This window comes from Paenibacillus sp. PastF-3 (assembly GCF_029893135.1).
GTDB classification, from domain to species: Bacteria; Bacillota; Bacilli; order Paenibacillales; family Paenibacillaceae; genus Paenibacillus_AQ; species Paenibacillus_AQ nitricinens.
Genome location: NZ_JARXWM010000027.1, coordinates 1 through 57,671, shown reverse-complemented (window position 1 = coordinate 57,671; position 57,671 = coordinate 1). Strand labels below are relative to the sequence as shown.

48 protein-coding genes and 3 pseudogenes (1 of these 51 running past the window's edge) are annotated in these 57,671 nt (G+C 43.3%); 36 read left to right on the top strand and 15 right to left on the bottom strand.

Annotation, left to right across the window (positions count from 1 at the left end):
- Positions 1–140, top strand: partial view of an NAD(P)/FAD-dependent oxidoreductase gene (locus M2444_RS31260; protein WP_280788958.1) — the 3' portion only. It extends 982 nt beyond the left edge of the window; only the last 140 of its 1,122 coding nucleotides appear in the window; its start codon lies off the left edge, out of view; the stop codon is at positions 138–140.
- A 117-nt stretch (positions 141–257) separates the two neighbouring features.
- Entirely contained in the window at positions 258–1,424 is a 1,167-nt protein-coding gene (locus tag M2444_RS31255) for a DUF4317 domain-containing protein (RefSeq protein ID WP_280788957.1), read from the top strand.
- 69 nt (positions 1,425–1,493) lie between these two features.
- On the opposite strand, the pseudogene M2444_RS31250 reads toward M2444_RS31255, so the two are convergent.
- Positions 1,494–1,798: pseudogene (locus M2444_RS31250) on the bottom strand (NAD(P)H-dependent oxidoreductase); the annotation flags it as partial.
- Positions 1,799–2,079: 281 nt separating this feature from the next.
- Complete coding sequence (locus tag M2444_RS31245) at positions 2,080–3,024, bottom strand: AraC family transcriptional regulator (protein ID WP_280788956.1); 945 nt, start codon at positions 3,022–3,024, stop codon at positions 2,080–2,082.
- A 463-nt stretch (positions 3,025–3,487) separates the two neighbouring features.
- Here M2444_RS31245 and M2444_RS31240 point away from each other — a divergent pair, with 463 nt between their 5' ends.
- The gene (locus tag M2444_RS31240; protein WP_280788955.1) at positions 3,488–4,507 is read left to right on the top strand and encodes a glycoside hydrolase family 88/105 protein; all 1,020 of its coding nucleotides are present in this window, start codon (positions 3,488–3,490) and stop codon (positions 4,505–4,507) included.
- Between the two features lie 12 nt (positions 4,508–4,519).
- Positions 4,520–6,685, top strand: coding sequence for a 1,3-beta-galactosyl-N-acetylhexosamine phosphorylase (gene gnpA, locus M2444_RS31235; RefSeq protein ID WP_280788954.1), 2,166 nt, complete (start codon positions 4,520–4,522; stop codon positions 6,683–6,685).
- Between the two features lie 79 nt (positions 6,686–6,764).
- On the opposite strand, the pseudogene M2444_RS31230 reads toward gnpA, so the two are convergent.
- Positions 6,765–7,112 (bottom strand): annotated as a pseudogene (locus M2444_RS31230) (transposase); the annotation flags it as partial.
- 222 nt (positions 7,113–7,334) lie between these two features.
- Here M2444_RS31230 and M2444_RS31225 point away from each other — a divergent pair.
- The 4 genes from M2444_RS31225 (at position 7,335) to yaaA (ending at position 11,112) form a co-directional block, all read left to right on the top strand.
- A complete protein-coding gene (locus tag M2444_RS31225; protein ID WP_280788953.1) occupies positions 7,335–8,219 on the top strand; it encodes an aminoglycoside phosphotransferase family protein in 885 nt (294 codons plus the stop codon).
- Between the two features lie 179 nt (positions 8,220–8,398).
- Positions 8,399–9,955 carry a glycosyltransferase family 39 protein gene (locus M2444_RS31220; RefSeq protein WP_280788952.1) on the top strand — a complete coding sequence of 519 codons (1,557 nt, stop codon included), beginning with the start codon at positions 8,399–8,401 and terminating at the stop codon, positions 9,953–9,955.
- Between the two features lie 32 nt (positions 9,956–9,987).
- The gene (locus M2444_RS31215) at positions 9,988–10,257 is read left to right on the top strand and encodes a hypothetical protein (RefSeq protein WP_280788951.1); all 270 of its coding nucleotides are present in this window, start codon (positions 9,988–9,990) and stop codon (positions 10,255–10,257) included.
- Between the two features lie 102 nt (positions 10,258–10,359).
- Positions 10,360–11,112 carry a peroxide stress protein YaaA gene (gene yaaA / locus M2444_RS31210; RefSeq protein WP_094877021.1) on the top strand — a complete coding sequence of 251 codons (753 nt, stop codon included), beginning with the start codon at positions 10,360–10,362 and terminating at the stop codon, positions 11,110–11,112.
- Between the two features lie 48 nt (positions 11,113–11,160).
- On the opposite strand, the pseudogene M2444_RS31205 reads toward yaaA, so the two are convergent.
- The 3 genes and pseudogenes from M2444_RS31205 to M2444_RS31195 form a co-directional block, all read right to left on the bottom strand.
- Positions 11,161–11,419, bottom strand: a pseudogene (locus tag M2444_RS31205) (transposase); the annotation flags it as partial.
- A 455-nt stretch (positions 11,420–11,874) separates the two neighbouring features.
- Positions 11,875–13,650 carry an ABC transporter ATP-binding protein gene (locus M2444_RS31200; protein WP_094876792.1) on the bottom strand — a complete coding sequence of 592 codons (1,776 nt, stop codon included), beginning with the start codon at positions 13,648–13,650 and terminating at the stop codon, positions 11,875–11,877.
- Positions 13,637–15,412 carry an ABC transporter ATP-binding protein gene (locus M2444_RS31195; protein ID WP_094869990.1) on the bottom strand — a complete coding sequence of 592 codons (1,776 nt, stop codon included), beginning with the start codon at positions 15,410–15,412 and terminating at the stop codon, positions 13,637–13,639. The genes M2444_RS31200 and M2444_RS31195 overlap by 14 nt, the downstream gene beginning before the upstream one ends.
- A 274-nt stretch (positions 15,413–15,686) precedes the next feature.
- On the opposite strand from M2444_RS31195, the gene M2444_RS31190 reads away from it, so the two are divergent.
- The gene (locus M2444_RS31190; RefSeq protein ID WP_042184895.1) at positions 15,687–16,388 is read left to right on the top strand and encodes an ABC transporter ATP-binding protein; all 702 of its coding nucleotides are present in this window, start codon (positions 15,687–15,689) and stop codon (positions 16,386–16,388) included.
- Between the two features lie 13 nt (positions 16,389–16,401).
- Positions 16,402–19,047, top strand: a complete 2,646-nt coding sequence (locus M2444_RS31185; RefSeq protein ID WP_094876794.1) for an ABC transporter permease — start codon at positions 16,402–16,404, stop codon at positions 19,045–19,047.
- A 120-nt stretch (positions 19,048–19,167) separates the two neighbouring features.
- Here the strand turns inward: M2444_RS31185 and M2444_RS31180 are convergent, their stop codons facing one another.
- The 3 genes from M2444_RS31180 to M2444_RS31170 form a co-directional block, all read right to left on the bottom strand.
- Positions 19,168–19,626 carry a GNAT family N-acetyltransferase gene (locus M2444_RS31180; RefSeq protein WP_280788950.1) on the bottom strand — a complete coding sequence of 153 codons (459 nt, stop codon included), beginning with the start codon at positions 19,624–19,626 and terminating at the stop codon, positions 19,168–19,170.
- 20 nt (positions 19,627–19,646) lie between these two features.
- On the bottom strand, positions 19,647–20,639 hold the full coding sequence (locus tag M2444_RS31175) for a DUF4003 family protein (protein WP_094876796.1): 993 nt from the start codon (positions 20,637–20,639) through the stop codon (positions 19,647–19,649).
- Between the two features lie 85 nt (positions 20,640–20,724).
- A complete protein-coding gene (locus tag M2444_RS31170; protein ID WP_094869994.1) occupies positions 20,725–21,291 on the bottom strand; it encodes a TetR/AcrR family transcriptional regulator in 567 nt (188 codons plus the stop codon).
- A gap of 195 nt (positions 21,292–21,486) precedes the next feature.
- On the opposite strand from M2444_RS31170, the gene lpdA reads away from it, so the two are divergent.
- The 3 genes from lpdA to M2444_RS31155 are packed head-to-tail and all read left to right on the top strand — an operon-like array spanning position 21,487 to position 24,654.
- Positions 21,487–22,881: a dihydrolipoyl dehydrogenase gene (gene lpdA / locus M2444_RS31165; protein WP_280788949.1), complete on the top strand. Its 1,395-nt coding sequence runs from the start codon at positions 21,487–21,489 to the stop codon at positions 22,879–22,881.
- Entirely contained in the window at positions 22,878–23,510 is a 633-nt protein-coding gene (locus M2444_RS31160; protein ID WP_094876799.1) for a biotin/lipoyl-containing protein, read from the top strand. The genes lpdA and M2444_RS31160 overlap by 4 nt, the downstream gene beginning before the upstream one ends.
- Positions 23,494–24,654 (top strand): ABC transporter permease, encoded by a 1,161-nt coding sequence (locus tag M2444_RS31155; RefSeq protein ID WP_094876800.1) that lies wholly within the window; start codon positions 23,494–23,496, stop codon positions 24,652–24,654. Before M2444_RS31160 ends, M2444_RS31155 begins: the two co-directional genes overlap by 17 nt.
- Here the strand turns inward: M2444_RS31155 and M2444_RS31150 are convergent.
- Positions 24,651–25,274 (bottom strand): NAD(P)H-dependent oxidoreductase, encoded by a 624-nt coding sequence (locus M2444_RS31150; RefSeq protein ID WP_094876801.1) that lies wholly within the window; start codon positions 25,272–25,274, stop codon positions 24,651–24,653. The two genes, M2444_RS31155 and M2444_RS31150, sit on opposite strands and share 4 nt — an antisense overlap.
- A 168-nt stretch (positions 25,275–25,442) precedes the next feature.
- Between M2444_RS31150 and M2444_RS31145 the strand changes: the two genes are divergently transcribed.
- Entirely contained in the window at positions 25,443–26,117 is a 675-nt protein-coding gene (locus tag M2444_RS31145; protein ID WP_256989800.1) for a helix-turn-helix domain-containing protein, read from the top strand.
- Between the two features lie 2 nt (positions 26,118–26,119).
- On the opposite strand, the gene M2444_RS31140 is transcribed toward M2444_RS31145, so the two are convergent.
- From M2444_RS31140 to M2444_RS31130, 3 genes are all read right to left on the bottom strand, one after another.
- The gene (locus tag M2444_RS31140; RefSeq protein WP_094876802.1) at positions 26,120–27,433 is read right to left on the bottom strand and encodes a purine/pyrimidine permease; all 1,314 of its coding nucleotides are present in this window, start codon (positions 27,431–27,433) and stop codon (positions 26,120–26,122) included.
- 100 nt (positions 27,434–27,533) lie between these two features.
- Positions 27,534–27,977, bottom strand: coding sequence for a cyanase (gene cynS, locus M2444_RS31135; RefSeq protein ID WP_094876803.1), 444 nt, complete (start codon positions 27,975–27,977; stop codon positions 27,534–27,536).
- A 39-nt stretch (positions 27,978–28,016) separates the two neighbouring features.
- A complete protein-coding gene (locus M2444_RS31130; RefSeq protein WP_094876804.1) occupies positions 28,017–28,601 on the bottom strand; it encodes a beta-class carbonic anhydrase in 585 nt (194 codons plus the stop codon).
- A 137-nt stretch (positions 28,602–28,738) separates the two neighbouring features.
- On the opposite strand from M2444_RS31130, the gene M2444_RS31125 reads away from it, so the two are divergent.
- Positions 28,739–29,176: an Lrp/AsnC family transcriptional regulator gene (locus tag M2444_RS31125; RefSeq protein ID WP_094870003.1), complete on the top strand. Its 438-nt coding sequence runs from the start codon at positions 28,739–28,741 to the stop codon at positions 29,174–29,176.
- Between the two features lie 92 nt (positions 29,177–29,268).
- Here the strand turns inward: M2444_RS31125 and M2444_RS31120 are convergent, their stop codons facing one another.
- The gene (locus M2444_RS31120) at positions 29,269–30,207 is read right to left on the bottom strand and encodes a helix-turn-helix transcriptional regulator (RefSeq protein ID WP_094870004.1); all 939 of its coding nucleotides are present in this window, start codon (positions 30,205–30,207) and stop codon (positions 29,269–29,271) included.
- Positions 30,208–30,303: 96 nt separating this feature from the next.
- Between M2444_RS31120 and M2444_RS31115 the strand changes: the two genes are divergently transcribed.
- The 17 genes from M2444_RS31115 to M2444_RS31035 all read left to right on the top strand — a co-directional run bounded on the left by M2444_RS31115 (position 30,304) and on the right by M2444_RS31035 (position 50,922).
- On the top strand, positions 30,304–30,756 hold the full coding sequence (locus M2444_RS31115; protein WP_280788948.1) for a VOC family protein: 453 nt from the start codon (positions 30,304–30,306) through the stop codon (positions 30,754–30,756).
- 196 nt (positions 30,757–30,952) lie between these two features.
- Positions 30,953–31,534: a TetR/AcrR family transcriptional regulator gene (locus M2444_RS31110; RefSeq protein WP_094870006.1), complete on the top strand. Its 582-nt coding sequence runs from the start codon at positions 30,953–30,955 to the stop codon at positions 31,532–31,534.
- Positions 31,535–31,571: 37 nt separating this feature from the next.
- On the top strand, positions 31,572–32,882 hold the full coding sequence (locus tag M2444_RS31105) for a cytosine permease (RefSeq protein ID WP_094876807.1): 1,311 nt from the start codon (positions 31,572–31,574) through the stop codon (positions 32,880–32,882).
- Between the two features lie 10 nt (positions 32,883–32,892).
- Entirely contained in the window at positions 32,893–33,999 is a 1,107-nt protein-coding gene (locus M2444_RS31100) for a DUF917 domain-containing protein (RefSeq protein WP_280788968.1), read from the top strand.
- A complete protein-coding gene (locus M2444_RS31095) occupies positions 33,999–35,579 on the top strand; it encodes an ROK family protein (protein WP_280788947.1) in 1,581 nt (526 codons plus the stop codon). The genes M2444_RS31100 and M2444_RS31095 overlap by 1 nt, the downstream gene beginning before the upstream one ends.
- Positions 35,580–35,724: 145 nt before the next feature.
- Complete coding sequence (locus tag M2444_RS31090; protein WP_280788946.1) at positions 35,725–37,605, top strand: PAS domain S-box protein; 1,881 nt, start codon at positions 35,725–35,727, stop codon at positions 37,603–37,605.
- 169 nt (positions 37,606–37,774) lie between these two features.
- Entirely contained in the window at positions 37,775–38,119 is a 345-nt protein-coding gene (locus M2444_RS31085) for a YojF family protein (RefSeq protein ID WP_280788945.1), read from the top strand.
- Between the two features lie 23 nt (positions 38,120–38,142).
- Complete coding sequence (gene bshB2, locus M2444_RS31080; protein WP_094876837.1) at positions 38,143–38,796, top strand: bacillithiol biosynthesis deacetylase BshB2; 654 nt, start codon at positions 38,143–38,145, stop codon at positions 38,794–38,796.
- 205 nt (positions 38,797–39,001) lie between these two features.
- Positions 39,002–40,909, top strand: a complete 1,908-nt coding sequence (locus M2444_RS31075) for a flagellin N-terminal helical domain-containing protein (RefSeq protein WP_280788944.1) — start codon at positions 39,002–39,004, stop codon at positions 40,907–40,909.
- Positions 40,910–41,112: 203 nt separating this feature from the next.
- Positions 41,113–42,486: a hypothetical protein gene (locus M2444_RS31070; RefSeq protein WP_280788943.1), complete on the top strand. Its 1,374-nt coding sequence runs from the start codon at positions 41,113–41,115 to the stop codon at positions 42,484–42,486.
- An 83-nt stretch (positions 42,487–42,569) separates the two neighbouring features.
- Positions 42,570–43,562, top strand: coding sequence for a LacI family DNA-binding transcriptional regulator (locus M2444_RS31065; protein ID WP_094870013.1), 993 nt, complete (start codon positions 42,570–42,572; stop codon positions 43,560–43,562).
- A gap of 317 nt (positions 43,563–43,879) precedes the next feature.
- A complete protein-coding gene (locus M2444_RS31060) occupies positions 43,880–45,175 on the top strand; it encodes an ABC transporter substrate-binding protein (protein ID WP_280788942.1) in 1,296 nt (431 codons plus the stop codon).
- A gap of 84 nt (positions 45,176–45,259) precedes the next feature.
- Complete coding sequence (locus M2444_RS31055; protein ID WP_042184938.1) at positions 45,260–46,144, top strand: carbohydrate ABC transporter permease; 885 nt, start codon at positions 45,260–45,262, stop codon at positions 46,142–46,144.
- Positions 46,144–46,980: an ABC transporter permease subunit gene (locus tag M2444_RS31050; protein WP_280788967.1), complete on the top strand. Its 837-nt coding sequence runs from the start codon at positions 46,144–46,146 to the stop codon at positions 46,978–46,980. The genes M2444_RS31055 and M2444_RS31050 overlap by 1 nt, the downstream gene beginning before the upstream one ends.
- Before the next feature lie 45 nt (positions 46,981–47,025).
- Positions 47,026–48,708 (top strand): alpha-glucosidase, encoded by a 1,683-nt coding sequence (locus M2444_RS31045; RefSeq protein WP_280788941.1) that lies wholly within the window; start codon positions 47,026–47,028, stop codon positions 48,706–48,708.
- 15 nt (positions 48,709–48,723) lie between these two features.
- Positions 48,724–50,169 (top strand): sucrose phosphorylase, encoded by a 1,446-nt coding sequence (gene gtfA / locus M2444_RS31040; protein ID WP_280788966.1) that lies wholly within the window; start codon positions 48,724–48,726, stop codon positions 50,167–50,169.
- Between the two features lie 99 nt (positions 50,170–50,268).
- Positions 50,269–50,922 carry a M48 family metallopeptidase gene (locus M2444_RS31035; RefSeq protein ID WP_094876818.1) on the top strand — a complete coding sequence of 218 codons (654 nt, stop codon included), beginning with the start codon at positions 50,269–50,271 and terminating at the stop codon, positions 50,920–50,922.
- 94 nt (positions 50,923–51,016) lie between these two features.
- Here M2444_RS31035 and M2444_RS31030 read toward each other — a convergent pair whose 3' ends face one another.
- Positions 51,017–52,027 (bottom strand): LacI family DNA-binding transcriptional regulator, encoded by a 1,011-nt coding sequence (locus M2444_RS31030; protein WP_094870019.1) that lies wholly within the window; start codon positions 52,025–52,027, stop codon positions 51,017–51,019.
- 232 nt (positions 52,028–52,259) lie between these two features.
- On the opposite strand from M2444_RS31030, the gene M2444_RS31025 reads away from it, so the two are divergent.
- The 4 genes from M2444_RS31025 to M2444_RS31010 all read left to right on the top strand — a co-directional run bounded on the left by M2444_RS31025 (position 52,260) and on the right by M2444_RS31010 (position 57,543).
- A complete protein-coding gene (locus tag M2444_RS31025) occupies positions 52,260–54,353 on the top strand; it encodes an amylo-alpha-1,6-glucosidase (protein ID WP_280788940.1) in 2,094 nt (697 codons plus the stop codon).
- Between the two features lie 58 nt (positions 54,354–54,411).
- On the top strand, positions 54,412–55,728 hold the full coding sequence (locus M2444_RS31020; RefSeq protein ID WP_094870021.1) for an ABC transporter substrate-binding protein: 1,317 nt from the start codon (positions 54,412–54,414) through the stop codon (positions 55,726–55,728).
- A gap of 72 nt (positions 55,729–55,800) precedes the next feature.
- Complete coding sequence (locus M2444_RS31015) at positions 55,801–56,700, top strand: carbohydrate ABC transporter permease (protein WP_094870022.1); 900 nt, start codon at positions 55,801–55,803, stop codon at positions 56,698–56,700.
- Between the two features lie 18 nt (positions 56,701–56,718).
- Positions 56,719–57,543: a carbohydrate ABC transporter permease gene (locus M2444_RS31010; RefSeq protein WP_042193304.1), complete on the top strand. Its 825-nt coding sequence runs from the start codon at positions 56,719–56,721 to the stop codon at positions 57,541–57,543.
- Positions 57,544–57,671: the final 128 nt, after the last annotated feature.

Here is a 57,671-nt window from a genome sequence, read left to right as displayed (position 1 = left end):
AACTAATTGTTGCTAATGGACTAGGGGCATCCGGATTAACGATGGGACCTTTTCTTGGTGAGCAGCTAGCCAAGCTAGCCCTGAATCAGCAGGTGGATATTCAGCTTGAAGACTATGCATTAGAGCACGCGATAAATTGATTAGTCACGCACTTCCCTTAATAGAAACTTCTTAAGTTCAACTAATATAGCGAAGGTTTTTTTTATCCTTTATACTGAAGAGACCAATTTATCTTCCTAGGAGTTGTCTAACGAATCATGATGAAGAAAGAAGTCGCGCATATTCGCAAGCAATTTAAGCTCGATCACGATTTAATGAATATTTACGATATTCTCAATGTGTATATTATGAAGGAAAGCAACGAGATCTATCATTGGGAGCGCCTGCCGTTTGGAATGGTGGACAGAGAGAAGCAGGAGCTGTATATGGGTAATTTCAAAAAACTCTTGACCGGTGAACTGGATCAGAAATTGTTCGAGTTGAAGTTTCAGGCGGAAGTGGAGGAGCCAGCCCAGGTCATGCTTCACCAAGCTTTGGTGACAGGGGATCCAGATGAATGGCAGGACCTGATGCTGCTGTTGGTGGACAGAATGATGGCGGATACTCATTATGAACGCGATACGGTGATCACTTTCGTTCGCGGACAGTATTACCGCCCAACTAAAGATAGAAACGATGAAGCCGAGGAAAGTGAGAAAAACGAACTATTCGCGCATCCGTTTATTCTATGCAGCGTGAATTCCACGGAGAAGCAACGGAAGGCGCTCTTATTTGATTATGTGGAGCGGGAATTCAAGTACAATGTCATTGTAGATCCGATTGTTAAGTTAAGTACACCGGAGCAGGGTTTCTTTTACCCGAGTGTGACGGATAATTATTCCGATGTGAACCGCATTCTATATTGTACCGGAAAATCGAACTTTCCAGATCCGCATTTCATTGGGGATGTCTTAAATGCCGAAAGATCCGTGACGGCACTGGAAGAGAGAGCTATCTTCGAAGACATCGTGAAGGAAGTGGCGGGGGAACAACTTGACGCGACCACCATAGCTCAGCTGTACGAGGAAATTAACCAAGTCATCGAAACCAACGATGATAAGGAGGAACCTCCGAAGCTTGATTATAGAGATGTGGAACGCGTGCTAAAGGTAAGTGGTGTAGAAGATGTGACGATGGAAAAAGTAGAGCGGGCGTTTGAAACGATTGTTGACGATAAGCATTATGAGATGAAGGCGAGCAGTGTGATGCCGAAATTTACTACCAAATCGATTAAGATCGAAACAAAGGTAGCTACGATTTCGGTCAGCCCGCAGGATTTAAAGTATGTGAAGCAAGTGAATTATCATGGGAGACGCTGCATCTTGATTGAGGTCGACGAAGATGCCGTGATCGAAGGGTTCACACTCACTACAGAAACGCTTTAGACTCTTTTAACAACGGGCTATCCTGAAAGTCTTTGATTAAGACTAGGGATAGCCCATTTTGTATTTATATCAGCTATACATTGAATGGAGTTGCCGTTGGTACTTAAAGATATAGTGGATATATTCTTTTGCACTAGTATTAATCTCTTTATCGCTGGCTTGAAATGAAGCTCCAAAGAAAGCATGATATGGTAGCGCTTCAGCGCCAACATGTTTGGCACTGGCTTTAAAGGGTGCCATTACTTCGTCTACTTTTTCCCGTTAAGCATGTCACCGTTTAATCCATAAGCCCATCCGTAAGCGAGCACATCGTCGAACCATTTTTTCAATAGAGGCGGATAACTGTACCAGTACAACGGGAATTGAAAGATCACATGGTATCATTATCTTGCAGGTTTTTAAAAAAGAAAATACACACAATAAAATAAGATGGTTACTTCGAAGTACGAACTAGACTCACGAAAAAATATATGTAAAAATGAAGTTTCGGGTAAGTTTAATTAGATCAGCATGAACGAGGAGAAGAGATCGTCTTGTTGGAGGATAAGAGTAATTGCAAGAAGTTGAAAAATATCAGAGTTGCAAGCGAGTTGGAAAAAAGCAAATTTTAAACATGAGCGAGAAGATGAAGCTAAAGCATTCAAACTCCCTTTCCCTATACCCACCCCGTAAACTCCAATATAGATGCCTTTGCGGATTGCGCTTCGGTATGTGCGCCTTTGCGCCATTGCTTGGGCGATTCGCCCATTAGCTTGGAGAAACATCGGTTGAAGCTGGAGATGGACTGAAAACCGACTTGTTCAGAGATGGAGAGGATGGAAGCATCCGTGCTTTTCAACTGCTTACAGGCCTCTTCAATGCGGGTGCTGTTTAGAAAATCTAGAGGTGCGGTCCCCATGATCTCATGGAATTTTCTGCGAAAATGAGTGATGCTTAGATGGCATAGATCAGCCAGATCATTGATGGACATAGGTGTCATATAGTTTTTGGTGATGTATTCCAGAACCGGAGCGATGACAAAATCACCTTTTAGATTATGTTCTGTTTCTTGCTCGGCCACGAGTTCATTCCGGGAATGGATTCTAAGCAGTTCTATATAAAGAGATAACAATAAGCCGTAGGAGCTTTCCTGATAGTAAGGATTTTTGTGCTTCAATTCCTCTACGACCGATGTCGCAAGGGTATAAACCTTGGGATGTTCCTCCTTGTTCACAATACAGTTCATTCCCTTAATCGCCCACAAATTGGGTTCAAAGTTACTGTAGGCACTGCTTTTAAAAGAATGTTGAAAAAGCTCTTCTGGCGAAAAAAAGAGATAAGACCAAAGACTGGCTTCATTTGGCGAACTATACGTTGTATGAGGCAGATACCTAGGGATGAAGGTCACATCTCCGGCTTTAAAAGGCACAGCTTCTCCCTTGATCTCCATGATCCCGCTATCCGAATGACAGATGCCAATCTCTAAATGGTTATGAAAATGGAGATGTTCACTTTTAATATCGGAAATCTTCCAACGTTCACCGCTTAACAGTAGAATAGGGAAGTTTATCGGCAAGCTGTAGTGGCGGTATTCAATGACGGGCTTCTTTTTTCTGGGCATATTCTCAATACTCCCATTCTTATTACGTAGGTTGAGTAGATTATAGGTTAACGTTATACCAAATTCAACTATATAAAGAGAACTTGATATTATACAATTTGGGAAAAAAGTGGCGGAGGAGAAGTTTGGAACTGTAGGAGCGGTAGCGTCCGCCTGAAAGCTTTCCATAGGAAAGCTCACTTCGGAAGCATAAGCAGTCTGCAGATTTCCACCGCGAAGAGCGGTATAAAATCAAGAAATTCTTACGACAACAGCGGCCGGAAGTCCAAACATTCTCTGTAGTCACGGCAAAAACCGAAATATAAGAACCACTAGTTAATGGTTGAAATTGCACAGTTTAGTTATGAATATGCTTAGAATCAGACCATTTTACTCCTTACAATAGAATTAGTAAAGCGTTTACAATAGGACGGACAGCTCTCAAGCGCCAATGGGGGCTTGTGCGAAAGAGAGGAGAATCAAGATGCTTCAATTAACTTATGACAGAGAAGAGATTCTAAGCGTTATCGACAAAGTCGTTAGAAAAACAATGACGATGGATTTAACATGGGACTGGCCTTGTGGTGTGGCTTATTATGGGGTAACCAGAGCCTATCAGACCACCGGAAATAAAGAGTATTTGGATATGCTTATCCAGTGGGCAGATGAATACATCGAGCTGGGCCTGCCGGACTGGACGGTAAACACTTGTGCCATGGGTCATATGCTGATCACCTTGTATGAAGAAACAGGCAACCAGAAATATTGGGATATTGTGATGAGTAAGGTGGATTATCTTCAGCACCATGCCCTTAGATTCGGTGATCATGTTCTTCAGCATACCGTATCCGTCTCGAATGATTTTCCAGAACAGGCATGGGCAGATACCTTGTTTATGGCGGCATTTTTTCTGCTACGTGTAGGAAGTAAATTAAACGATCAGGAAATGATCCAGGATGCCCTGAATCAATATTACTGGCATATCAAATACCTGCAAGACCCTAGCAGTGGCCTCTGGTACCATGGCTACAATAATGTGAAGCTGGATCATATGTCCGGACTATATTGGGGCAGAGCAAATGCTTGGGGCGCATATACCATGTCGCAAGTCAAAAAGCTTTTGAAAGACTGGTATTTGTTTCCGCAATGTATGGATGTGGAGTGCTCGCTTCGCGATCAACTGGCCGCACTCAAGCTTGTGCAAACGGAGAATGGCCTGTGGCGGACAGTGCTTGATGACGAAGAGTCTTATGAAGAAGTATCTGCCTCTTGCGGGATAGCGGCTGCAATGATCAATAACGGCAATCCGCTGCATACCAAATATGTGCAAATGGCCCTGAAGGGTGTTCTAAGTAATATCAGCGAGGATGGACGTGTACTGGGAGTATCCGGCGGAACAGCGGTTATGAAGGACCGGGAAGGCTATCGCAATATTCCAAAAGACTGGATTCAAGGCTGGGGGCAAGGCTTAGCACTCTCTTTTCTGTCCGATATGCTTAATTAGGAGGGATCCAAGTTGTCCACAAATACAACGGGGGCCTTTACACTACCGGGCGAATCCGGTTATGAGGCACTGACCTTAGCGTTAGCTGAACGGTGGGGTGCCGATGTCATCCGTGACAGTGACGGCACACAGTTGTCCGATGAGATTATCAACGCAGGATACGGCATTTATTCTACAATCTGTATCATCAGAGATCATAACGAATGGTCATCTCAGAACCCTGATAAGCTACAGCAGAGCTTTTTAATTACCAATCCGAAGGTAGCGGTCGAAGATTATTTATCCATCTATTTGATGGAGGACTTTTTCGCTGAGCAATTCCGAGTAAATGACTCCAAAGAGGCATTTAAGTACTGGCAGGTTTTTGACCGAACGACTGGTGAAGAGGTTCCGAAAGAACAGTGGAATTATGAACGGGAATCAGGAAATGTAGTCGTTACTGGTATTTCGCCTTGGCATAAGTATACGGTTAGCTTCATGGTCTACCGGATTTGGGAAGAGATCTCCATGTACAACCACACCACGAATCTCTGGGAAAAAGAGCATCTGATGCAGATTGATCCCATCTATGTTGAAACGCAGAACTATTTGCTCCATTGGATCGAAGATTGGTGTCATAAGCATCAGGAAACAACAGTTGTCCGGTTTACATCCCTATTTTATAATTTCGCCTGGATTTGGGGCAGCAATGAGCGCAATCGCCATTTGTTCTCAGACTGGGGTTCATACGATTTTACGGTAAGCTCAAGAGCGCTTGATCTGTTTGCTCGGAAATATGGGTATTCGCTCACGGCCGAGGATTTTGTGAATGGTGGAAAATATCGCGTCAGTCATATCCCGGCGCAGCAGCGCAAGCTGGACTGGATGGCATTTATCAATGATTTTGTCATCGAATTTAGTAAGAAATTAATTGATATCGTGCATAAGCACGACAAGCTGGCGTATGTCTTCTATGATGACAGTTGGGTTGGCATGGAGCCTTACAATGATCGATTTGAAGAATTTGGCTTCGACGGGATGATTAAATGTGTGTTCTCAGGGTTCGAGGCAAGAATGTGTTCAGGTGTAAAAGTAGATACCCACGAGATTCGGCTGCATCCCTACCTATTTCCGGTTGGTTTAGGTGGACTGCCTACCTTTATGGAGGGAGGGAATCCTACACTAGATGCCAAAAAGTATTGGATTAATATCCGGCGTGCTCTGCTCAGAGAGCCGATAGACCGAATTGGATTGGGTGGATATTTGCATCTTGTAGAGCCTTATTCGGATTTTTGTGATTACATCGAAAAGATTGCCGGTGAATTCAGAGGAATTAAAGAGCTGCATCATAAAGGCAACCCGTATCACCTTAAGACAAAGGTAGCCATTCTGCACGCTTGGGGCAAATGGAGATCATGGACCTTGTCCGGGCATTTCCATGAAACGCATATGCATGATTTGATTCATATCAACGAGGCTTTGTCTGGATTGCCCATTGAAGTACAGTTCATTGATTTTGAAGATATCCGGCAGGGAATTTTAAAAGATTGTGATGTAGTGATCAATGCCGGATCGGCTGGTTCAGCATGGAGTGGTGGAGAACGCTGGGATGACAGTAAGTGCGTGGATTTGCTAACAGAGTGGGTCTATAAAGGTGGTGCTTTTATAGGCGTGAATCAGCCTTCGGCGCTTGAAGGGTATGACCATTTTTTTAGAATGGCACATGTTCTTGGACTGGATGAGGATACAGGCTCCAGAGTCGCCCATGGAAAATGGACATATGACGTTAAAGATGAGCTTGGTTTAGTGCCTGATAGGGCTAACATTACACCCAAAAACAACATTTATCTTACCGATGGATCAGCAGCAGTTGTGACTGAAACGGATGGGCTGATAACCTTATCCACGCATGACTTCGGTAAAGGAAAAGGCATCTACCTGCCTTCTTTCACCTTCAGCTTTGAGAATACAAGATTGCTGCTGAATTTGATTCGTTTTGCGGGTAATGAGTTCACGGAGACCAAGTACATTACGGACAACTTATTTACAGAATGTGCTTATTATCCAGAAAGTAAAATCCTCGTAGTCATTAACAATAGCGATCTGGTTCAAAGCACTACGATTGATACGGAATATGGACAACAAACCCTGGAATTAGATCCGTATGACACGATCATTAGAACGATTGGGGATGAATAATATTGAACAAAAAGCTCAAGTCACGGCTAATCGGGACTGACCCCCGATTGTGAGACAAGGATCAAAACACCTAGCAAGTTTAAACAGCCAGTCGTTGGAAATCCACCGGCGACTGGTTATTTAGTTTCGCTTGAATCCGAATTGAGTTATAGTAAGTGATATAATCTTGAACGGTCTGTACAACGATTGCCGTCGTTGTACATGTGAGATCTTCGAGATAAAATGTTTCAGACTTTAGCGTGGAATGAAACGATTCAATGGAGGCATTATCAGCGGGCGTTCCTTTACGGGACATGCTCATGGTAATGCCTTTCTCCTTCACCGCTGTCTGGTAGGCTTGAGAAGTATATACACTACCCTGATCGCTATGGAGCAGCATGCTGGTTCGTTTTGGAAGTTGATTCAGCGTATCCATAACCAAAGACGTAACTATATCTACGATCATAAAAGGAACAATTTAGAAGAGTAAGTGGGTTTCATGGGAATTGGTGCTTTCACTTTGATTGTAAAAAACATGGAAAAGATGGCCACATTCTATCGGGACATCATGAAAATTCCTATGGGCTGCGTGAAGCTGTTGTGGCTGACCCCGAAGGGAACTTGATTGAGATCGTAGCTATTTACAATTACCTGAAAGGAAGAACTACTCTTGAGAACCCCTATAACTAACGTAAACTGGATAGAACACAAAGACATCATGGATGACTTACTTATTCAAGAAGCCAACTTAACCATACATCTGATGGATGAGGGCTTTGAAGCAGAGGTTCTAAAGATCAGGTCTGATGAGGGGAGCTATGTCTTAAAAACGTGGAGTAAGAGCTCCAAACCAGATGTTCAGTTTCAATACCGTTTATTGGAGGTACTGTCCGAGCGAGGAATAGCCGTCTCCAAACCAGTGGGCTGGGGGATCAACCCGAACGGGGATAAGGTGTTGTTAACAAGCTTTGATGGAACGCCAATTCATAAAGTGAATAATAAGACAATGAAGGAGCTCGCGAGTATTTTAGCCAGAATTCATCAAATAGATATCGCTGAGCTTGAACATATACAACTACCTAAGTACGATTTCATCGATTACTTTTTTCCTGAAGCGAATGAGCACGCAGACCTTAATCTTGCACTTATTTCACTAGTGGAGCAAACTCCTATGAAACAAAATCGTATCATTCATGGAGATTTTCATTTAGGAAATATAGTAGAGGAACAACAGCGGTTTACCGTCATCGATTGGACGAACGGCCAGTTAGGAGATCCTAGATATGATTTTGCATGGTCACTTATTCTGCTGAAAATCCATATCTCCGAGCGTTACGCTGATATGTTCCGTTCTGCTTATCTATTGGAGAATTTTATGGAGCAGGATGAGCTTGAGGTCTTCGAAGCCTGGGCTTGTCTTAGATGGATCTTGCTGAATAGACGAGGCAGTACACCTAAAGGACTTAAGGTAACGAAGAGAGTAAGGAGCATACTAGGAAGTAATCGCTTTCTGAAAGATTTGGACTTCCAAGGGTTTAAAGGAACTTCATCTTAAAAAGAATTACATTATAGACCGCAACCCTTTGCATGGAGGGCGGTCTATTTACGTTTGTTTGCTGCGAGATCCCGGCACACTCAATTTTCATTGAATATTCAGTTTGGGTATTTATAATTCTTTTTATAAATCGGGAGATGTACTTGTATAGGACTTCGACTGTGAAAAGGAGGTTTTCCATGGTAAGGGCGATTCAAAAAGCATTGTATCTCATACTGGCATTCTTCATTGGACTGTTTATAGCTTCCTCCTTTTTTATCCGGGCGAAATATAATTATTTCGTATATGGGGACACACCTGTCTTGGAGAAGCAGCAACTCGGCCTTTTTATTCTAGGGATTGTAGTGGTTTTGGCGTTAAGCGTTATTTTGTATAAAATATGCCTGAAGCTTAATCAGTACAGTTGGAAAATCGTCGTTCCAGCTACATTGCTGTGTTCTTTTGCCATTCAAATCGCGATCATTTTTCTGTTTCCTCGCTTGCCGACGGATGATTCGCAGACGGTGCTTTCATTGGCACTTGATATGCTGTACAGGAATGATTATTCATCTTTTGACACGACGGGTTATTTGCATATGTTCCCGTTTAATTTCTCGATTGTTGTGTACTTAAAAACGCTGCTACAGTTATTTCCGGATAATTACTTGGTGATCAAAGTATTCAATATTCTTTTTACACTCTTAACCTCATTAATGATTTACATGCTGTATAAAGAGCTCAATGACAAGTCTAAGGATCATGATTATGGCATTCTTGTGTTTGCCGCTACCTATATCCCCTCTTTGTTTATGAGTAATTTAATATATAACGATGTGATCGCTACCGCCTTGCTGACAAGTGCTTTATATTTTGCTGTGAAATTTATAAAAAGAAAGTCCTTTAAGGATATTCTCTTCGCAGCTATTCTACTGGCATTAGGCAACTATTTCCGCAGCATCGGTGTTATATTTCTGATTGCTGTGGTAGTCAGTCTATTGTTCAGCATGCGTGCAATCGGGGTGAAAAAAGCGCTAAGCGCTTTGTTTATTACGGCTTTATTGTTTAATGTTCCAGGTTGGACGCAAAATGCTGTGCTGCAGGGGATGAATGTTGTAGATGAACCGATTAACGAAAATTCCGCACCAGTCTACATGTGGCTGAATATGGGGATCAATTTGGAGACGTTTGGGTTCTGGGACAACCGGGAGAGCTACGCAATCTATCAGCAGGATGCCAATTATGATAAGGCAGAAAGTACGGAGTTATTTAAAGAGGAGATCAGTAATAAATTCTCCGAGGCCAGCCTAAGCGACTTAGTGAAAATGTATTATAAAAAGCTCGTTTGGACCTGGACAGAAGGAACATACCAGATGGAACGATATGGGCTTGGGAATGACGGATCATCCAGCAACGGTGGAAGAATGGGTTTTGTCATGGACCGCTATAGCTACACTAATGCTGCTACGGATTTGTTTAAGGCGGACTCCAATTATAGAAGCGGAATGTTGTGGTTGCTGTATGTTCTGAATTTTCTGATGTATGTGAGTATATTCGTTCGCTTAATCGGTGGAATAAGAGTTAAAAGATTTGAAGAGACCTCTTTGATTCTTGTGGTGCTGGGCTTTATCGGATTCTATTTATTGTGGGAGATTAAGTCGCGATATATTTACCCTGTGTATCCGCTGCTGATCGTGTTGTCCTACATGGGCTTTAAAGATGTATACGATTATATGGTAAAAAGATATGTTCTCCGTTAACTATTTTCGCTCAGAAAGAAGGGGGTTCAAAGATGCGGACCAAGCGAGTTCTCGCTTTGCTCATAGCAGTGCTTAGTTGTTCCATAGTACTCGTCTCCTGTGAGGCCATTACCGCGCAGAAGATATCGAGTACCGACTCCGGGTCAAAGGCGAACGGGGGACAGGGTTTTAATGGTGGTCGGGACAAAAATGGAGGTAGCTTTCCGGGCATGAATGGCGGAACGAGAGGAAACGGTAGCCAGGGTAAGGATGACGGTAGCGGTGATGGTGGCGGCGATGGCGGACGAAGCGGGCGGCAGTGAACAAATTTCATGAACTTGCCTCAAGCCTACGAAGATTAAGTATGATAGGATAAGATTATATATAAATTCCCCGCAGGGGTAAGAAAAGAGAAATGGAGCATCATGAGAATCATTATATCGCCTGCCAAGAAGATGAAGATGGACACGGATTTCATGGATTGCCGGCAGATACCGCAATTCATAAGCGAGTCACAGACGCTTCTGGCCTTATTACAAAAGTTAAATTATGAAGAAGCAAAATCCCTATGGAAATGCAATGATGCCATCGCCACACTGAATGTGGAGCGGATTCGTGATATGGATGTAACACGGAATCTTACACCGGCTATCTTTTCCTATGAGGGTATCCAGTATCAATACATGGCACCTGGGGTACTTCAAATGGAGGAGCTGGAATATCTCCAGCAGCATTTACGGATATTGTCCGGGTTCTATGGCATCGTCCGGCCATTTGACGGCGTTGTTCCGTACAGGCTGGAAATGCAGGCCAAGCTTAACGGACCTGGTTTTAGCTCTATCTACGAGTTCTGGAACAGAAAGCTGGCGGATCAGCTATTCTCGGAGAGTGACATCATTCTGAATCTGGCCTCCAAGGAATATAGCAAGTGCATCTCCCCGTATGTTGGTGGAAACGTTCGAATGATTAGCTGTGTATTCGGGCAGGAAATCGGCGGTAAGATCGTGGAGAGAGCGACCCTGGTCAAGATGGCCAGAGGTGAAATGGTACGCTTCATGGCTGAGCGGCAAATCACCAATGTAGAAGGGATTAAAGGCTTCGACGGGTTTGATTTCAGCTTTGCTGAGGAGCTGTCGGATGAGAATACGTACGTGTTTATACAACAAAAGAATGAATAGAGTAAGTAGTATTTGGGGTAATTCTGAAGGTGGTTGAACAACCAGTCTCAGGATTGCCTTTATTTTTTTGACGTTAACAGTGAATATGGCCATTGCCCCTTGCATCTGCATGCCAACGAGACCCGAGGTAGAGGCTACCTCATACCCGTGTCTGTGTTTTAATTCACTATTCTTTGCTTCAATTTTATAGCGTTTTGTTGCTTTCTCTTTGAAATACTCACTTTCTTGGAATTTTTTTTTGCTCGCTATGTTTCATTGATTCAATACATATCGAATAGGTTTTGGATTTCACATATTTGTCGTAGCATATTATCTTTAGGTACGACAATATCGTAAATGGCCATAAATGGACTGAGGTTAAGGGATTGTTGGTTTGAAATCATCCGGGTCACCACCCAGAATTAATACAATTATTATACAGCAAAACAGAACACCCTTCCTCGAAAAGATCGAGGAAGGGTGTTCTGTAATAGAGTTTACATAGCCCTTTAAAAGACGCCTGTATAATTTGAATTTAAAAAACATTAGAGGAGGCGTAGCGAAGGAGAAATTTGGAACTGTTGGAGCGATAGCGACCGCCTTTGTCTCCAGATTTCATCCGCGAACATCGGTACAATTCAAGAAATTCTTACGACAACAGCGGCCGGAAGTCCAAATGTTCTCCGTAGTTACAACTGACTCCTTAGATGTAGGTCTCAAATTAGTGGGGACTTTTTCAGTGGCCTCTACAAATAGCCCTGATATTTTTTGGTGTTTATTCAATTAAGCTTCCATCTTCTGCGCCGTATAAAGGCGGTGGTAAAGTCCCTTTTGTGCGATTAGCTCATCATGTGAGCCGCTTTCTGCGATGCCTTTGTTAGACACATACATAATGCGGTCGCAGTTTTTTACGGTGGACAGACGATGCGCGATAATGAATGAGGTACGCCCTTTAAGGAGCTCATTCAGACCTTTTTGCAGCAAACGCTCAGTTTTCGCATCGATGGAAGAAGTGGCTTCATCCAGTATGAGAATTCTAGGGTCAGCCAAAAGCGTTCTTGCGAACGAAATGAGCTGCCGCTGCCCCTGAGATAGCTTGGAGCCACGCTCGTTAACCTCTGTCAGGTAGCCTTGATCGAATTCACGGATGAATTCGTCGGCGCAAACGGCTTTCGCTGCGGCGATCACTTCTTCCTCGGTGGCATCGAGTTTACCGTAACGAATATTGTCCAGGATCGTACCGGAGAAGATGAAGCTGTCCTGTAGCATAATCCCCATTTGGCTGCGCAGGGACTTCAGCGTAACCTGCGAGATATCCTGATCGTCGATAAGAATCTTACCGCTTGAAATATTATAGAAGCGCGAGATCAGATTGACGACCGTAGTTTTGCCTGCACCTGTTGGTCCCACTAGAGCGATGCTTTCTCCTGCTTTGATCTTAAAGGAGATATTCTCCAGAATATTGAGTCCAGGGTCATAGGCAAAGGTCACATCGTCGAAAGTGACATGGCCCTCTACAGGTCGCAGTGTCTTCGCATCTGGAATATCACTGACGGTAACGGGTTCATCCAGCGTCTCGAAGATACGCTCAAGATAGGCAACGGCGTTGATAAAGTTATTGTACAGGTTCGAAAGATTCAGAATCGGCTGCCAGAAGCGGGCAGCGTAGCTGCTCATCGCCAGAATGACACCGAGGGTCATATCTTGAGGGCTTAGTGTTAGTAAGCCTACAAGGAAAATCAATGATGTCACGATCGTAGACAAGTTGTCCACGGAGAACGGAATAAGTAAGTTGTAACGTTGGGCCTTCATCCATTCTGTACGGAAATTACCCGCGAGACGTGTGAAGATTCCTTCGTTACGTTGTTCCCGTGAGAACATTTGCGTCACACCAATACCGCTGATACTTTCTTGCAAATAGGCGTTCAGGTTGGAGCTTTTATTGGATACTGCTTGCCAAGCCCGGCGTTGCCGAGTTTTGATCAGCATCATGATGCCAAAGAAGACTGGCAGTCCTGCAAGGATGACAAATGATAGACGTACGTCAACAGCGAACATGAAGGCTGCGATAAAGAGCAAATTCACGATTTCTAGAATAAAGTTGATAATACCATTGGATAACACATCCGAAACGGCGTTAACGTAGTTTACGACCCGGATAAGAATCTTGCCCTGCGGACGGTCGTCATAATACTTGAAGGGCAACTCTTGCAGGTGCTTAAATAAATCTGTACGGATGTCAAAAATAATATCCTGTCCAACACTCGTCATGATACGTGAACGAATCGTAGCCAGATAAACACTGACTACAATGGTCAGCAGCATCAGTCCAGCCCAGCCCAGTAGCGCAAGCTTCGCTTTTGCCGGAATGGTCACGTCGATCACATGCTGCATGATCAGCGGAGCTGATAGTGAAATGGCCGCTGAAAGTGCACTGAGTATAAATGCAACAATCATTGGCGTTTTCTTTCGTTTGATGTATATCATCGCACGCCGGAAGTGTTTTATATTAAACGGCGATTCCAGATTCTCATCGACGTCGAATTTATTCCTGGCCACTTGCGGTCACCTGCCTTCCAATACCCTCGTTCTGCAGTTTAAACACATCGTAGTAGTAGCCCCGTTTCGCTAGCAGTTCGGCGTGGGTGCCTTCCTCAACCAGCTTTCCGTCATCCAGAATGAGAATACGGTCAGCCTGCGCGGTCGTAGATACACGCTGCGCAATAATAATCTTCGTGCAAGGATAATCCAGCTCACGTAGACTTTTCTGAATATGCTCCTCCGTCTCAAGATCGACAGCAGAGGTCGTATCATCCAGAATGAGGATCGGACGGCGAACTGCCAAAGCACGTGCTAAAGCGATACGCTGTTTTTGACCTCCGGATAAGCCGACGCCTCTTTCGCCGACAACGGTATCATAACCTTCAGGCATTTTGGTAATGAAGTCGTGTGCGGCTGCGAGCTCAGCAAAGCTTATCGCATCTTTTTCCGGAAGATCAGGATCACCGTAGGCGATGTTTCCATCGATAGTATCAGAGAATAAGAGCACATCTTGGGTCGCCATACCGATATTATCGCGCAGCTCATCGAGCTCCAGCTTTCGGACATCAACACCATCGACGAGTACACGTCCTTCGGCTACGTCATAGAAGCGAGGTATCAGGTTGATGATTGTTGTTTTGCCTGATCCGGTCGAGCCCATGATTGCTATGGTTTCACCAGGTTCAACGGTAAAGCTAACATCGTCAAGTACGATAGCGCTGTCATATTTGAAGCGGACATGATCGAACTCAATACGGCCCTCGTAGCGGCGTTTGTTAGTAGACGTATGCTCGTTTACGATATTAGGCTTTGCGTAATAGATATCAATGATTTTGGACAAGCTCGCAAAAAAGCGCTGAATGTCGTTGATAATAATACCAATATTGCGCATAGGGTTCGATATCGCCCAGATCAGCGAAGAGAAGGCTGTAAATTCACCGAAGGTGATCCGGCCGTTCATCAGGAACAAACCGCCTGCCAGCATTAGAATGACGTTGAAGCCCTGAGCGAAGGATTCCAGAAAAGGAAAGTAATCCAGCCATACAAGGGCGGCCTTTTTGTTCGCTGTAGAATAATTGACATTCTTCTCCGTAAATTTTTGAACCTCGAACTCTTCACGGGCAAAAGCCTTAACCACACGGTTGCCTGAAATATTCTCCTGAGTAGTCGTGTTAAGCTGGGACAACCGCTCACGCAGGTCAATATACATAGGACGGACGCGTTTAGCGAATATGTAAGCCACGATAAAAATAGGTGGCGACAGGATTAGCATCCACAGCGTGAGCTGAGCATCTATGGTGAAAAAATAGATAACAGCAGCAATGAAGATCGTTAGCGATTCAATGATCGTTTTAAAAATCCATGCCATCGAGTGCCGAACCATGTCCAGATCCCCGGTCATCTTGGTCATGAGATCGCCGGTTCGGTTACGGTCGTAATATTCTCTGTCCTGTCCCTGAATCTTGTTGTACAAAAAAATCCGGATGTTGTACATCATGTTTTGAGAGGACTGTTCATACTGCATCGTTGTAAAATAAGCAAGTCCTGTGCGCAGTAGAGAAAATCCAATCATAGCCAAGCAGAGCATAATCAATAATTGCCGTTCTTGTGTAAGATTCTGCAGCGCATTGTCACCTGCTATAAACGTATCGACAATGCGCTGACTGATGTAAGGGTTTACAATCGTAAGACTTGAGCCCACTACCGAGAGGCAGAGTGCCAGAATGTACCGTGTCCGGTTGCCCTCTAAGTTCTGCCATAGCCATTTCAGTTCGAACATCTGATCACCTGTTTCTGATTGTTCTTGTTCTTTCACTCTTGCCTGAAAAGAGTGAATAAAACAAAGTGATTATAACATTATCAAATGACTAAGTATCGTTTACGGTAAAATTTCCTTGTTACATTATTGTTACAAAAAAATGAACTTATTAATGATGTGAATTTAACCTTGCGTAATGAGGGTTTGCCATTCGGGCTTGGGCGTTCTAATTATGATAAACTGAAACAATATAAAGTGATTAGGCTTGGATTGGATAGAGACAGGAGGATGGAAAATGAGCTTTGTTGCTGTCAAAAATGAGTACAAGCGTTACAAAATGGGTGAAAGTGTGATCGTTGCCAACGACGGAATTGATTTTGAGATAAATAAAGGTGAGTTTGCAGTGATTGTCGGCCCCAGCGGTGCGGGCAAATCGACGGTGCTTAATATTCTTGGCGGGATGGATTCTGCTGACGAAGGCCAGGTCATTGTGGACGGTACGGACATTGCCAAGTTCAGTGCCAAGGAGTTGACGGGCTACCGCCGCAATGACGTGGGTTTTGTGTTCCAGTTCTATAACTTAGTGCCGAATCTCACCACACTGGAGAATGTTGAGCTTGCTTCTCAGATTTCCCCGCGTGCACTAGATGCGCGTAAGGTGCTTGAGGATGTGGGACTAGGTGCACGGCTGGATAATTTTCCGGCTCAGCTGTCTGGTGGTGAGCAGCAACGTGTCGCTATCGCCAGAGCGCTAGCTAAACAGCCAAAGCTGCTCCTCTGCGATGAACCAACAGGTGCGCTAGACTACAATACTGGTAAGCAAGTGCTTAAGCTGCTTCAGGATACCTGCCGTAACACAGGCACTACGGTCATCGTAATCACGCATAATTTGGCGATTGCACCAATGGCAGACAGGGTTATTGAGATTAATAATGCTAAGGTACGGAAGATGGTAACCAATCCTTCGCCAGTATCTGTTGAAGATATCGAATGGTAAGGAGAAGGCATCTATGAAAAAGCGTGCGTTATGGAAAGATATTTTTCGTGAAATTAGGCACACTAAGGCCCGATTTATTTCGATTTTTGCAATCATTATGCTGGGTGTTAGTTTCTTTTCCGGCATCAAGTCAGCCGGTCCGGATATGCTGGATACAGCCGGAACCTTTTATCAAGAGACGAGACTAATGGATCTGAAGGTGCAGACCAACTATGGTCTGACCGAAGATAACATCGGCCTGCTGAGCGATATACCGGGCATCGATGAAGTCCAGCCGGGTTACAGTACGGATGTGTTCAGCGGTGATAATGCTTTGATCCTCAAAGTCCATTCTTACCATTCAGATAAACCTCTTAACCAGTACAGTATGATTGAAGGACGTCTTCCAGAGGTTTCCGGAGAAATCGTATTGGATGACAAGCTGGCTGGAAAATATGCGCTGGGTGACAAAATAACCTTTAGCGGTGACGGAACGGATGCGGAGCTGTCGAACAACTTTGCGTCACTGAACTATACGGTTGTAGGTTTTGTGCGAAGCCCACAATTTATAGAAAAGAGTACCCGGGGCACCAGTGGGATCGGCAAAGGTATGGCCGATGCATTCGCAGCAATTCCGGAGTCAGATTTCAAGCTTCCGGTGTATACGGAAGCCTATCTGTCCTTCAAGGATACAGCCAGTGTGAAGGCTTATTCGCCAGAGTACGAGGCATTGATCGAACAGCATACTAAGGCGGTAGAGCAGGCGCTGTCCGGCGTGCCGGAAGCTCGGCTTGCGGAGATGCGCGCGGAAGGTGAGAAGGAGCTGTCCAGTGGACGAGGTAAGGTGACCGCCGCCGAGCAACAGCTTGCTGAATTAAAGCGCCAGCCAGAGGTGGTGCAGCAGGAACAAGCTGCAAACATGAAAGCTATTACTGACGGACTGGTCTCGGCCAAGGCGGAACTAGCTGCAGGGGAGCAAAAGCTTGCAGAACTGGGCCTTCCGAAGGTCTACGTCACTGACCGAAGTGCCAATCCGGGATATGCCGAATATAAAGACAACGCTGATCGATTGTCGGCAATTGCGAGTGCGTTCCCGGTATTCTTTTTCCTGATCGCTGCGCTGGTCAGCTTGACGACTATGACTCGGATGGTCGAGGAGCATCGTTTGCAGATCGGGACACTTAAAGCGCTTGGGTATGGGAACCGTGACATTATGGCCAAATTCTTGGTTTATGGTACGCTTGCCAGCTTGACGGCTTCGGTTGCGGGACTTGCGCTCGGATTTACGATGTTTCCAACCATTATCTATAATGCGTACAGTTCACTTTATAATCTGCCGGATCTTATCAAAAGCTTCTATCCGTCGTATTCCATCATTTCCATTATAGTGGCGCTAATCTGCACTACATTGACGGCTTGGATTGCCGCGCGGGTAGAACTACGAAGCAACGCTTCCGTATTGATGCGTCCGAAGGCGCCAAAGAGCGGGCAGCGGATTTTACTGGAGAGAGTTACTTTTGTATGGAAACGGTTGAGCTTTGTTCAAAAGGTTACCGCACGGAATTTATTCCGCTACAAGCAGCGGATGTTCATGACAGTGTTCGGCGTGGCCGGCTGTACGGCGCTGATTCTGACCGGTTTTGGTCTTAAAGACTCGATCGGCAGCATTGCCCCCCAGCAGTTCGGCACGATTATGAAATATGATGCACTTGTAGCGCTGCATGAAGATGCGTCTGCTGATGTGCGGGATGCCTACGAGCAATTGATCACTGGCGAGTCCACTATAACTGGATCACTAAGTGTGGCACAGGAAACGATGAAAGCGCACAGCAGTGGTGTAAATGATCAGGATGTGCATATGTTCATCCCTGCATCTGTTGCTGCGATATCCGATTATGTGGAGCTGCGGGATCGAGTGAGTGGAGAAAAACGCACGCTTTCGGACGAGGGAGCTATAATCTCGGAGAAGCTGGCTAAATTATACGGGCTTGAACCCGGCGACCCATTGAATGTGGTGGACAAGGATAACGAGACATTCAAGATTAAGGTCATAGGGATTACAGAGAACTATGTAATGCACTATGTTTATATGACACCTGCGTATTATTCTTCCGTATTTGGACATGAACCGGTGTTCAACACAGAGCTGCTGAACTATACCACGCACGACAAAGCATGGGAGGACAAGTTCGGCGAGAAGCTAACGGACAATGAGGGAGTGGCAGCGGTCAGCTTTTCCAGCAATGTAGGTACTGCCTTTGATGACACCATGAAGAGTATGGACGTTGTAACCTTGGTGCTCATTGTATCGGCTGCTGCTCTGGCTTTTGTCGTCCTCTACAATTTGACCAATATTAATGTCTCTGAGCGGATCAGGGAGCTATCAACGATCAAGGTATTGGGATTTTATGATAAGGAAGTAACGTTGTATATTTACCGTGAGAATATGCTGCTAAGCCTACTCGGCATTGTAGCCGGATCGGGTCTTGGCATTATATTGCACAGCTTCGTCTTGAATACAGCTGAGCTGGATGCAACGATGTTCGCGCCGATTATTAAGTGGCCAAGCTATGTGTATGCCGCACTCTTAACACTGCTGTTCTCAGGCATAGTCATGGCTTTCATGCACATTAAGCTCAAACGGATTCATATGATTGAGGCGTTAAAGTCGGTAGAATAAGCGGAGCTTCCACACCAAAAACAAAAGTTGATCCTACTTAACCACAAAGGACCGCTTCGAACAGCCATTGTTTTGGCTACTCGAAGCGGTCTCTTTTGCTTTGAGAGGCGATGGAATCTTTTAACGTGAGCCGATTGATAACTTCATATGCAGGATAGGAAAAGGATTACCCTGTTCATCTAGTGCAGAACGCTCAAAAACTTGAAAACCCATATGCTCATAGAAACCTAAGGCCTGCGGATTTTGTTCATTTACATCAACGTAGCGTACGTTCAGTGTCTGTATAGCATAAGCAACGAGTGATTTTCCAATGCCTTTTCCCATTGCAGCAGGTTCTACGAATAGCATTTCAATCTTGTTATCCTGAATCCCTATGAATCCAAGCGATTGGTCATGGTCATCTATAAAAGCAAGCAGATGACTTATATGCTCCATCCCTTGTATAACCAGTGGCCGCAACGCATCAATGTCCTGTTCAGACAGGAATAGATGTGTATGCCGCACAGAGGATTCCCAAATATTCAGTAGACGGTATAAACATTCTTCATTTCTAGTGTTGATTGGTTGTATTGAGTCCATGTCTTCCCTCGCATTTTCACTTAATTCGAAGAAGATGAAGCTGCAGCCGCAGCCGAAGCGGCCGCAGCCCCTGCAAGAGCAGCCTGCTGTGCGATCACAATATTAGTGATGCTGGTGGAAAGCATCGAGGTTACAATGCCGCTTTGCACATCCTCTACATATTTGAAGGCTACTAGCGCAGCTGACAGCAGTAGCAATTCCTGCTTTACAATGGACCAGCTGCCAAAGCCTTTTTTGGTACGCAGTAATTCGAAGGTCTCTGAGACTTCCGTAACCATGTCCTTATTGTTGGAGGAGAGCAAAGTTAGCACGCCCAGCGAAGAAAGGGTATATTCCTTATCTAACCGGATGCCATGTGCACGGAACGCATCTCGTAATGCCAGTACACGATCCGCTGCTTCTGAAGCTTCTTTTCCAAGAACCAGTACCTGTGTCAGAGCTTGCACACTGTTCCCCGACATAAATTCAGGCTTTAGTGTAGTGTAAAGCTGCTCCATCCGGTCGATGCCGCTGTCCACGTCGATATCGGAAAGGCCGAGCATGGCAGAGAAAATATAATCATCATGTCCGGTAAGGAAACGGTGCTTCGCTTTCATGCTATCGTAAAACATCTTTGCGCGTTCTACCGTACGCTGATACTGATCTGTTGTCGTATTAGCGGCGATTTGATAAGCGGCAACGACGAGATAATCAGAGGCTCTAAATTTGACGTCCTTCAATAAGTCATATACGGTCAGTGTGTTTGCAAGCTGTTGTTCCTTGTCAGCAGAAAGAGAGAGCATAGTAGCAATACTGATTGCCGAGTTCCCCCTAAACGAAGAAAACATTCCGGTATTTTCTTTAATAAGCTCGTGGCTCGCACGAATCGCATCCTCATCTGCACTTTTATTCTCTGCTGTGTACAGTAACCCCGCCAAACGGCTAACCATTGCATTATGCCAAGGAAAAGCCTTTTTGATCCTCAGCGCGTTCTCTGCGAACAATTCAACCCTTGCTGCAAACTGCTCGTTCATTGGATACACCCCTCAGTTATCTATAATTCATAATATTACGAAAAATTTCTGAGTTGGATTCATTTGTTTGGGGTGTTTATTGTTTTTAGATCATAACCAGCTCTTTAGCATACCGTTTGCCTGACGAAAGGAGGCTGTCGCTCAGTTCAGGGTCATTTACTGTCCGTGCAAGAACTAGAGAGCCAACCATGGTGCTGAACAGTGTGCTACCTTTGGACGCGTCAATGCCCGCCAGCGTGGAGATGAATGTAACCATCCGCTCTAGTTCCTGCGTGAATACCCGTCGAACTTCTTCGGAAGAACGGGCTATTTCGGCAGAAAGGGCAGGAATAATGCAGCCCATCTCCGTTTTGTCGCGATGATACGGACTTAAATAATAATCAATGACCGCATTGATTTTGGGTTTCTGCTCTTCCTGCTCCGCAACCTTCTGCAAAAGTGTGATGGTATCACTGATGGCATACCGGCAGGCTTCGGCGACCAGTTGTTCTTTATTGTCAAAGTGGGAATAAAACCCGCCATGAGTTAACCCGGCACCCTTCATAATGAAGGGAACACTTACATCATGAATACCATGCGAGCGAAAAGCCTGAGCAGCACTTTCAATAATCGTATTCCGCACTTTTATTTTATGGCCTTTGGGATAGGGCATTATAATCACTCCACAGCTTCATAAGTATACTTTTTAAAATATTATAATCATCATAATAAAGCCTGTCAATTTAGCGATTGTGAGCACTATTGCTGATGAATAGCTAAACAGGGTTGTTGACGGTTTTAAAATATGATGATAATAATATATTACGGTCATCATATTTTAAAATAACTTTAACAGGAGGTAGCGACGATGAGTAAGCTTGAATCCGTAGAAACGTTGGTCATTGGATCAGGTCCGGGAGGGTATGTAGCGGCGCTGCAATCTGCCCAGCTTGGGATGAAGACGGCAATTGTTGAACGCAATCAGCTTGGCGGGGTTTGTACAAATGTTGGGTGTATTCCATCCAAAGCATTAATTGCAGAGTCTCATCGTTACGAGTTGTTTAGACTGTTCAGCTCTTCAGAGGCGGCAGTGTCATTTAAGAATGCTCAGGATTTCAAACAGGGAATTGTGAATAAACAGGCAGGTGGAGTTAGCTATTTATTAAAGACGGCAGGTGTGAATATTTTGGAAGGAGAGGCAAGATTGGTTGATGAGCATACGGCGATTATCAGTCAGTCTGGGCAGGAGCAAAGTATTTCTTTTAAAAACGCCATCTTGGCCACAGGATCACGTCCGATTGAGCTGCAAGCCTTTCCGGTTGGCGGACGTGTTTTATCTTCTACAGAAGCTCTGTCACTCTCCGAAGTTCCAACTAGCTTAGTTGTTATTGGAGGGGGATATATAGGGATTGAACTGGGGCAAATGTATGCCAAATTTGGAACAAAGGTAACGATTCTGGAGGGAGGAGATCAAGTGCTGCCTGGATTTGAGGCGGAGCTTGTGAACCCTGTTGGAAGGCAGTTGAAGGCTGATGGGATTAAGATGATTACCGGAGCGACAGCTGTGAACGTAGTGCAGAGTGCAGACACCATCACACTGCATTATTTGAAAAATCAGGAACAGCTGCATGTGACAGCGGAATATATGTTAGTCACTGTCGGGAGAAAACCAAATACAGACGGCAATTTAGGGCTGGATCGTATAGGCTTGCCCGTGACGACTAGAGGATTGATTGAGACAGACGAACAGTGCAGAACGGCTATTCCGAATATTTTTGCAATTGGGGATATTACGTCAGGTCCAGCCCTTGCTCACAAGGCGTCCTATGAAGCTAAAATTGCGGCAGAAGCCATTGCAGGCCTTTCCTCCGAGGTTGATTATAGAGCCATTCCGCTTGTTGTTTTTTCTGAACCAGAGTTAGCGAGCGTGGGCTTAAGTGAAACAGAAGCAAGAGCAAAGGGCATCCCGATTGTAATTGGTAAATCCACCTTTGGGATTAACGGGAGAGCATTGGCCCTGAAGGAAACTGAGGGCTTCGTCAAAATTGTAGCAAATCCGATCTCAGGAATCGTGATGGGGGCCCAAATCGTTGGCGTGGAGGCATCCACACTCGTGTCGGAGCTTGCCCTTGCCATTGAGATGGGAGCCACTGTGGAGGATTTGGCGATGACCATTCACCCTCATCCTACATTGGGAGAAGTGATTATGGAGGCTGCCGAAAATGCGGTTAGAAAAATGATAAGGGGAGAGCGTGGAAAATGAAGATAAAAGCAGGCTTGTATATTGGAATTGCGGTTGTGTTGATCTTTGGAGGGTCGCTGCTTGCAGTAAAAGGTAAGGATGCTGTTAGTCAGGCTGAGAGCAGGAAGCAAGGGATTCTTGATGCAGAGCAAAAGACTATATTTTATCAGAACAGTCCAGGGTCAATTGTTGAGGTCCGTGTGGCTGTAGGTGATTCTATAAAACAGGGAGAGGTATTGTTCAAGGTTAAATCCGCTGAAGAAGGAGAAACAGATGTACTCGCGCCTGAGGACGGATCGGTCAACAGGATGGTTGTAAAGCCGGGAGATCAAGTACAGCAAGGCATGCCACTGGCGGTGCTGCAAAAAAACAGCTTTTATACAGACCTTTACGTACAGGAAAGTGAAATCCAAAAGCTAAAGGTGAATCAAAATATTGGGGTTCATTTTCCGTATTTGGAGCATGAAGCGGAGGTGACGGGTGTAATTACTTCCATCGCAGCCGCCCCTCAATTTGCGAGCTTACGTATGTCACGTGAAAAGGGGCAAGCGGATTTAAGTATGTTTCTTGTCCGTGTAGTTATGGATGCGAATGCTGAGTTGCTTCCGGGGATGACAGCGGAGGTGAAGCTCGATGAAGTCACTGATTGATGAGTGGAAGTACGTGGCGGGCAGTAAGTATTTACGCCTGATTTTTATTGGTCCGCTTATTGCGGCTCTGTTTTTTGGCTTGATGTTCTCGAAGAATCAAATCAGCGAATCGCATGTTGTAGTTATTGATGAGGATCACAGTTCGTATTCAAGGCAGCTGATCTCTAAAATCAATGCCTCTCCTTATATGAAAGTAACCAATGTGTACGCCAGCCGCTTAAATCCAGAAACTATACTGGCAAATGAGCAAGCTGTCGCAGTTATCACGCTTCCTAAAGAGCTGGGACAACATCAACAGCAGGGGATTTCAACGAATATCGGCATCTTGATGGATAACACGATGCCCTCAGGGCTAACCGGCATCCGAACTGCCATTCAGGAAGTCATTCAGACGGAGAATATGACGCTTTCGATGACCCGTCTGATTCAGAAGGGGATGGATGCCGAAGCCTCTAAAGGGCTTGTTTCACCGTTATCTCTCCAACAGCGGATGTTGTTCAATCCGACCACAAGTTATGTGAGCTTTATGGTCATTGGATTTGTGAATATTGTGGTGCTGATGATTACAACAAGCGCAGCGGGCGCCATTGTCCCGCGTTTGCGGCAGGAAGGAAAACTTTTTACAAACGGGAAGTCGCCTTGGCAAATTTGGATTCGTAGTGTCCCTTATGCTGTCTTGACCACGCTTTCGTTGCTCCTATGTTATGGCTTATTAAAGCAGGTGGGGGGAATGCGTTTTGAAGCGGCGCCTTATCTTTTTATTATTCCGCTGCTTGTGTATGCCTTTGCTTTGTCCCTTATGGGCCTGTTGATTGGCTATACCGCCAAAGACGCTTCCAAAGTTAATTTACGAACTAATTTCGTATTGTATCCGTCATTTCTTGCTACTGGAATCCAACTGAGTCCACTAGCGTTTCCTGCGTTTTTTCAAATTTCCGCTTGGGTATTACCGATGAACTGGCTGAACCGGCTCATACGCGGGATGGCTTTTCGGGATGGGGCGTTATCTGCCTACAGTCTGGAGCTGGGAGCGCTGCTGATCCTTATTGGCGTTGCTTCCTTATTAATTGGATTATTGGTGCTCCAGGAAGTGAAGAAGCAGGAGGTTTCGTTCTCGGAATCCGTCAGCGCTTCAGTAATCTAGTCTAGTCGTGCAAACCGTTGTTCTGTCTTATCAAGATATTTCACCCGTTCTTCCAAGCTGCGATCTGACATGCCGGCATAATTATACCAACGGAGGTTCTTTCGTATGCCCATTTTGCGGAAGGTTCCTCTGAACAGGATTTTGGTGATAGGGTTGCCAAATATCCAGCGGTAAACAAAGTCGGGCGTGTTCATTACCGTCAGCAGGGATACGCCTTTCATATTCGGGAGTAAGCATTTAAAGGGCCGTCCAGGTTTGATTTCCTCATAGACAATGCCTTTTGCGAAGACCTTATCCAGAAAGCCTTTGGTAAGAGCAGGCATGGCCTCCCACCATATAGGGAATAGGAAGACGATATGATCTGCTGCGATAAGCCGTTGCTGATAATTGGCGACTAGAGGGTCGACGGTTTTCTTTTGTCGCCAAGCAGCAAGTTCTTCGTAAGACATGATTGGATTAAATCCATCGGCATGCAAATCGATAAGATCGATCGTATGGCCTTTAGTGGTAAGACCTCGCATCACGGAGGCTAGCAGAGCTGCGGAATAGCTTCGCTGATGTGGGACATTCTCGGACGCCGATGCTCCGTATGGATGATCAAAAATAATTAAGACATTCATATAAATACCTTCTTTACGTTTTATTGTTTCCTGGAAATAAAATAATGACTATGGAAACAATAGTACATTTTAAGTTTCCTTGTTGTCAATATTATTTCTAGGAAACTTTATTTTTGAGCTGTGTCTTGTTAAGATGATCATAAGATGAATTTACGAGGAGACTTAACAGTGACGCATTCTTTCGAGAACTTACCGAATAAGGATTTATTGATAAAAAAACTGATAGAGATGATTCCTCAATTACAAAAACGATTTCAATCGGAGGATGATGAAGAAAAGGAATGGCTGCTCCAGAACTGTAGTAATCCACTTATCATTGATTTTCTCCAAGACTCCACAGTCATGATGCTGCATGTAATAGATGCAATTGGACAGCTTGAGCCGGTGAATGGCACTACCATTTCGAAGCATTTCGGAATTCCGAAAGGTAGCGTGTCCAAAATCACTAGAAAATTAGTTCTGCAGCAAATGATTCGCACGGAGTTTCTCCCCGATAATAAAAAAGAAGTGCTGTTTCTTACAACACCTCTCGGAAAAGAAATATTCGATTTGCATCAAGAACTACATAAGGAGATGAATAAAGGGATAACTCGGTTTCTACAAAGATATAACACAGATGAATTATTATTTCTGATGCAAGCGTTCGAGGATACTTTAGAAGCATCATGGGTTCATTCGGAATCGGATGCTGAAGAAGAACTATTAAATGCTGGAGAATCACTTGAGGTAATGGACAGCGATGAAATGAGTCAAATCGTAGAAATGCTTAACCAACTGGACACGCGCAACCTTAAAAAAGCTAAAGCCATTCTGCAAGATGTGTTTTTTACCTCTTTTGAGTAGCTTTATAATTTTTGACAGTGGCTTATTTTCTTTTCACTTTTCCAAAATTGCTCTAAAAGCATGGCCAGTATAGTGCCGACAAGCAGACCATTACTGCAAATATATCGAAGTGTGGAAGGAAGACTCTGAAATACCGCTGGAGGCAAAAACATGAGTCCAATGCTCACCAACAACGTTATTCCTAGTATCGTTAATCGGCGATGATCAAGCTCTTCCTGTAGCAAGGATTGGAATGCAATCCCTACGATTTGTACAAAAGTAGCTAGAAGTGCTGCACTGGCTACAGGAGCTGGAAGTAACGCTAGCACATTGACAACGGACGGCATTAGCGCGATAACGGTTAGTAACATACAGGCCATAAGAAATGGCCGAATTCGCTTTTGCCCTGTTAATTTCATAAAGCCCGCCGAGGCTGGTAAAGGAACAACTCCTATCGTTGAGAATAGGGCGGCTAGTATATGAGAGATCCCTCCCGTCCAAATCCCTCGGCTTAATGCTGTTTTTTCATCTTTCGGTAAAACCGGAACTACTTGTTTTACAGCGGAAATAGAAGAAATTGTATTGGATACTAACAAAAACGTAAACAACAGTGAGGTAATCACGATCCCTAGATCAAATTGAGGTAATCCCCAAGCAAAAATATGAGGGAACTTCAAGACGGGGGTTAAAGCTGTAAATGCTGGCCCCACTTTCCCGAATGCTGCAAATAATGCCGAACCCAAGCCGATTCCAATCAGTACGGCGTAACTACTAATCCATCCTCTTCCTTTAATAGAGAGAAAAATAACAAGTCCAAAAATAAAAAAGGATATGAGTGCTGCTATACCATCTGGTTCGGCGCTTGTTTCCTGTACTCCAAGCATGCCCTTGACTAATACACCGCTTAATTGCAAGGCGAGAATGAATAAAAATGAACCCGAAACTAAGGGTGTAAATAAAAATTGAAGCTTATAAACTAACCCTGTAGTTCCTAATATGAAAAGAACAAGCCCGGCTACGATTAATCCTCCTTCTAGAATTTGTAAGGCATTTATTTGATCTTGCCCTTGAATTAAAGCTAAGTTGCCTAATATGATAAAGATACTTACCCATGATCCCGCAGGACCGTCTGCAATAGGATATTTATGTCCTAACCATCCCTGAATAAATGAACTGATTCCTACAACGAAAAATGTCCGCTGCATTAAGGTTGAAATTTGTTCAAACGACAATTGAAAAATACCTCCAATGACAATGGGCAGCGCCACTGCATTGGCTAGCAAAAAAATAAACCATTGTATAGTGCTGAGACTATCGGTAACACATTTGTTCTTCATATCTACTCACCTTCACTATTGTTAACTATACAATCTATACGGAAAATGCAAGCCACCTTTCAATGTGAAATCGTTAAAAGGTGGCTTGCTCCTTAATCTATTACCATTTGCGATATGGCAAAAACTTTCCGTTCATCGTCAGAAGGATACGGTCACCTTTCGGATCTTCTTGCTTCTGTACGTCGAATTGGAAATCGATCGCGCTCATGATACCTTCGCCAAGTTTCTCCAAAACAAGTTCTCTAATCGTTGGACCGTATACAAGCAGCATTTCGTATAGGCGATACAGTCCTGGATCTGTAGGCGGCATAGCAATGACATCGCCACGGTGTGGGATTTGTGTGAGTGCTTGAACGACTTGTTCATCGAGTTCAAGCAATTCCCCCATTTTATCTGCTTCATTACGCGTCATTGTCGCTTGGCCCAACAGTGCAGTTACAACCCAGCTCTCTGAATGCTCGCTTTCCTTTGCAATTTCGCCCCAAGTTAATCCTTTTGCAAATTTAGCGTCCAATATTTGTTGTGTCGCTTCTTTTCTATTCATATTTTATTGCTCCCTTTAGTTTAGTATAATGAGTATCGCTTAGTGCTTGTCGTAGCCTGTTACTTGTTCATATCCATTTACAATCAGATCGAGTTTACCAGTGTCGGGTGCAATCACCAGACCATGAACAGCTACCTCTTTCGGAATGAGCGGATGATTACGCACCAGATCTATGTTTCCTTTAATCGAATCTACGACATTCGTAAAGCCGAACAACCATTTATGAAGATCGATACCTGCATATTCAAGTGAAGAAAGAATTTCTGGTGTCGCGACTCCACGATCCATTATTTTTTGAAGTGTTCCTTCAGGGTTACTTTGACTCATGCCACAATTGTGGTGACCGATAATATAAATTTCTTCCGCATTCAGTTCATAGACAGCCGTTACGATACTGCGCATGATGCTTCCAAATGCATGGGTAATCGTTCCACCTGCTGTTTTGATGACTTTGGCATCCCCATTGTGTATATTTAGGGCTTTAGGTAACAGTTCAATCAGTCGTGCATCCATGCATGTTACGACAACCATGCGTTTTTTAGGGAATTTTGTTCCCTCATAAGGTAGATACTCCTTGTCTTCTACGAACTGATCGTTATACTCTAAAATTTCTTGTAATAGCATTCTTGGACCTCCTTTAAAGTGTTTAGTTATCACTGTTTCAATGGCTACTAACTAGTGAATCAGGATATAACTAAGTATAGATAGTCATGCTTAAATGCTGAATAAGTTGGCGAAACGCTATATGTCCATTTGCTTTCATGACGAAAGGATTGATTTTTATTTTTGATCATATCGATTTTGCGATACTAGCATTACTAAAAGAGAACTCCAGAATTCAGTGGAAGGACATCGGCCAAAAGATACATATGACCGGCCAAGCGGTCGGAAATCGCATTAGACGTTTAGAAGATTTAGGGGTTATCGAGCAATATACGATCGTTACTAATAAAGCAAAGCTAGGACTGTCTATCACAGCCTTTATTACATTTTTTGTGGAATCAGCCAATCATCCTTTATTCCAGAAGTTCGTGATGGCAGAGGATGCTATTACCGAAGTGCATCGAATTAGCGGAGAAGGATGTTATGTGTTAACCGGACATTTTGCTTCTAATGAGGAGCTTGAGGCATTTCTGGCACAACTTTTGAAACATGGCAATTATCGAGTGAATCTATCCATCGGAAAAATAAAATCATAATCCATGCCAAAATAAACCGCTAGAATTACAATGCGGTCTATTTTGGAGAAGTAGTAAAGAGGGGCATAGACCCTTCTTTTTTTTCGTTCCATTTATAGTTTCTGATAGTGATTTAAGAGATTCTTAACTTTATCCTGAATCATTTGTTTTAAGGCTTCAGGCTTCACCGCTCTAACATATTGACCATAACGCATGAAATAATTAGCTAGAAATTCTTCTTCGCCTGGATGATAGAATCCCTTAATGATAGTTCTCGGGCCAGCTTCTATTTCCATAGAAGGATAATGTTCTTTATAAAAAATATCCTTGGCTTGTTCCTCGATCTCAACTTCAAAGTGAATATTGCTCGCAGATTGATAAAATTCTAAGGAACGGCTAAGAAGTTCTTCTAAAGAATAGCGGGCTGCTCTCTTATCTTCTTCCAAGAAGGATATTCTATCCCCTCTGTAAACCCTATATTTATTCGTAGTAAGCTCTATTCCAGTAGCATACCATTGCCCAAACTTTGCGGAAATTCTGAAGAATTGCACAGAGTAGCTTTTTAGCTGGTTGTTTTTTGTATATTCAATGTTACAGGCACTCTCATTTAGAATACTTGCTAGGATTTTATCTAAGAAACGACTAACATGCTTATGCTGAACCATTTCGAATTGTAGAACCTTTTTCATTTTATGAATCTGGTCGATTTGTGTATTCGATAGACAGTGTTCGAACTTTTCGTTTAGCTTGTTCACACTTAAATGAAACGGAGTGGATTGATAAGATTCTAAGGTCAGCATGGCAAAGTACAGTGCATACACTTCATCCATGGTGAAAATAATAGGGGATAACAATCTATTTTTTAAAATACCATATCGTCCATATCTCCCATGCTCCGAAAAGATAGGCATACCTAATTGTTCTAATGAAGCAATATCACGTAGCGCTGTGCTTTTTGAAATATTATATTTCGCCATGAGGTCACTTAGATTAAAAAACTCTCGCCCGTTTAAGTATCGCATCATGTCATTTAATCGTTCTGATTTCATCATATAAAAAGCTCCTTATTAAGGTGTCATGTTTTGATACCTTTATATATGATAATAAGTTCAGGGCCACATATCAAACCTACGAAGGAGAGTTATACGATGAGCGCAACACTAGAAGTAGCTATTTTCTTATCGATGAACGGAAGCACAAAGGAAGCTATAGAATTTTACGAACAACATTTTAAGGCAGAGGAATTGTTACGTGTTACTTATCAACAGCTTGCAGAACGTGACAGTTCCATACAGCTTACGGATGAGAATAAGGATTACATTACTCACTCTGTCTTGTTAATCGGAAAAACAAAAGTAATGATAGCAGAAGATACAATGAATAAGAATGAGAAATATACAGTGGGGAATAACACATCATTGTGTATACAAAGTGCTGATTTAGAGGAAATTGAAGGTTTTTATAAAAGCTTAGTGACAGATGAGCGCGTAAAGATTATTGCTCCTTTATCTAGTAATGTGTTCAGCAAAGCCTATGGCATTATTGAAGACCCATTTGGTATTCAAATTCAATTGATGTTTGATGAGAGATTACATTCATAAAAATATGTAATTTGCGTCTAATGCACACCGAGTGAACCGTTCAGCTGACCATCAATCAGGAAGTTATCCTGATGGTGGTCAGCTTTTTTTTGAGTGTATTGTTGCTATTTTTCTGAAAATCGTTGAATTATTATGCATAAAGATGTATAGTGATTTTTAATTAACGTTAATTAAGTAAATAAGGGTGTGAAATATCTTGACCAAAAACAAGCTGAAAGAAGTGGCGATGAGATTATTCGGTGAGAAGGGGTACGAAGGTACAGCTCTTTCTGAAATTGCGAAGGAAGTTGGCGTGAAGACTCCGGCGATCTATGCTTTTTTTGAGAATAAAGAGGATTTGTTTATGACGGTCTTCCGTGAGGCGATGTTGTCCTATAACACTTATATTCAGGAGTTGTCGGAAGATCAGAAGGTGCTGAGTGCGAAGGAAAGTCTTCGTGGCATTCTATCCAGACAGTATCAATTCTATCAGCAGAGTCCTGAAGCAAGCAAAATCGTACTGAGGTATGTAGTCTTTCCACCTGGATTTTTGAAGGAAACGATTGAGGAAGCATTCCTGGCGTCGGACGCCATACTGACGAAGATCATTGAACAATTCATCTCGCAAGGGATGGAAGAGGGTGTAATTCGCGATAAATCCGTGCAGCTTCTCGTAGACGCTTTTCTCAACTTGATGGATGGATTAAGCATGCAATATTTCTATTACACTTCTAAAGGAATATATGAGCGTAAACTGAACCATGCGTTTGAAATGTACTGGAATGGGGCGTCCTCATAGAACTACGGAAGATGATAACAACAAGGGGATGGGGAGAATGGCAGAAGTAAGTCAAGTAAAGCAGAAGGATTCAAGCTCGGGGGATTTTGAGAGAGAGCCCGTTCCTATACATATGCGTAAAAGATGGCTGTCCATGTCGCTTGTCTGGATCGCCATCGGGATTGATTTATCAGCAATGTTCTTGGGGGCACAGCTTGGCAATGGCATGAATCTCACAGATTCGCTGACAGCTACGATCATCGGATCGATGATTCTAGGGGTAATTGGAGCTATGTGTGCATATGTAGGTGCGAAAACGGGTTTATCTACGTCGATGATCTCACGTTTTCTATTCGGAAATGTAGGTGCACGTGTCGTTGCGATTATCCTCGGTATTTTCTCACTCGGTTGGTTTGGGGTGCAGGTCGGATTCTTCGCTTCGAATATGCAGACTGCGTTTAGTCAATTATGGGATATTCATTTGTCCCTAGGCGTGCTTTCATTTATAGGCGGGCTGCTGATGATGTCGACGGCTATTTGGGGGTATCGATCCATTGAGCGGCTAAGCACCTGGTCCGTGCCATTGCTTATTTTATTTATCGGAGTGGCTATTTATTCAGCGTTCCACACCAAAGGAGCTTCAGCTGCCTGGGAACCGATTAGCGGTGCAACGATCCCAATGGGAACAGCGATTTCGCTTGTTATCGGTATCTTTATTGTGGGTACGGTGCTGTCACCTGATATAGCTCGTTGGGCACGTACTCCTATGCATGCCATTACGGCTGCGTTTATCGGCTTCTTTGTAGGAAACAGCTTTATGGCGATTGTGGCTATCTTTCTATCTAGAATCATGGATACAGATGATCTAACGAATATTTTCATTGCGCTGGGGCTTGGTCTTCCTGCGATTATCGTCTTAACACTTGCGCAATGGACGACGAATACGAGTAACTTATACTCAGCATCGCTAGGTTTCTCTGTCGTGTTCCAAAAAGTACCGAAGAAGCTGATTACGATTATTGCTGGTATTATTGCTACGTTTCTTGCCGTATTAGGGATCTATGATAAGTTCTTATCTTTCCTAAACATTATTACGATGTTTGTCTCACCCATCGGGGGGATTTATACATCTGAATTTTTGCTTGTGGATCGAAAGAAATTCACTTTTGAAGGTTTGGACCGCAATAAAAACTGGGTGATTCGCTCCTTAGCCGTATGGGTTGCAGCTACATTATTTGCTTTTATGACCACCGCAGCTCCAGATGGATTTGGATGGTTCCAGGTGACGAGTGTTCCGGCATTAGATGCCTTTATGTTCGCCTTTATCGTGCAATGGATGGTCGGCAAAATCATGACAAAGAAGGGATAACATCATGAGAATGAACAAACTAACAGAATTAAATGAGCAAGCAATACAATATATCGCTGTAGGTGCAGCCGTTCTTGGAACAGGTGGGGGCGGTGACCCGCATATTGGTAAATTAATGGCGAAGGAAGCCATTCGTAAACATGGTCCTGTTCGTGTGATCAGTCCAGAGGATCTGGAGGACGACGCTTTGGTTGTTCCTATATCCATGATTGGTGCACCCACGGTTATGAATGAGAAGATACCTTCGATTCAGCAAATGATCAAACCTTTGGATATGATTGAAAAAGAGCTTGGACGCAAAGTGAATGCCATTATGCCCATTGAGGTTGGCGGCGGCAACTCTCTGATTCCTGTAATCACGGCGGCGGAACGCAACATCCCTATCGTGGATGCGGATGCCATGGGACGTGCTTTTCCTGAATCGCAAATGGTGACGTTCTACTTGGACGGTATAGACTGCAGTCCGATTACGATGGCGGATGAACGCGGCAATGGTGTGCTAATGCATGCGATCGATGGTGTCTGGGAAGAGCGGATGGCGCGCGCCGTGACGATTCAAATGGGTGGATCAGCCTCGATCTGTGATTATCCATTGTCTGGAGCACAGGTGAAACAAAGTGCAATTCCATATACCCTAACGCTTGCTTATGAAATTGGAAAAACATTATTCGAAGCTAAGGAAATGAAAAAGAATCCAATCGAAGAGCTATTGAAGCAGTTGAACGGGTATGAATTGTTCCAGGGCAAAGCTGTAGATATTCGTCGCCGGACAGAAGGCGGATTCACACGTGGTGAAGCGATCTTCGAAGGTACGGATGCTAAAAAAGGAAATACGATGAGTTTGTTCTTCCAGAATGAGTTCCTTCTGGCTACTGAGGATGGAAGCTCAGTAGCGGTTACCCCTGATTTGATTTCGGTGCTTGATCAGGATACAGGCATGCCGATTACAACTGAAAATTTGAAATACGGTGCCAGGGTGACTGTGGTCGGTTTCCCTTGTGATCCGAAATGGCGTTCGCAAAAGGGTCTTGAGACGGTAGGGCCACAGTATTTTGGTTATGATGCATCTTATGTTCCAATTGAAAAATTGGCAGCAGAGAAAGGGGGAGCAGAGTAATGTCTCAGACGAATATTAATAACAAGGATGAAATTTACCGCATTGGGATTGATGTCGGCGGGACCAATACAGATGCTGCCTTGCTCGATTCCAAATTAAAGACTATTCACACGATAAAGGTACATACCACACGTGATGTGAATGAGGGCATCAGTGAATCGATTGGCCGTTTGCTTGAAGAGAGTAACGTCAACCCGGCGCAGATTCGTTATGCGATGCTCGGAACTACGCACTGTACGAATGCTATTGTAGAACGCAAGCACTTAGGGAAAGTAGGCTTGATTCGTATCGGCGCACCGGCAACAACTGCTGTTCCTCCACTTGCGGATTGGGACGATACGCTGAAAGCAATGGTCTGCCCACATGCTTATGTTGTTCACGGTGGTTATGAATATGATGGTCGTACGATTGTTGAGATGGATGAAGCTGAGGTTATTGACTGCTTTTTGAAGATGAAGGGTGAGGTCGAAGCGGTTGCAATCTGTGGTGTGTTCTCTCCAGTGAATACTTCACAGGAAAAACGTGTTCAAGAGCTTGCGAAGCAAGTACTCGGGGAAGATATGCCTGTGACACTGTCTCATGAAATTGGAAGCATTGGATTGCTTGAGCGTGAGAATGCCTCCTTGTTAAATGGTGCTTTACTTAACGTCATTGCGGGAGTAGTTAAAGGCTTCGCAGAGGCGCTTCACACTTATGGAATTGACGCGAGCCTATACATCTGTCAGAACGATGGAACACTGATGTATAGTGAATACGCGCTTCGTTACCCGATTCTGACGATTGCTTGCGGTCCGACGAATTCCATTCGGGGCGCGGCACACTTGTCAGGTCTGAATGATGCGCTTGTGGTGGATATCGGGGGTACAACAACGGATATCGGCGTTCTCATGCAAGGCTTCCCGCGTCAATCCTCCGCTGCGGTTGAGATTGGCGGGATTCGCACGAACTTCCGCATGCCGGATATCTTATCGATCGGGATCGGCGGCGGGACAATCGTTCGCTTCGATGAAGCGAAGGATCAGGTAACAGTGGGTCCCGATAGCGTGGGGTACGAGCTATTGAAGCGTGGCCTGATCTTTGGTGGAGATACGCTCACAGCAACCGATGTGGCGGTTAAGCTTGGAAGATACGAATGGAAAGATGCGCAGACTGAGAAGCTTAGTGAATCAATCTGCCGCAGAGCCGATGAGATCATTACCCAAGATATTGAGGATGCGATTGATCGGATGAAGACTAGCTCGGACCCTGTTGACGTTATTTTGGTCGGCGGCGGAAGCATTCTTGTAGCCGATCAGCTTGAGGGTGTAGCGCGGATAGTAAGACCGGATCACTATGATGCAGCGAATGCGATTGGCGCAGCACTAGGTGAAGTTAGCGGAGAGACCGAGCGAATCTATTCGCTGGATGAAATGTCTTATGATGAAGCTAAGGAAGATGCTCGCAACCATGCGATTGAACAAGCCGTTCTTGCTGGTGCAGCTCGTGAGACTGTACAGATCGTGCTGTCTGAGGATATTCCGATTGCATACTTGCCAGGCAATGCATTGCTTGTAAAAGTGAAAGCGGCTGGACGTTTATAGGTTGAATATTTTCTGATCAGCTTCAACTAACCGATTCAAATAACAATCAATTGGGTATATAAGACTATAAGTTATGAATAGGACCTTCTCAAATAGAAGGTCTATTTTTTCACGTAAAATATTACATTATCCCATGGAGGTCGCTATGCATCGCGTAAACCTAAACAAGGAACAATTCAACCAACAGGTGATTAATTATGCTTCCTTTGGGATAGCCCTTTTATCATCAGAGGGGTTGATTTTGACGGTGAATCCAGCTTTCGAACAGATCTTTGGTTATTTCAAGGAAGAGTTTGAAGGCATGCGGTTAGAAGAATTGTCTCACCCCGAGGAACTCGGCAGCCTCCATGATCTAAAGGCGCTCATGGATGGGGAAACTAATATACAGCTCGAAAAGCGGTTTGTCACAAAAAATGGTGCTAATATATGGGGACAGCTTACTATTCATCTATTCAACGATGAGTCAACCCAGCCATCTTATTTCATTTGCCAAATCATAAACATTACCAAACAAAAGGAATCCGAACAACGCCTTCAGGAGTCTGTTGAGCGTTATACGTCACTTAAAAAATACAATCATGATGCCGTCATTTCCTTTGGTCTCGATGGCCGAATCATAAATACTAATAACATGGCGGAAAAGATAACCGGTTACTCCATAGAGTCTGAGTTGATTGGGATGAAGCTTGCAAGTCTGATCGGAGAGGCAAATGTACAGCGTATTCTGGAAAGAGCTCTTTACGATAATACGGTAGAGCAGCACATCAACAAGCTTGTCACTAAAGAGAGCGAATTAGTCGAGGTGCTTACCAGTATTGCACCCATATATGTGAACAATCAAAATATTGGATTTTACCTTATATGCAAGGACATCTCCGAGCAAAGGCAATTGTCGCTGGCTAAGGAAGCTGCTGAGTCTACGAATAGAGCTAAAAGTGAGTTCCTGGCTATGATGAGCCACGAAATCCGCACGCCTATGAATGGGGTGATCGGCATGACAGATATTTTGCTGGAAACAGAACTCAATGAAGAACAACGTGAATATGTAGAAATCATTCGCAAAAGCGGAGGAATCTTACTTAATATAATTAATGATATCCTTGATCTTTCAAAAATTGAGGCTGGCCGAAGTGAACTGCAAGAGGATACATTCGATCTGCGCAATTGCCTCAAGGAGAGCTTTGAAGTCATTGCAATAAGAGCCGAACAAAAACATCTGGAGCTGTCCAGCACCATAAATCACGATGTTCCTGATTTTATTTTTGGAGATTCGGAGCGTTTAAAGCAGGTGATATTAAACCTGCTAAGCAATGCAGTGAAATTCACAACTGAGGGCAGCATATCAGTAAAGGTAAGGCTTGTAAAAGAGGATCCCTCCCTGTTGGCCTTTACGGTAACCGATACTGGCATTGGCGTTGACCCTAAGCGACTTACCGACATCTTTGAACCGTTTGAGCAGGCTGATAGCTTTATGATGCGCAGACACGAGGGGACGGGTCTTGGACTTGCCATTAGCCGCAGAATTGTCGAAATGATGGGCGGTGAGATCTATGCGGAGAGTGACGGTAAAAGTGGCACGTCGGTTACCTTCACAATCAGACCCAAGAAATCAGTCGTAAATCCTATTAAAGAGGCTAGCGTCGACAAGCCTCATTCCACACGTACGGGTAGCATTTTACTTGCGGAAGATAATTCTATCAATGCGCTAGTGCTGACCAAAATTCTCGAAAAAATGGGTCACAACGTTACCGCCGTCACAAACGGTATAGAAGCGGTTGAAGCCGCGAGAAAGAACTCCTTTGATCTTATTTTATTGGATCTTCACATGCCCATTATGAACGGTATTGATGCCATGAAGGTTTTAAAAGATGAGCATAAGGAGAACTGTCCACCGATTGTTGCAGTCACGGCAAATGCTTTAATGGGGGACCGTGAAAAGTGTCTGGCTGCTGGAATGGATGAGTATATCAGTAAACCAGTTAAGCGTGAGGTCATCGTAAAGATGTTAGATCAGTTTGTGGGCTAATAAAAAACAGCATGACATCTCAGTGTTCTATCCATTGAATTACATAGCTTTGCAAGTTATACTTTGATGAGAAATACGGACCCGCTTATCATTTAACAGATCCGTCCTTTATAAGGTATGGATCTTATTTTTCGTATGAATATATTCATTCAGATATGGAGGCGCGACATTGCAGCTAATCAATCAATCAGAAATACAAGATAGGATCGACCTGCTTAAAGATCAGGATCTGTATATCCATCTTGAGATGACAACGGGAGCATACGCTGCCCATTTCGATAGTTCTAAACATCCGGCGGCTACTTTCATTACTAATGCTGTGATCCGATATTCCCATGGTTCGATTTCCGGCAATGGACCTTATCGGGTCGGCTTAAAAATGTCGCAGGGCTGGGTATACTCGGAAGGGTTAACTCACTATGAAGAGAGTGAGACAGAAAAATTGATTCTGGCCGGGCATGATAGTCAAGGAAAACTGGTCGTATCTTTACAATTAAGCCGGGAGCCGTTCTAATGGTAGAGGAGATGAGGAGTTCAGTGGAAAGACATATTCTAGTTATATTACCGCATCCGGATGACGAAGCCTTCGGTATCTCTGGAACGCTTGCTAAGCATGTGCAAAACGGCACCCAAGTCACCTACGCTTGTCTGACACTGGGAGAGATGGGCAGGAATATGGGCGTTCCGCCATTTGCAAACCGGGTAACCCTCCCACAGATACGTAAGAAAGAGCTGGAAGAATCCTGCCGAGCGATTGGAATACAGGATTTGAGAATGCTTGGTTTCCACGATAAGACGATTGAATTTGAGGATCAAGCGCTGCTAGATAGCCACATTGATGCGCTTCTGAAGGAGCTTAATCCCTCACTGATCCTTACCTTCTATCCGGGGTACAGCGTTCATCCTGATCATGATGCGACCGGAGCTGCGGTGGTTCGAACCGTTCGAAGACTGCCTAAGGCAGAAAGACCACCTGTGCACTGCATAGCTTTTGCCAATAATATTGAAGAGATTGGAAAGCCTCAGGTCACCATTGATGTGAAAGATTTCCTGAAGCAAAAGATGGCGTCCATTCAGGCGCATAAATCCCAATTCCAAGCCGCTGAACTGTTAGGCAGCAAAACGCTAGAGGATAAAGAAATCCAAGATCGTTTTGGAACAGAGCATTTCTGGATCTATCCATTTGAATGATATTTTCATGAGTAGAACCCTTAAGCGGCGTTCAGTTATCGGTGTCCACCGATGGCAGAGCGTCGTTTTTATATGTTGAATATTCAACTTTTCAGAGGGGTTCGATGGGAATGATAGGAAAGGTCTTAAGCAGTGGGTAATTTGACCTAAAAAATTACTAAGGACTATCCGATATAGAAGATACTAACAATTGAAAGGTGATTAAATGCGAATCGGTCACAACATCACGTCTTTAAATAGTTTGAATATATTAAATAAAAATAATAAATCTATTACAAGATCACTAGAGAGGTTAACTTCTGGACTTCGGATAAATATAGCAGCAGATGATGCTGCAGGATTAGCAATTTCTGAGAAAATGAGAGCACAGATTCGTGGATTGTCTCAGGCATCAAGGAATACACAGGATGGTATTTCACTAATTCAGACTGCTGAGGGTGGACTTGGAACTATACAAGATCCTAATCTGCTAAGATTACGGGAGCTTGCAATACAGGCTTCAAATGATACCTTAACCAATTTTGATCGAACATTGATTCAAAAAGAAGTTGAGCAGATAAAGCTTGGGATAAATGATATAGCTAATAACACTCAATTTAATGGGATTCATTTATTGAATAATGACCTCGAAGTAAACACGGAAATTACGCCAGTACAGGGCAATATAAGTACGAATTGGACAGCTAACATACCTGCCAGAGATTTATCTAAGACTTCGGATGGAGGTTACATCGGAATAAGAATTCCCGGTAATAATCCTTTTAAATTAGATAGTATGAGTAATCTGGTTTGGTCACAAGCAATTCCTAATATGGATGTGTATAGTATTAAGGAATCTAGTGATGGTGGTTATATTTTATTAGGAAATGATTTCTCAGCAGGGGCACTTTCCGATCAAAGGATAAATATAATTAAATGGGATGTCAATTTGAATGAGAGGTGGAGAGCAGGGGTATCTGGCGTTTACTCCATTATGGGGAATGAAGTAATTGAGACTAGTGATGGTTCCTTTATTGTGGCAGGGACGGGTTCCGGTATTCAAAATTGGGATGGTCTTATGGCTAAATTTAATAGTAGTGGTGTGCAACAATCCACCTCTATAGTGGGTTCTTCACAATCCAATCCTGTTGGCTATGGAAGCGAAGAATTTAACTCTCTTATTGAAACTGCTGACGGCGGTTATTTGGCTATTGGTTCATCAAGTCTCAAACTAAATGGTTCTTATACTGATAAGACAAGTTGGGTTGTTAAATATGATAGTAACTTAAATCCGTTATGGGACACACGAGTCGGTGCTGCTGGGGATGATGAAGGTTACCGGGCCATCGCAACCAGTGATGGAGGGGCCATAATTGTTGGTTCTTATAACGACTCTACTAAAACTAGTGGATTAATCTATAAACTAGACAGTAGTGGAAACGTATTGTGGGAGAAGAATATCTCAAATGAAACTTCCAACTCCAGTCAACTTACTAGCATTACAGAAATGAAAGATGGGAATTACATCGTTGGAGGAATAGTAGATAATAATTATCGTCTTTCCATTTTTGATCCACAGGGAAATGAATTAGCTAATGTTAATATAAATGGTGGGGGCTCTACGGATAGATTAAATAACATTATTGGTAATGATGACGGAAGTTACACTTTTTCAACTACAACTGGGATAACAAATTTCAATGTATCTTACGGATCAAACCCTAGTACCAATTATGATTACAAAACAGTAAATCTTCAGGTGGGAGCAAACTCTGGGGATAACTTCGCTGTTAAATTAACAGATGCTAGAACTACTGCTCTGGGAATTGCGGATATAGATCTTTCAACTAGACAAGGTGCCGAATTAGCGATTTCGAAAATAGACAAAGCTATAAATACCGTTTCATCTAAGCGTTCAACGTACGGCGTATATCAAAATGCATTAGAACATATCCATAATAACCTAACCAATTACGAAGTGAATTTAATAGCAGCTGAATCACGTATAAGAGATGTGGATATTGCAAAAGAAATGATGAACCTTACAAGGTACAATATCTTATCTCAAGCTTCTCAAGCCATGTTGGCACAGGCAAATCAGCAGCCTCAAGGCATGTTACAGTTATTAAAGTGAAAATGTTTGATAGAGTCTATGTCTTTTAAGGTATAGGCTTTTTTAAATTAGTTGTTATTTTGCTTATCCGCGCTATTGGATGACTCTAGAAAAGGATAGAAATGATTTACAAAAAAATTATCAGGGACTATTATATTTCTATGCGTAATAATTTTCCTTTTTTTATTTAATTTACTGTAAGAAATTAACACGTGGAGGATCAAATGAAAAAGCACGACAAAATCATTTCCTTCATCTTCATACTTGTTATGATGGTGACGGCTATTTACTGGGCCATTTCGACTCAGAGCTGGACCATGCTGGGCACCCTCGCTTCTGTGGTCTGTTTCGGGCTTTTTGCGCTATTGGGGCTCCGCACTATACCTGTATTGACGGATTTTCTTTTGACGAATCCAGCACCTGAAGTGACTTGGAAGAGTAAGGAGCAGGATAGAAGACAGGCGTGGCTTTATATTATTGGATGGATATTGGCGAGTCGTATCCTGCTTATGCTCATCGGTTATGCATTTTTGATTATACAGAATGGTTATTCAGGCGGCCTGTTTAGCAAAATCGCCGAGACTTGGCATATTTCTGGGATCGATGCTTCAAGTTATCTGGGGATTGCCGAGAACTGGTACGTGACGGAGGGAGATCCAAAGTTCCATATTGTGTTTTTTCCTTTTCTCCCAAATCTAATTAAAGTAGTTCAGGTATTCGTAGGCAATTATCTTGTCGCTGGATTCATCGTTTCCAATATCTCATCGATTGTCGCTGCATTGGTTGCTTATGAACTGGCAGCATTAGACATGCACCGAAAGAATGCCATGCGAGTTGTGAAGTATATTTTTATATTCCCTGCCGCGTTCTTTTTCTTCATTCCGATGACCGAATCTTTATTTCTAGCCCTATCGTTGATGTGTTTATATTTTGTGAGAAAAAAGGAATGGCTGATCGGGTGCTTATGCGGTGCACTTGCAGCATACACACGTTCTCCCGGAGTGCTTCTGATTGTACCGGTTGCGATTGAATTTGGACGGGATCTGATGGGCAACTATAAGCGATTAAGTAACAAAGCCTTTATACATAGAATCATCAGCGCCGTCAGTTTTCTCGCTATCATATCAATGGGCTTGCTGGCCTATCTGTTTATTAATTATCACGTGACGGGAAATGCGTTTCAGTTCAGTATTTATCAGAGAGAGCATTGGTCTCAGCGGTTTTATCTCTTTTTTGATACGGTAAGATATCAGATAGAATATGCTGTGGGCACCTTTAAGAGTGGAGATAGTCGTTCTTTTCTCGGCTTATGGCTGCCCAATTTAATCGCTATATTCTCAGCACTTATTATCATGTTCTTGGGTGCAAAAAAGATACGACCTTCATACACCGCTTATTTCATCGTGTATTTTGCGTTCGTAGTGGGAGCTACCTGGCTGCTGTCAGCCCCGCGGTATTTGCTTGTTGCATTTCCACTAGCTTTTGCTGCTGTTGCGCTCACTGAAGAAAAATCAAAGGATGCTATCCTTACTGTAGTTTCTGTTGTGGGGAGTCTTTTGTATTTAGCGATGTTTGTGGCAGGATATCCAGTGTATTGAGGACCCTTTCATTTTTTTATATTATAAGATAAAATGATTGAAACTGGTTTCAAAAACTGTCCCTATCTGGAGTGAGTGTAGAAATGGCAAATATTTTAGATGTGGCGCGTCTAGCAGGAGTGTCTAAGACGACCGTATCCCGAGTAATAAATAACTATCCTCATATTTCAGCAGATAAAAGAGAATTGGTATTAAAAGCAATGGAAGAGCTTGAGTATACCCCGAATCTCTCAGCAAGAAGATTAAGAGGACAAGTGACAACAACGATAGCTGTCGTAGTTCCTAGAATTGTGAATCCTTTTTTCTCCTATTTAGTTGATTCCATAGAGAAGGTTGGTTACAGAAACGGCTACCAAACCTTGATCTGTCAGACTAATGAGGATAAGGAGAGAGAGTTAACCTATTTAAATTTGTTGAAGACCAAACAAGCGGACGGCATCATCATGGCATCCATTGAGAATGATTGGAAAGTCATTGAACCGTATACTGAATTTGGGCCTATTGTGTTATGTAATGAATATGTGAGTCATGCAAAAATTCCGATGATTCGGCTGGATCAATTTAAAGGTACATACTTAGGAATCAAGCACCTAATTGAAAGAGGTCACCGTAAAATTGCTTACTGTACGGGAGGTCTGTTTACCGAGGTCGGGAAAGATAAAGACCGTAACCTAGGCTATCAAAAAGCATTGGAAGAGGCCGGGATTCAAGTGAATCCTAACTGGATTTTGGTTAACCAGCATACCATTGAAGATGGGAAAAGAGTAATGAAGCTCTTGCTTGAAATGAAGGATCGTCCAACCGCTGTGTTTACAGGCAGTGATGAAATTGCTGGTGGCTTGATGATGGCTGCGAAAAAGGAAGGGTTAAGTATCCCGCGAGATCTGGCGATCATTGGTTTCGATGACCAGCCCCTCGCTGAAATGCTGGATCCCGCATTAACGACTATACGGCAGCCTATAGAGCAGATGGGGCGTAAGGCAGGGGAAGTTCTTATGGAGATGCTGGATGATTCCAATGTAGAGTCAGTTACTTATGAGCTTCCGGTTGAACTGGTAGTCCGAGAATCTACTTAACACTGATAAGCGAATTTGCAATGCAGACTCGCTTTTTATTTATCTTTTTTGGTATCGATACCACTTGTATATGATCAATAATTAACTGGAATAACCTTGTTTATCAGTGGTTGTTCTGAATAATTTATAAAATTAGCTTAAAATTATATTGAAACCGATACCAAGTGATGTTACAATACAGGCAAGAAAGCTTTCTAGGATATAAAGCAGCTAAATGAATGAAGGGATTTTTGAATTAATGAAAACGGTATCAATCTGATGTTCAGACTTTTATAGGGGTCTAGCATATAAAAAAGCACAAAATGGAGGGGTTTTGTTTGAAAAAGATATCTGTTTTATTATTTGTTCTTTTGCTTGCTGTTTCATTGACAGCTTGTGGTGGATCCGACGGAGCGGGATCAAGTCCGGCAGCGAACTCGAAGGATGAACAAGTCAGCATAATTATTACGAACGGAAAAGGTGAAATCGCTTCCCAATGGGAACAAGCAGCTAAAGATTTCATGGCAGCGAATCCGAATATCAAGGTTGAGGCTGTCTCTGGAGCTGTTGGTGATACCGTTAACTTGCTGGATAAACTTACGGCATCCGGTAAAACGGTAACTATGGCGATGATGTCCCCCGATTCCATTGTGAACAAATATAAGGATTTCGGTATAGATCTTTCAGGTGAGAAATGGAATGAAGAAACGGTTTATGGCGTTAAAGACGCAGAGGGGAAAATTGCCGGCTTTCCATTCTCAATAGAAGGCTTCGGTCTCGTATATAACAAGAGTGTACTTGATAAGGCCGTTGGCGGCACCTTCGATCCGCATTCTATTAATACCCGTGACAAACTAAAAGAATTATTAGATCAAATTAAAGCTTCCGGTGTGAAATATCCGGTTGCCTATCAAACCGAAAACTGGTCTGTAGCGAACCATTACAGTACACAGTTTGTGAATCAGGCAGAAGATCCAAACACAATTGTAGATCAACTAAAAGCGGGAACATTCGATTTAGCAAGTAATGATATTTGGAATGGTTACTACGATACGCTGGATCTACTGGTATCGAAAGAATATAACAAATATGGTGAACGTCCACTGGGCAAGTACTATGACGATGCGCATGTAAGTGTGGGTAAAGGGGAGTCAGCTATTCTGTTTAACGGAAACTGGGCCTATGATTCATTGCAAGCCGTTAGTGGAGAATCCTTCGGATTTATACCTGTTCCGGTAGATAACAATCCAGACAATCCGCTTAACAATAAGATTGCGGCAGGTCCAACTAATATCCTGGTCATTAATAAAGCGGCAACGCCGGCTGAGCAAGAAGCAGCTAAGAAGTTCCTAAATTGGCTCGTATACGATGAAAAAGGTCAAGATTTTCTGGTGAATCAGTCACAAGTGGTCTCCGCTTTTAAGAACAACACTTTGAAAGTTAATAATCCACTCGGATCAGCGATTGCGGATGCTGTGGTAGCCGGCAATACGATGCCGTTCAGTTCAAACTATGTGAAGGTCGAAGATTGGGGTAACATTCTTGCACCGGATATTCAGAAATATATCGCTCAAAAAGAATCCCGTGCCGATCTTGCCAAAGCTATTGAAACCTATTACAAAAGCCAAAAGTAATTAATCATTTGCTGAATTGGGGAAGCGGGTTGGGTTCACTCTCGCCTGTTTCCTCCTTAAAGCAATTAGGGGTGTGCTAAACGTATGATATCAGAAAAACGTCTGATCAAACGAATGGGCAACCAGTTATTTTTCACCGGTCCCACGATCATTTTCTTTACGATTGCAGTACTGATTCCTTTTGCATATGGATTATATCTGACCTTTACCAATATGACCTCTCCATTAAATCCGATAGAGTTCTCAGGTTTAGCTAACTATAAGACAGCATTTACGGATTCCAAGTTTTGGGATTCTCTTTTATTGACCGTTAAGTTTGTTGTGACAACCGTTATTATCATTAATATTCTCGGTTTTATATTGGCTTATTTAGTGACTTCCGGAGTGAAGATGCAAAATTTCTTTCGAACCTCTCTGTTCACACCGAATTTGATTGGCGGCTTGATTTTGGGTTACATCTGGCAGTTTATATTCGTACAAACTATGCCTTCTATTGGTGAGAAGTTCGGGATAGAGTGGCTGCGTTTAGGGTGGCTAGGGGATGAACATTTGGCTTTCTGGGCCATTGTTATCGTGTCGATCTGGCAATCTGCGGGCTATATGATGATCATCTTTGTGGCTGGTTTAGTTAATGTGCCAAAGGATGTAGTGGAAGCAGCCACGATTGATGGCGCCAATGGATGGCAACGGTTGAGAAAAGTTACTTTACCGCTGATGGTCCCTTCCTTTGTAGTTACCATCTTTTTAACGCTGAAGAATGCCTTTATGGTTTACGACGTTAACTATTCTCTAACAGCAGGCGGACCCTATGATAGTACAACCATGGTATCGATGCATGTGGTGAAGAAGGCTTTTGTCGAAAATAATTATGGTGTTGGCCAAGCGGAAGCCTTTGTATTGTTTGCTATCGTTGCGGTTGTTACCGGCCTGCAGGTTTATTTCAGTAAGAAATTGGAGGTTGCTGCATGATGAATGCTAGACGAAAAACTTCCGTGATTCTGACGTATTTATTTTTGGTTGTGTTTTTCATTATTTTTGTTTTTCCGTTTTTCCTTATGATCGTCAATTCCTTCAAGAGTAATGGTCAAATTCTCGAAAGCCCTTTTTCACTGCCGACCAGCTTAAACTTTGGGCATTTTGCTGAAGTCATTGATAAAATGAATTTTTTTGTTTCCTTTAGAAATACAGTCGTAGTCACCTTCTTCAGTGTCCTGTTCATTGGTGTTTTTGCAGCAATGACCGCCTATTACATGGTGAGACATTCGACTAAATTTAATAATGGTTTCTTTGCTCTAATGGTGGCTTCCATGATTATTCCGTTTCAGTCCATTATGATTCCCCTGATTTATATCTACGGGGCAAAGCTTCATTGGATCGACGCAGCGCCTATTCCATTATTGATTATTCTCTACATCGGCTTCGGAAGTGCGTTATCGGTATTTATGTACCATGGTTTTGTGAAGTCGATTCCATATGAATTGGAAGAAGCGTCACTGCTCGATGGATGTAATCGTAGACAGACATTCTTCAAGATTGTACTGCCTATGTTAGCTCCAACATCGGTGACCATTGCGATTCTGAATGTGTTATGGATTTGGAATGATTATCTGCTGCCTTCACTGGTGTTGACTAAGGATAACCATTTTACTATGCCTATTAAGATGAAGGTGTTTAACGGAACGTATATGAATAACTGGGAGCTGTTGATACCGGCACTTCTGTTAACGATCCTGCCGATTCTTATTGCTTATTTGTTCGGTCAACGTTACATCATAAGAGGCGTCAGCCAAGGCGCTATTAAATAAGATAAAGAAAGCCCCAGACTCGGGTGCTGGAGGAAGTGTGGAGTTATGGAGACTAGAAACAGCAACTGGTGGAAAGAAAGTGTAGTTTATCAAATTTATCCACGGAGTTTTCAGGATTCAAATGGAGATGGAGTAGGAGATTTGCGTGGAATCATCAACCGACTCGGGTATTTAAGGGATTTGGGCATCAATGTTATTTGGTTGTGTCCGGTCTACGATTCACCTAATGATGACAATGGGTATGACATTCGGGATTTCTATAAAATTCAGGATGAGTTTGGAAGTATGGAAGATATGCTCGAATTGATCGCACAAGCGGAAGCGTACGGAATCCGTATGATCATGGATCTGGTAGCGAATCATACCTCGGATGAACATGCTTGGTTTATGGAGTCAAGAAGTTCTAAGGACAATCCAAAGCGTGACTGGTATATATGGAAGCCGGGGAACGATGGCCAGGAGCCTACCAACTGGGAATCGAATTTTGGAGGTTCAGCTTGGGAATATGACGAGACCTCAGAGGAATACTATTTACATTGTTTCTCTAAGAAACAACCGGATCTCAATTGGGAGAATCCCGAAGTTCGCCAAAGCATCTTTTCCATGATGGATTGGTGGATTGACAGGGGAATAGCCGGATTTCGCATTGATGCGATCACATTTATTAAAAAGAATCAGCAATTTCCGCACCTTAAGTCTGAAGACGACCGCCGCTATGTTCCTCTGGCTGAAGCTTGTTTGAATCAATCCGGAATTTTGGATTTTCTTCACGAGATGAAACAGGAGGTTCTTGAACCCCGCAATGTGATGACGGTTGCGGAAGCTCCTGGGGTTCCGATAGAGCAAATTCATGAATATGTAGATGAGCAGAACGGCGTCTTTAATATGATATTTCAATTTGATCATGTAGATCTGGATGCCAAGCCAATGGCTAAAGGAATCTATCATCCTTGGAAGCTGACTGAATTTAAGCACGCAGTATCTAAATGGCAGCTTGAGACAGCCAATAAGGGCTGGATGGCACTTTTTATGGAGAATCATGATCATGTGCGTTCGGTTTCAAAATTCGGTAACGACGGGATATACCATAAAGACTCAGCTAAAATGCTGGCTGCCTATTATTTCTTCATGCGAGGAACACCTTTTATTTATCAAGGACAAGAGATTGGAATGACCAATTATTTCATGGCTTCAATTGAAGAGTATAGAGATATTGAGAGCTTAAATTATCACCGTAATGAAACTGCACGGGGTAGGTCTGAGGCAGATATCCTGAACTATTTAGCGATCAGAAGCAGGGATCAGGGCCGCACACCGATGCAATGGAGTTCAGAACCTATGGCCGGATTTACGAATGGGGAGCCATGGATTAATGTGAATCCGAATTACTCATCGATTAATGTGGAGGACGAGCTACAAGACGATAATTCTATCCTTCATTTTTATCGGGAATTAATCAAGCTGAGACGGGACAATAAAGCGTTAATTTATGGTAATTATCATGAGATTTATGTGGACTCGAATGAGCTAGGCGGATATGTTCGAACTTACGGGAATGAGTGTTGGACGGTAATCTGTAATTTTACGGATCAAACCATTCCGTTAACTGATCCTCTTGCAGGCCATGTTGTACTGTCTAACCTTAATAATCATGATAAGGGTCTGTTGAGGCCTTATGAGGCATTGATCTGCAAAGGGGAAAAGAGTGCAGATGCAGCCGAAATCTAAATAGGGGGATTTATGATGCAAATTAAGAATGAAGCTATGTTGATTACCTATGCAGATAGCCTCGGGCGTAATTTAAAAGAATTAAACGAAATATTAGATAAGCATCTGCGAGGCGTCGTTGGAGGTGTTCATTTACTACCGTTTTATCCTTCTTCGGGTGACAGAGGATTTGCACCAATGGATTATACCAAGGTTGATCCGGCATTTGGCAATTGGGCGGACGTCGAAGCCATGAGTAAGGATTTTTATATGATGTTTGATTTTATGATTAATCATATCTCAAGACAATCTCCTTATTTTCAGGACTTTCTTGAGAAAAAGGATGAATCAGAATATGCGGATCTGTTTATCCGGTACAAGGATTTTTGGCCGAACGGGGAGCCCACTCAGGAAGATGTGGATTTAATCTATAAGCGTAAACCACGCGCTCCATACGTAGAGGTTACCTTTAAGGATGGTAGCTTGGAAAAAGTATGGTGTACCTTTGATGAAGAGCAGATTGATCTGGATGTGACTACAGAAACGACGCGGAAATTCATAACGGACAATCTAACGTTTTTGGCTGAAAAAGGAGCTTCGATTATTCGACTAGATGCTTTCGCATATGCCAACAAAAAAATCGGTACGAATTGTTTCTTTGTTGAGCCGGATATTTGGGAGATGCTGAATCACTCTGAGCAGACCGTTGCCCCTTACGGCGTGACCGTTTTGCCGGAAATTCATGAGCATTATAGCATCCAGTTAAAAATTGCAGAACAGGATTACTATGTATATGATTTTGCGTTACCAATGTTGGTGCTGCATGCTTTATTTAGTGGGAAAGTAAACCGGTTGGTGCATTGGCTGGAGATTTGCCCGAGAAAACAGTTTACAACACTAGACACGCATGATGGTATTGGTGTGGTGGATGTAAAGGATCTTTTGAGTGATGAAGAAGCAGAAATGACAAGAGAAAGCCTTTATAGCCAAGGCGCTAATGTCAAAAAAATATACAGCACCGAAGCGTATAACAACCTTGATATTTACCAAATCAACTGTACTTATTATTCAGCACTTGGTAATGATGATCAGGCTTACCTGCTGGCGAGAGCCATCCAATGCTTTGCACCGGGTATACCGCAGATCTATTATGTGGGGTTACTGGCTGGAGTGAATGATATAGAGCTTCTGGAGAAGACCAAAGAAGGACGGAATATTAATCGGCATTATTATACTCAAGAAGAGATAGATGTTGAGGTTGAGCGCCCAGTCGTGCAGAAGCTCTTTAATATCTTGAAATTCAGAAATAGTAATCCAGCCTTTGATGGAGATATACAGATTGAACAGTTGGATGAGAATAATGTGGTGATAGCTTGGAAAAATCTGTTGAACGAAGCGAAATTGGAAGCGAATCTGTTAACCAAGGCATTTACGATTTCACAAAAAGAAAAGTTAGCGGATTGGGAAAGGGTTGTATTATAAGGTAGTATCCAGTGTATTGATGAATCATGTTAAAATAGGGGGAACGCTTAAACGCGTTCTCCTTTTTTTGCGAATAACCTTATAGAAACGATGGTGGGTATGAAGATTGAGTACGACAATCAGGTGATCGAGTTTAATGTTCAATATGGAAACGGCAAGAAAATCTCCATTCATATAGATTCTTCAGGGCGTATAACGCTCAAAGCTCCCAAGAAAACAAGTGAAGAGACGATTAAAAGCGTGGTTGAGCGCAATGGGAAATTGATAGTGGAGAAGCTGCGGAGCATTGAAGCGAACCGAGAAACACCAAAGCTCAAAGAGTATGAAGACGAGGGTAAATTCCTGTATTTAGGCAAATATTATTCGCTGCATGAGTTAATAGAGACAGGGGATTTAAATGAGGAAGAGCTTAAGCTTAAGCTGAAGAAATTCTATTTCGCTAGCTGTAAGAAGATTGTAGGCGAACGGATCCCTAAATATCAGACACAGCTTAGAGTAAAGCCTAAGACGATTGACATTGTTGAGTCTAGAACCAAGTGGGGAAGCTGCAGCTCGGATAAAAAGCTAACCTTTAACTATCGCTTAGCGATGGCTCCAGTGGAGGTTATCGATTATGTAATCATCCATGAGCTGTGTCATTTACTTCATATGAATCATGACCGCTCTTTTTGGCGAAAGGTTGGAAGCCTCATGCCGGATTATAAGGAGAAGGAAGAGTATTTAGCTAGATATGGGCGTGCTATGACGCTGTAATAAATTAGCATTGATTCATGATTTCATACAACCAAAAGGATGTCCCTAATGAAGGGAAATCCTTTTTTAGTTGTTTAATGGTTTCCAAAGGGAGTTAAAGGGTTCGAACGCTATCTCTTTTTATTAGCTCGCTAGGAAGCATGACATGATGAATAGCTTGTTGTTTCTCTAGTAGATCTATGAGGATCTGAGCAGCGTTGGTTCCTAACTCGTATTTATGTTGGTTCACTGTAGTCAAAGCGGGTGTGCAATACGCTGTCAGATCAATATTATCGTAACCTATAATTGAAATATCCTCGGGCACCGATTTTTCGGCTTCCTTCACACCCTGCATAGCTCCGAGCGCCATCAAATCACTTGCACAAAAAATAGCAGTGACCTCAGGATGGCTGGACATTATTTGCTGAGCAGCTTCTTTTCCTCCTTGTTCGGAAAATAATCCATTAAAAACGAGGGATTCGTCAAAAGGAATACTGTAATTCTCAAGGGCGAGACGGTAACCTTCTAATCGAAGAAGTGCTACATCTGCTTGGGTATGTCCGTTAATCATAGCAATATGGCGATGCCCTGACTCTAGCAGATGAGTTACTGCTTGAAGCGCCCCTTTTGTATTATCAGAGGTGACATAACCGACATTTGGCCCTTCAAGTGTAATATCAATGAGCACGCAAGGAATATCAGAGGATACGATTTCCTTGAGATAGGGATCATCCAGTCGAATCCCCATAATAATGACACCATCTACACCTCTTTCTTGGCATAATGTCTTATAGGATTTCACTCTTTGCTTTTGCGGGGTTGTGCTGAAGAGTACAAGGTCATAATCCAGCTCTCCTGAACGATCATTGATCCCGCATAATACTTCAAAGGCTATATTGTCTTTGGAGCTATCTCTTGTAACATTGGAGAGTAGGAGACCCAGCGTTTTTGTTTTTTTGGATATAAGCGATCTGGCAGCCATGTTAGGGCTATAGCCTAATTGGTCTGCAATAGTTCGGATCTTGAGCCTAGTACCTTCGTTAACATCGTCATAACCATTTAAGGCCCGGGAGACGGTAGTTACGGATACGCTGGCGGCTTTGGCAATATCTTTTATAGTAACCATTACGATACCTCCTTCATATTTAGGGACAATAAGGCAATATGTAGTATTTAAATATTAAAAAATAAAATATAAAAAGCATCTTGTAAATGCTTTCATCATGATTTATAATTCGATTATACCTTATCCGAAACGTTTTGGTAAGTCTGTGGAGCATTAGATTATCTGAAACATATATTTTTTTGTGCTTTTTCCGAAACGTTTCGGATACACAGCGAAGAAATGAGGGGAAGTTTTGAATTATCGAGTTATTAAAGAAAATGATCTGTTTCTAATGACGGACAAAAGTGGGGACATACCGGACAATGATCAATCGGGTCTAGGTCTCTATACTAGAGATACCCGTTTCTTAAGCCGAATGGAAATCCGAATTAATAATCAGCGACCGATATTGTTATCCTCGGCTGCCGATGAGAATTATATCTCTACCATTCGTCTTACCAATCCTCATATGGAGGAAGACGGTAAATTGATTTTATGGCGTGAGTCTGTAGAGATTGAACGTACCCGCTTTATTTATGAGAGTGCATTATATGAGACCTTCAAGTTAACAAGTTATTATCCAAAAGCCATCCAATTCGATTTCTCTGTGCTGTTAGATGCGGATTTTACAGATATGTTCGTGATTCGTGGGTTTCAGCATGGCGAGCTAGGAAGTAAGACGGGTGAACGAAGTGCTCCAGGTGAAAGAGTGATCAGTTATCTCGGGGCAGATGAGTTACTGAGAGAAACCAAGGTGAAATGGGATACTCAGGAAAGCCGAATAAGCGAGACAGGTGAGGTACATTTCGATGTCGAGCTGAAGCATCAGGAGAGTGTTGAAATCGCTTTCTTTATTGCCCCGATGATAAATGGCAACGAGCCGCTGCAGCATGAACCTAAGGAAGCAATGAATAAGCTCAGAGCATCTTACGCTAGTTGGAATGCTTCATCGACCTCCATCAGCAGTGATATGCCGTTATTTAACAAGCTGTACCATCGAGGGGTTCAAGATTTACGGGTGCTGCTCACAGACCTTGGTTATGGGCAGTTTCCGGTTGCAGGCTTACCTTGGTACTCCGTTCCCTTTGGACGCGACAGCCTGATTGCAGCGCTGCAAATGTTATCTTCGAATCCTCAAATTGCTAAGGGAACCTTACTTACAATGGCTGCCTACCAAGGCCAGAAGGAAGATGAGTGGCGCGATGAGCAGCCAGGCAAAGTGATGCACGAAATCCGGTATGGAGAGTTAGCGGCTACTAACCAAGTTCCGTTCACACCTTATTACGGCACAATCGATGCAACACCGCTGTTTCTGCTGCTTACCGCTGAGTATTACCACTGGACAGGAGATCTTGATTTTGTTAGCTCGTTAATGCCGCATCTCAACGCTGCATTGAATTGGATTAAAGAATATGGCGATTATGATAAAGATTCCTTTGTGGAGTATTATCAGAAGTCATCCAAGGGAATTGCCAATCAAGGGTGGAAGGATTCTGCGGATTCCGTCATTCATAGTAATGGTGATTATGCGGAGGCCCCAATCGCGCTAGTAGAGGTTCAAGGTTATGTGTATCAGGCGCTGACTCGACTTGCTCCTATCTTCAAGAGCCTAGGTCACGAAGAACAGGCAGAGGTTATGGAGAAAGATGCAGCTCAGCTGCGAACCCGTTTCGAGGAAGACTTCTGGATGAATGATGAGCAATTTTATGCAATCGCCTTGGATAAGGATAAGAAACGGGTAGACTCCGTTACTTCGAATGCAGGACATATTCTAATGTCAGGAATCGCCTCGCCAGAGAGGGCAAAAGCAGTTGCGGCAAGACTGGTAGCCCCTGATCTCTTCGGAGGATACGGTATTCGGACCATGAGTACTGCGGCTACAGGTTACAATCCGATGAGCTACCATGACGGAAGTGTATGGCCACATGATAACTCACTCTGTTTGCTTGGCCTTAGTCAGTCCGGGTTCACAGAGGAAGCAATCACCGTTATGCAAGGATTACTGAACGCAGCTGACCAATTTGAATATTACAGATTGCCTGAATTGTATTGTGGTTACAGTGACCAGCTCGGTGCTCCGGTTCCTTATCCGGTAGCCTGTTCTCCGCAAGCATGGGCGGCTGGAACACCATTGACCTTCGTGCAAGCACTGCTTGGTCTTCAACCGAATGCCCTAACCCGGCAAATTGCGATCAAGCCTGCACTTCTAAACGGTATGAATGACTTAAAGGTGGAGCAATTACAGATTGGCAATGGTACGCTCAGCCTGCGAGTTAGTCGTGTGGATAATGAGCCGAAGCTGGAGATTTTGTCTAACCAGACTGGCTATGAATTGGTGATTCTATAGGCAATACGTAATTTTTTTATATAAAAAGCCTGACAATACTAAGGAGGTTGTATTGAAAATGAGAAAATCGGGGTTAATAATTCTATCTTTGATGCTGGTTTCTGGACTAATGTTGACCGCATGTGGTGGCAACAAAACAAACAGTAACGCAGGAACGGCTGCAACAAACAATAGCACAGATAAAGAAACAGCAGCACCGACAACGGATGAGCCGGTTACGATTACACTTGCAGGCTGGGGAGCGAGTCCTGAAGAGCAGGATCTGTTAAATCAGACGCTGAAGGAGTTCGAAGCTAAATATCCGAATGTGAAAGTAAATTACGAAGTTATTGCCGATCAATACATGGATGTTATCAAGACTAGACTCATAGGTGGAGAAGGCCCGGATGTCTTCTACCTGGACGCATTCGAGGCGCCTGGTCTCATTGAAGCTAATGTGCTGGAGCCATTGGACAGCTATGTGACACCTGAGTTTGATGTTGCAGATTTTGAACAGCCAATGGTCGATGCTTTTAAGAAAGATGATGTATCTTACGGATTCCCTAAGGATTTCTCTACGCTCGCTATGTTCTACAATAAAAAGGATTTTGCCGAAGCGGGAATTACAACACCTCCAACAACTTGGGATGAACTGAAAGCAGACGCAATCAAGCTGACCAAAAAAGAGGGTGACAAAATCACTCGTTATGGCTTCGGCGTTGCGCCTGAGCTTGCACGTCAGATGTTCATGATCCAAGCGTTCGGTGGAAAAGTTTCTGACGAAGAAGGCAAAGCAACCTTCGCATCTGCGGAAGCACTCCCAGGCTTGCAGCTTGTTGTAGATATGCACAACGTTGATAAATCCTCCGGTGAGCCTAAGGAAGTAGGCGCTGGCTGGGGTGGAGAAATGTTCGGGCAAGGCAAGGCTTCTATCGTATTCGAAGGCAACTGGGCGATTCCATTCCTGGAATCCAACTACAAGGATCTGGATTATGCTACCGCTGAGCTTCCAACGGTGAATGGTACGAAAGGCACAATGGCCTTTACGGTAGCTTATGTAATGAACAAGCAATCGAAGAAGAAAGAAGCGGCTTGGCAGTTAATCTCTTTCTTGACAGGAAAGGATGGAATGAAGACCTGGACCAGCAAAGGGTTCGCACTTCCTACACGGAAATCTGTCGCACAGGAGCTGGGCTACGACAAGGACGAACTGCGTGGAGCAATTGTAGCGGGTGCTTCTTATGCAACACCATGGCAAGCCGCATCTACGCTGCCTACCATCACTAATAACTTCAATAACCAATTTGTAGATACATTTATGGGCAACTCCAAGCTTGAGGATGCTATGAAGAAAGCTGAAGATGTAGCGAATAAGGAAATTGAAGCAGCAAAATAAACGGATTGAAGGGGGAGGGTCTTCGGACCACCCCTTCCTTCTTTCATTCTGAACCGAAAGGAAAAGTGAAGCATGACTCAAGTCTCAACATTTAGAAAGAAGCTAAGAAATAATGTGACGGCCTATCTGTTCCTGCTTCCTACTATTCTTGTACTGGGCACTTTTTTGTTCCTGCCAGTTTTTTATTCGCTCTATTTATCAGGACATAAGGTAAATTTACTTGGTGATGTCAGTTACAAGTGGGTTGGATTCAATAACTTTACACGTATGGCTGGTGACGAGAGAGCTTGGATTGCGCTGAAAAACACGGCATCCTTTGCGCTGTTCGTTGTACCTTTGCAGACTGCATTTGCTATTTTATTAGCCGTTATTTTGAATGCTAAGCTTAGATTTAAAAATTTCTTCCGAATCGTCTTTTTTATGCCGACGGTTACTTCCTCGGCGGTATTGTCACTTATTTTTATGTGGATTTACAATTCAAACGGTCTGCTGAACCGTGTGCTTGAGTTCGTAGGTTTGCATGGTTACAACTGGCTTGGAGATCCGGCGGTCGCTCTTAAGGCGATCATGCTTATGAATATATGGTCTACTGCTCCTTTTTTTATGGTAGTCTTCTTAGCTGCACTGCAGGATATCCCTGATGCATTGTACGAGTCGGCCATGCTGGATGGGGCAGGTGGATTTAGACGTTTTATTTCTATTACGCTTCCGATGATTAAGCCGGCGACCTTCTTCACGGTAGTCATGGGAATCATCGGTACCTTTCAGCTATTCGATCAATCGTATATTTTTTCGGCTGGCTCCGGCGGTCCGAATAACTCCACCTTAACGGTGGCTCTGCTTATCTATCAGTATGCGTTTAAAAATCTCGACTTCGGTTACGCTTCTGCGCTCGCTGTCATGCTGGCTGCGGTCATTATGATCGTAACGCTGATCCAGCGGAAGCTATTCTCCGAAGAGAAGCTGAACTAGGAGGACGATCAGGTGGTAATTAACTATTCCAAAGGGGTTAAGGTGGTTCTGTATTTCCTGTTATTCGCATATGGGTGCGTGACGGTCATACCTTTCCTATGGGCACTATCCTCATCGTTTAAACCGTTAAGCGAGATTGTGTCAGGGAGTATCAACTTTATTCCAAAACAGTTCACTTTCCAGAACTATTACGACATCTTCGTGAAGGAGCCGCTGTTTCTCAGATGGATGTTCAACAGTGCACTCATCGCTGTAGTTTCAACGCTATGCAATACCTTGTTCAACTCTATGGCGGGTTATGCGCTTGCACGTATTGATTTTACAGGCAGCAAGGTTGTGTTTTTTCTAATCCTGGCCGTACAGATGATTCCCGGCCAATTGACTATCGTGCCTGCATATCTGATCATGAAACAGCTTGATTTGTTGAACACTTATGCTGCGCTGACGCTGCCGATGATGGTAAATGCGACGTTCATCTTTATGATGCGTCAATTCTTCCTGAGCTTTCCGAAAGAGCTGGAGGAGGCTGCCGAGATGGATGGTCTAAATAAGTTTGGCACATTTTTCCGCATTGCTCTGCCACTAGCTATCCCCGCATTGGCGGCTCAGACGATCTTTGTATTCATGGGTGCATGGAATGAATTTCTGAAGCCACTGATGTTCATGTCAGACAAGTCGATGTTCACACTTACACTAGGTCTCAATACTTTTAAGGGCCAGTATATTAGCCACTGGAATTATATTATGGCCGCATCAATGGTGTTTACCCTACCAGCGCTACTTATTTATGCATTCTTTAACCGCTTCTTTATAAAGGGAATTACGTTTACCGGCAGCAAATAATTTAATTTACAAGAACCGCCACTGATCTTAAATTGAAGTGACCCCTTAAAGTTAGACAGGTTATATAATTAGGCAACTTGTTGGGCCTGAGTTCGGTACTGAACCGGACTCAGGCCTTTTAGTTTTGC

Coding starts and splice junctions, on each gene's coding strand:
- M2444_RS31255 (WP_280788957.1), top strand. CDS start 258: ATGATGAAGAAAGAAGTCGCGCATATTCGCAAGCAATTTAAGCTCGAT.
- M2444_RS31245 (WP_280788956.1), bottom strand. CDS start 3,024: ATGCCCAGAAAAAAGAAGCCCGTCATTGAATACCGCCACTACAGCTTG.
- M2444_RS31240 (WP_280788955.1), top strand. CDS start 3,488: ATGCTTCAATTAACTTATGACAGAGAAGAGATTCTAAGCGTTATCGAC.
- M2444_RS31220 (WP_280788952.1), top strand. CDS start 8,399: ATGGTAAGGGCGATTCAAAAAGCATTGTATCTCATACTGGCATTCTTC.
- M2444_RS31215 (WP_280788951.1), top strand. CDS start 9,988: ATGCGGACCAAGCGAGTTCTCGCTTTGCTCATAGCAGTGCTTAGTTGT.
- yaaA (WP_094877021.1), top strand. CDS start 10,360: ATGAGAATCATTATATCGCCTGCCAAGAAGATGAAGATGGACACGGAT.
- M2444_RS31195 (WP_094869990.1), bottom strand. CDS start 15,412: ATGTTCGAACTGAAATGGCTATGGCAGAACTTAGAGGGCAACCGGACA.
- M2444_RS31190 (WP_042184895.1), top strand. CDS start 15,687: ATGAGCTTTGTTGCTGTCAAAAATGAGTACAAGCGTTACAAAATGGGT.
- M2444_RS31185 (WP_094876794.1), top strand. CDS start 16,402: ATGAAAAAGCGTGCGTTATGGAAAGATATTTTTCGTGAAATTAGGCAC.
- M2444_RS31180 (WP_280788950.1), bottom strand. CDS start 19,626: ATGGACTCAATACAACCAATCAACACTAGAAATGAAGAATGTTTATAC.
- M2444_RS31175 (WP_094876796.1), bottom strand. CDS start 20,639: ATGAACGAGCAGTTTGCAGCAAGGGTTGAATTGTTCGCAGAGAACGCG.
- M2444_RS31170 (WP_094869994.1), bottom strand. CDS start 21,291: ATGCCCTATCCCAAAGGCCATAAAATAAAAGTGCGGAATACGATTATT.
- lpdA (WP_280788949.1), top strand. CDS start 21,487: ATGAGTAAGCTTGAATCCGTAGAAACGTTGGTCATTGGATCAGGTCCG.
- M2444_RS31160 (WP_094876799.1), top strand. CDS start 22,878: ATGAAGATAAAAGCAGGCTTGTATATTGGAATTGCGGTTGTGTTGATC.
- M2444_RS31155 (WP_094876800.1), top strand. CDS start 23,494: ATGAAGTCACTGATTGATGAGTGGAAGTACGTGGCGGGCAGTAAGTAT.
- M2444_RS31150 (WP_094876801.1), bottom strand. CDS start 25,274: ATGAATGTCTTAATTATTTTTGATCATCCATACGGAGCATCGGCGTCC.
- M2444_RS31140 (WP_094876802.1), bottom strand. CDS start 27,433: ATGAAGAACAAATGTGTTACCGATAGTCTCAGCACTATACAATGGTTT.
- cynS (WP_094876803.1), bottom strand. CDS start 27,977: ATGAATAGAAAAGAAGCGACACAACAAATATTGGACGCTAAATTTGCA.
- M2444_RS31130 (WP_094876804.1), bottom strand. CDS start 28,601: ATGCTATTACAAGAAATTTTAGAGTATAACGATCAGTTCGTAGAAGAC.
- M2444_RS31125 (WP_094870003.1), top strand. CDS start 28,739: ATGACGAAAGGATTGATTTTTATTTTTGATCATATCGATTTTGCGATA.
- M2444_RS31120 (WP_094870004.1), bottom strand. CDS start 30,207: ATGATGAAATCAGAACGATTAAATGACATGATGCGATACTTAAACGGG.
- M2444_RS31115 (WP_280788948.1), top strand. CDS start 30,304: ATGAGCGCAACACTAGAAGTAGCTATTTTCTTATCGATGAACGGAAGC.
- M2444_RS31105 (WP_094876807.1), top strand. CDS start 31,572: ATGGCAGAAGTAAGTCAAGTAAAGCAGAAGGATTCAAGCTCGGGGGAT.
- M2444_RS31100 (WP_280788968.1), top strand. CDS start 32,893: ATGAACAAACTAACAGAATTAAATGAGCAAGCAATACAATATATCGCT.
- M2444_RS31095 (WP_280788947.1), top strand. CDS start 33,999: ATGTCTCAGACGAATATTAATAACAAGGATGAAATTTACCGCATTGGG.
- M2444_RS31090 (WP_280788946.1), top strand. CDS start 35,725: ATGCATCGCGTAAACCTAAACAAGGAACAATTCAACCAACAGGTGATT.
- M2444_RS31075 (WP_280788944.1), top strand. CDS start 39,002: ATGCGAATCGGTCACAACATCACGTCTTTAAATAGTTTGAATATATTA.
- M2444_RS31070 (WP_280788943.1), top strand. CDS start 41,113: ATGAAAAAGCACGACAAAATCATTTCCTTCATCTTCATACTTGTTATG.
- M2444_RS31065 (WP_094870013.1), top strand. CDS start 42,570: ATGGCAAATATTTTAGATGTGGCGCGTCTAGCAGGAGTGTCTAAGACG.
- M2444_RS31055 (WP_042184938.1), top strand. CDS start 45,260: ATGATATCAGAAAAACGTCTGATCAAACGAATGGGCAACCAGTTATTT.
- M2444_RS31050 (WP_280788967.1), top strand. CDS start 46,144: ATGAATGCTAGACGAAAAACTTCCGTGATTCTGACGTATTTATTTTTG.
- M2444_RS31045 (WP_280788941.1), top strand. CDS start 47,026: ATGGAGACTAGAAACAGCAACTGGTGGAAAGAAAGTGTAGTTTATCAA.
- gtfA (WP_280788966.1), top strand. CDS start 48,724: ATGCAAATTAAGAATGAAGCTATGTTGATTACCTATGCAGATAGCCTC.
- M2444_RS31035 (WP_094876818.1), top strand. CDS start 50,269: ATGAAGATTGAGTACGACAATCAGGTGATCGAGTTTAATGTTCAATAT.
- M2444_RS31030 (WP_094870019.1), bottom strand. CDS start 52,027: ATGGTTACTATAAAAGATATTGCCAAAGCCGCCAGCGTATCCGTAACT.
- M2444_RS31020 (WP_094870021.1), top strand. CDS start 54,412: ATGAGAAAATCGGGGTTAATAATTCTATCTTTGATGCTGGTTTCTGGA.
- M2444_RS31015 (WP_094870022.1), top strand. CDS start 55,801: ATGACTCAAGTCTCAACATTTAGAAAGAAGCTAAGAAATAATGTGACG.